Source organism: Pseudomonas sp. GW821-FHT07F01 (assembly GCF_059418825.1).
This window is the reverse complement of the sequence record NZ_JBWKQO010000007.1, coordinates 172,769-230,439: the sequence shown is the minus strand read 5'-3', so window position 1 is coordinate 230,439 and position 57,671 is coordinate 172,769. Positions and strand designations below refer to the sequence as shown.

The window sequence follows — 57,671 nt, the reverse complement described above, 5'->3', positions numbered from 1 at the left end:
ACACCGCGGTAGCCTTGAGCTGGCCGGATACCGTCACCGCAGTGTCCTGGGAGCCGATCAGGGCGAAAAGATTCTTGCCCGGGGTGAATTGCACCTGGGTCAGCTTGCTCAACTGCTGGCTGAAACGCGCAGCGAACTCGGGATGTGCATTGATCCCGGTGCCCACAGCGGTGCCGCCCTGAGCCAGGGATTGCAGGCTCGGCAGCAGATCCTGCAGGTGGCTGATATTGGCCTTGAGTTGCTGCGCCCAGCCCTCCAGCACCTGGCTCATGCGCACCGGCATCGCGTCCATCAGGTGAGTGCGGCCGGTCTTGATGAAGGGGTGCACCTGTACCGCCTTGCGCTCGATGACCTCCACCAGATGCACCAGGGCCGGCAGCAGTTGCTCATGCAGGGTCAGCGCGGCGCTGACATGAATGGTGGTAGGGATGATGTCGTTGCTGCTCTGGCCGCAGTTGACATGGTCATTGGGGTTGACCGGTTCACCCAGCAGGCGGCTGGCCAGGGTTGCCAGTACTTCATTGGCGTTCATGTTGGAACTGGTGCCAGAGCCGGTCTGGAAAATGTCCACCGGGAAGTGCGGCATGAAATCACCTTCCAGCAGACCCTGGGCGGCATCGACGATGGCCTTGCCCTGGGCTTCGCTGATCTGCCCCAGTTCGACGTTGGCCTTGGCCGCAGCCGCCTTGGCCAGGATCAGCGCACGGATGAAGGCTGCCGGCATGCGTTGCCCGCTGATGGGGAAGTTGTCCACCGCACGCTGGGTCTGTGCGCCGTACAGGGCCAGTTCCGGTACCTGCAGTTCGCCCATGCTGTCGCGTTCGATACGGGTATTACTCATCGGGAAATCCTTGCACCAGTTCTATCAGGGGAATGGAAGGCAGCAGCGAGCAGGTCGCCAACTGCCAGGCGTGGCTCTGCCAGCGCTTGAGCCGGCAATTGCACAAAGACAACCGCTCCATGTCGCGCAACGGCCGCCAGGCCTGGTCCAGGCACTGGCTGCGCCAATGCCAGGGCAGCGCTGTATCGGTTGCGGTATCGATCAATAAACGGAAGGAAGTTTCAGCGACGGTCCAGGCCGACATCGCGGTACAGCAGGCCAGGTAGCGGCCTTCGGCGAGGTAATGCTCGATCAGACGGGGTTCGTCCGGTTCCAGTGCGCAACGGATCTGGCGGCTCATCCAGCGCCAGCTTTCGAGGTAAGGCTGCTCGTGCAAGGCAGAACTCATGACCTGGGCTCATCGAATAATGATTTTCATTATTAAATGATATTGAGAATCAAATCAATCTGGCTTGTATGATTTTTGTCCAACTCTTATAGGGCCCGCCTTGCCGGCGAATGAGCCCTTGAGCCTGGTGCCGGATGTCAGGACGCTTTCGCTGGCAAGCCAGCTCCTACAAAAATGGCGGCCATAAAAAACGCGCCACCTCGGGGAGGTGGCGCGTTGGGGGTGAAGCTGGGCGCGGTCAGCTGCCGGCGACGGTCATGCGTTCGATCAGCACCGAGCCGGTGCGGATGTTGCTACGCAGCTCCAGGTCGTTACCCACTGCAAGGATCTGCTTGAACATGTCCCGCAGGTTGCCGGCAATGGTCACTTCCTGCACCGCGAACTGAATCTCGCCGTTCTCGACCCAGAAACCCGCCGCACCGCGGGAGTAGTCCCCGGTGACCATGTTCAGGCCATGGCCCATCAGCTCGGTCACCAGCAGGCCACGGCCCATGCGCCGCAGCAGCGCGGCCTGGTCTTCGTCGCCATGGGTGACGAACAGGTTGTGCACGCCACCGGCGTTGGCGGTGCTCGGCATGCCCAGCTTGCGTCCGGAATAGGTGCCCAGTACATAGGACACCAACTCACCGTCCTGGATGAACGGCTTGGCGTAGGTGGCCAGGCCATCGCCGTCGAAAGCCGAACTGCCCATGGCGCGCATCAGGTGCGGGCGCTCATCGATGGTCATCCACTGCGGAAACAGTTGTTGACCCAGGGCGCCTTCGAGGAAGGACGACTTGCGGTACAGGTTGCCACCGGAAATCGCCCCGAGAAAACTGCCGAACAGGCCACCGGCCAGTTCTGCGGAAAACAGCACCGGCACCTCACAGGTCGGCACTGGACGGGCACCTAGCCGGCTGGCCGCGCGCTGGGCGGCACGCTGGCCAATGCTCACCGGGTCGGCCAGCAACTGGCCCTGGCGATTGACGTCGTACCAGTAGTCGCGCTGCATCTGGCCATCCGCCTCGGCAATCATCACGCAGCTCAGGCTGTGGCGGGTGGACGCATAACCACCAATGAAGCCGTGGCTGTTGCCATACACCCGACAGCCCTGGTGGGTGCTGAGGGTGGTGCCGTCGGCATTCTTGATCCGGCTGTCGGCAGCAAAGGCCGCTGCCTCACAGGTCAGGGCCTGCTCGATGGCCTGTTCGGGGGTGATGTCCCAGGCGTGGAACAGGTCGAAGTCCTGCAGGTCCTTGGCCATCAGGGCCGCGTCGGCAAGGCCCGAGGCTTCGTCTTCGGAGGTGTGCTTGGCAATCGCCAGGGCCGCCGCCACGGTTTCGCGAATGGCCTCGGGGCCGCTGGCAGACGTACTGGCCGAACCCTTGCGCTGGCCCAGGTAGAGGGTGATGCCAAAGCCCTGGTCGCGGTTGAACTCGACGGTTTCCACTTCCCGCTGGCGCACCGAAGTCGACAGCCCCTGCTCCAGGGACACCGCCACTTCACAGGCGCTGGCCCCCTGGCGCTTGGCCTCGGCGATGATCTGCTCGACTTGCTCCTGCAGGGCCGGCAAAGCCTGTGGGCCGACGCTTTGTGCTGCACTCATGCTGTTCTCCACTCAAATTCTGCTTTCGATTAAGGCCGGCGAGCGACCGGGCCGGACAAGCGGCCCTCGACTGGTTATCATGGCGGCGTTTCTTTGCGGACTGCCACCATGGTTGATTCTTACGACGACTCCCTCGATGGGGAGAAAAGCAAATCCCAGGTCAAACGCGAGCTGCATGCTCTGGTTGATCTCGGCGAGCGCCTTACCACTCTCAAGCCCGACTTGCTGAACAAACTGCCCCTGACCGACGCCTTGCGCCGGGCCCTGGCGGATGCACCCAAGCACGTCGCCCATATCGCCCGAAAGCGCCACCTGCAGTTCATCGGCAAGCTGATGCGGGACCAGGACACCGACGCGATTCTGCAACTGCTTGACCAACTCGATGCCTCCACCCGGCAGTACAACGAACGCTTCCATAACCTGGAGCGTTGGCGCGACCGCCTGATCGGCGGCGGCGATGACGTGCTGGAAAAGTTCGTCGGCGAATACCCGGACGCCGATCGCCAGCAACTGCGCTCCCTGATCCGTCAGGCCCAGCATGAGCTGGCGCATAACAAGGCACCGGCCTCAAGCCGTAAAATCTTCAAGTACATCCGCGAGCTGGACGAGACTCAACGCGGCCTGCGCTGAGCCTTGCCACGGGTGAGCTGCCCTGCAGCTCACCCGACACCCTCCCTCCTTATGCCCCAGTGCCACCCACGGTGATCGCATCGATCTTCAGGGTCGGCTGGCCGACGCCCACTGGCACCGATTGCCCATCCTTGCCGCAGGTGCCGACGCCACTGTCCAGGGACAGGTCATTACCCACCATCGATACCCGGCTCATGGCTTCCGGACCGTTGCCGATCAAGGTCGCGCCCTTGACCGGGGCGGTGATCTTGCCGTCCTCGATCAGGTAGGCCTCACTGGTGGAGAACACGAACTTGCCGCTGGTGATATCCACCTGGCCGCCGCCGAGGTTGGCGCAATAGATGCCCTTCTTCACCGAAGCGATGATTTCCGCCGGATCGCTTTCGCCACCCAGCATGTAGGTGTTGGTCATGCGCGGCATCGGCAGGTGCGCATAAGACTCGCGGCGACCGTTGCCGGTGCGGGCCACGCCCATCAGCCGGGCATTGAGCTTGTCCTGCATGTAGCCCTTGAGCACGCCGTTCTCGATCAGCGTGGTGCATTCGGTGGGGGTGCCTTCGTCGTCCACGCTCAGGGAACCACGGCGCCCGGCCAGGGTGCCGTCGTCGACGATGGTGCAGAGCTTGGAAGCCACCATTTCGCCCATGCGACCGCTGTAGGCCGAACTGCCCTTGCGGTTGAAGTCGCCCTCCAGGCCGTGGCCCACGGCTTCGTGCAGCAGCACTCCGGACCAGCCGGAGCCCAGCACCACCGGCAGGGTTCCGGCCGGCGCCGGAATCGCTTCCAGATTGACCAGCGCCTGGCGCAGGGCTTCACGGGCATAGCCCATGGCCCGATCTTCGCTGAGGAAATAGCGGTAGTCGGTACGCCCGCCGCCGCCATGGCCACCGCGCTCGCGGCGACCGTTCTGCTCGACGATGACGCTGACGTTGAAACGCACCAGCGGCCGCACGTCCGCCGCCAGGCCGCCATCGGTAGAGGCCACCAGGATCCGCTCCCAGACCCCGGCCATGCTCACGCTGACCTGCTGGATGCGCGGATCCAGGGCGCGGGTTGCGGCGTCAACGCGCTTGAGCAGCTCGACCTTCTCGGCCCGGCTGATGACTTCCAGGGGGTTGTCCGGCGCATACAGCTGCGCCACGTCCTGGGTCGAAAACGCCTGCACGGTGCCGTTTTGCCCGGCCCGGGAAATCGAGCGCGCCGCCCGGGCGGCGAGGCCCAGGGCTTCCAGGGTGATGGCATTGCTGTAGGCGAAGCCGGTCTTCTCACCGGATTGCGCACGCACCCCAACCCCCTGGTCGAGGTTGAAACTGCCTTCCTTGACGATTCCGTCTTCCAGGGACCAGGACTCGGAAATCTGCCCCTGGAAATACAGATCGGCGGCATCGATGCCCGGGCCGGCCAGATCCCCCAGCACGCCTTGCAAGCTTTCGATGGTCACGCCGCCCGGGGCTAGTAGATGTTCACTGACAGAGGACAACAACCCGCTCATATGTTTTGGCCTTAAATTCGTCGTACTTATGCAAGCCGTTGCACGCCTTGCGAGAAAATGCGCCGGTGACTGAACACCGGCATCCGCGCCCGGATGGACGCCTGTTCACTGCTGTCGCGCTCGGCCAGCAGCACGCCTTGACCTTGATCCTGTTGCGCCACTATCCGCCCCCAGGGGTCGACGATCGCGGCATGGCCGTAGGTTTCCCGTGGGCCGGGATGCACGCCGCCCTGGGCCGCCGCCAGTACATAGCACTGGGTCTCGATGGCACGGGCGCGAATCAGCACCTCCCAATGGGCCGCACCGGTGACTGCGGTAAACGCCGAAGGCGCGGTGATCAACTCGGCGCCAGCGGCGCGCAACTCGCTGTACAGCTCGGGAAAGCGCAGGTCATAACAGACTGTAAGGCCGACCCTTCCCACCGGCGTATCCGCCACCACCACCCGGTCTCCATGAGCATAGTCATCGGATTCACGGTAGCGTCCGCGATTGTCCGCCACATCGACATCGAACAGGTGCAGCTTGTCGTAGCGCGCCACGAACTGCCCCTGGTCATCCACCAGCAACGAACAGGCATTGGACTTGGCCTCGGGCTGATCGACGGGGGGCAACGGCAAGGTGCCGGCCACTATCCATAACCTGAGGTCGCGGGCGGCCTGTTTCAACCATGGCAGGATCGGACCTTCGCCCAGCGCTTCGGCGCGACCAATGGCCGCCATGTCGCGGCGCCCCATGGCGGCGAAGTTTTCCGGCAGGACGGCCAGCTTTGCACCGCCGGCAGCAGCCTGTTCGAGCAGGCTCCGAGCCTGCTGCAGATTGGCCAGGACATCGCTCTGGCTGACCATTTGAATCACCGCAAGAGACATGGCGAACTCCTTGTAGGGTAGGCCGCCATGCTACTCCATAGGCGCGAATCGAGGATTCTCAAAACGGTTTGTCGAAGGTGATTTTCGGCTCTTTCCATGGGCCTTTGACGTTGTATTTGACGCTGGCGAAGCGCGCCACGCGGTCACCGATCAGCTTGTCGATCAGGAACAACGCCCCGCCCACCGCCGGCGCACCGACAATCAGCGCGGCAATCGGCAGGTTGTTGGTCACCGGCAAGGTCACCAGCAGCTTGGCGTCGACCTGGTCGGCCACCATGTCCAGGGTGCCATTGAGCTCCAGGTTGCTCGACGGCCCGGTCAGGGTGATCGGCTCGCGAGTGACGTAAACGCCATTGCTCGCCGCCAGCACGCCCCGGACCCGGTCATAGCTCAGGCCCTTGCCGAACAGGTCGGAGAAGTCCAGGCGCAGGCGGCGACCGATGGAGTTGAAGTTGAGCAGGCCGAACACCCGCAAGGCCTGGGCCCCGCCCTCGACTTCGACGAACTGGCCCTTGCGCAGGGTAGCGTCCAGGCTGCCGGAGAAGCGCTTCAAGCCCACCCAGGCCGGCGAGCCCGGCCAGCGGCCATCGACGTCCAGGTGAAAATCTTCACTGGTCACGGTCGGGGCGAAGCCCCAGCCCTTGAGCACGTCCGCCAGGTTCTTGCCGCCAATGCGGCCCCGGTACCAACTGTTGCTGGCACCGGCCTGGCCTTCCCAGCCGCCCTCGCCCTGCAACTGCATGCCCTTGAGGCCCAGGTCCAGGCCATTGAAGACCATGCCCCTGGACGTCGGCCGCACCTTGAGCGCCCAGCGGCCGATCAGGTCCTGGCCCTGGAACAGCTGGGCAATGGAAATATCCAGGGGCGGAACGCTCTTGGGATCCACCGAGGCCAGGGGGTCGGGCGCATTTTCATCGGCCTGCGCTGCCGGATCGGCAGCCGGCAGGCGCACGTACGCCATGTCGATGGCCATCGGCGCCGCCTTGGCATCGGGAATCCCGACCTTGCCTTTGGCCTGCTGGCTGTCGATATGCAACTCCCAGGCAGCGGGCTTGCGCGCCAGCAACAGGTTGACCTGGTCCAGGGTGGTGCCGAAGGCACTGAGCTTGCCGACCTTGAAGTCCGCACTGCTGAGCAACTGTTTGGCGCTGCCTCCCGGATCCTGCCCGGCGTAGCGATCCACCAGGGCTTTCCAGGGTTCCACATCCAGCTCAGAGAGAATCCCTCGTATCCGCAGCCCTTTACCCGGCGGCAGCAAGGCCGCGCCATCACCGAGGAACAGCTCGCCTCGCCCCTCGGCGAGCTTGCCGCTGGGCGCCGCAAAGGTGAAGTCGGCCAGTTCGCCGTAGTTGAACCAGTAGCGCCGCTCGGCCCCTTGCAGAGTCATGCGAAATACACTGTTGCGCCCGGTGCTGGCCGCCATGCCGAACGGCGCCGGCAGGTCCACCGCTACGCCCTTGAGACTGGAACTGACCATCAACTGGCTGTCGGCTCCGTCCAGGTTCAGTTGCAACTGGTAGGGCACCTCGCCGGACACCGGCAACGGCTGGCCGACTTGCAACCAGTCGGTAAGTTTCTTGACCGCAACCTGGCCCTTGGCAACCACTCGAGTATTGGGTTTGCCCGGCTTGCCATCGGCGAAGATCTGCGCCGTGACCGGCCGCTCGAACGCCTGGGCACTGATGCCCTCGCCACTCAGGCCCTTGGCACTATCGAAGCGGAAATCACCCTTGAGCTGGGTCAGTTCCAGCTCAGGCTCACTGAGCTTGAGGCGCGCCTTGTCGGTCTTGAACGCCATCACGATCTTCGGCTCCTGGCCCTTGACCAGGGGAATATCCAGATCCAGCTTGCCTTGCAGATCGCCCTCGCCATGCCAGCCGGCAAAGGTCGAGCCGGTGCCGATCGGCGCTTCCTGGAGAATTTTCACGCCATCGCCCAGGCCACCGGCAAAGGCGCCATCGATGTACATGTGGCTGTCCTGCCCGCTGGCAGCATGGGGAATGTTGACGAAGACATCCCGCACCTTGGTGTCCAGCAACTGGCCTTTGCTGGCGACGATGCGCACGCCGCTGTCTTCGATGAACACATCGCCGCTGACCTTGGTCAAGTGCGGCCAGCCCGGCTGGAACGCCAGCTCGGTGTCATGCACCTTAAAGAACAGGCTGATGCTGCGGGCGGCCTCGACGGCGTCATGGTTCAGCGAACCCTGGTACTGGAAGAAGCCCTGGTCCACCGCTCCCTTGAGGATCGCCGTGCGCAGCCATTCATCCACACCGGCGTTGAGCACCTGGGGCAGGTACTTGGCGGTGTAGCGCCCATCGCCGTCCACCAGGCCGACTCGCAGGTCCATGTAGTCTTCCTGGCTGTGGTCGAAATGCAGGCGGATCAGGAAGTCGCCGGCGATCTTGCCCTCTTCGCCCAGCACCTTCAGGTAGGGGGCAATCAGGGTGAAGCCTTCCTTGTCGAGCTTCCAGGTCAGGGTGGCGTTGGCCTGGATGTACTGCCAGGGCTTGGCGAAGATCGGGTACAGGTGCAGGGAGAAATCCTTGCTGTCCATGCGCAGCTCGCCCTTGCCCAGGTCGCCGCTGATGCTGCCGCTGACATTTCGTGCTGCCGGAGCACCGTGATAGGCATCGAAGCCAACCCGGTCGAGGTTCGCGGCGAAGCTCAGGCGCTGGTCGCCAGTGTTCTGGGGACGGTAGTCGAGCAGCACGTTGCGCAGGCCGCCAGTGACTTTCAGTCGGTCGATGGCCGTGGCCAGGCCTTCCGGCAAGGGCGCCAGGGCATCGAGGATCGGGGTGATCGGCTTCAGGTCCAGGCGGTCGGCCTGCACATGCCAGAGTTCTTCCTGCTGCTCGGTCGCGTTGCGCTGCTGCACCTGCACACGGGATTCCCAGCGGGTCTCGCCGAGGTTCAGCGCCAGGGAGTCAAGCTGCACCTGCAGGCCCTGCTCATCACGCTGGAAGTAGGCATTCAACGCCAGGTTGCTCAGGGACACCGGCGTGCGCTCGGCATAGGCCCCGGTGAATTGCGGGGCATTCAAGCGCAGCGTGGCGTTTTGCACCCCACCCTTGGCCCACTTCAGCCACAGCTCGCCACCCGCTTTGAGCTCGGAGAGTTTCCACTCCCGGGTCAGCCGGGCCGGCACCCAACGCGACCAGTCGCTTTGCGGCAGGCTCAGGTACAAGTCGGCCTGGGCATCGCGCCAGGCCTCGGCCCGCATCCTGGTCCGCAGGTTCATTGCCAGGGGCTGGCCGTCCGGCAGCGTCAGGCGCAGGTCCAGGCGCTGGCGGCTGGTACCGCTGCGCAGATTGAGCCCGACGTAGGTCAGGGCCACGGGCTGGTGGTCCAGAGGCTGCAAGGTGACCTGGCTGTCCAGCAGCGACAGCTCGGCAACCTGTTGCAGGCGGCCCAGCAACTGCTGGGGGTCCATCGGCTGGTCCTGTTGCACCGGCAGGCCTTCAAGCTGCCACTGGCCGTCCGCGCCCTCTTTCAGGCTGAGGCTCAGGCCGCTGAGCTCCAGGCGACCGATCCGCAGGTCACGGGCCAGCAGGCTGCCGAGCATATCCGGCGCCACGCTCACCTGATCCAGGCGCAGCGCATTGGCGCCCTCGCCCACCTGCACGTCGTGGGCCAGCAGGATCGGCGACAAGCCGCTCCAGCGCCCCTCCAGGCTACCGATATGCACCGGCAAGCCCACGGCCTGCTGCACCTTGGCCTCGACCTCGGGCTGGTACTCGGCCACCAGCGGGGTCAGTTCCCGGCCCAGACTGACATACAAGGCAGTCGCCACCAGCGCCAGCGCACAGAAGCCAAGCCCCCAGCGAATCAGCGTGGTGAACAGGCGCATCAGCCGCTCCATTTCAGTTGGCTCCCAGGGTAAAAGTCATGCAAAAAGCTGAAGCCAGCCATTTCCACGGATGTAGAACACGCGGAATCAGAGCAGCACCACGTCGTATTGTTCCTGGGAATACATGGTTTCGACCTGGAACCTGATGGTCCGGCCGATAAAACCCTCCAGCTCCGCCACGTTGCCCGACTCTTCGTCCAGCAGCCGGTCGACCACCTTCTGATTGGCCAGCACCCGATATCCTTCTGCCTGATAAGCCCGGGCCTCGCGGAGGATTTCTCGGAATATTTCGTAACAGACGGTTTCCGGGGTTTTCAACTTGCCCCGCCCCTGGCAACTGCTGCAAGGCTCGCACAGCACCTGCTCCAGGCTCTCGCGGGTACGCTTGCGAGTCATCTGCACCAGGCCCAGCTCGGTGATGCCAATGATGTTGGTCTTGGCGTGGTCACGCTCCAGCTGCTTTTCCAGGGTGCGCAATACCTGGCGCTGGTGCTCTTCATCTTCCATGTCGATGAAATCGATGATGATGATCCCGCCCAGGTTGCGCAGGCGCAGTTGCCGGGCAATAGCGGTGGCCGCCTCGAGGTTGGTCTTGAAGATGGTTTCCTCAAGGTTGCGATGACCGACGAAGGCCCCGGTGTTGACGTCGATGGTGGTCATGGCTTCCGCCGGGTCTACCACCAGGTAGCCTCCGGACTTGAGCGGCACCTTGCGCTCCAGGGCTTTCTGGATTTCGTCCTCGACGCCGTACAGATCGAAGATCGGCCGCTCGCCGGGGTAGTGCTCCAGGCGGTCGGCGATTTCCGGCATCAGTTCGGCCACGAACACCGTGGTCTTCTGGAAGGTTTCCCGGGAGTCGATGCGGATCTTCTCGATCTTCGGGCTCACCAGGTCGCGCAGGGTGCGCAGAGCCAGGCCCAGGTCCTCGTAGATCACATTGGGCGCGCCGATGGTCTTGATCTGCGCGCCGATCTGGTCCCAGAGCCGGCGCAGGTAACGGATGTCCATCATGATCTCATCGGCCCCGGCGCCTTCGGCGGCGGTGCGCAGGATAAAACCACCGGCCTCCTTGATGCCTTCCTGGGCCACGCAATCACTGACGACCTGCTTCAGGCGCTCACGCTCGGCTTCGTCCTCGATCTTCAGCGAGATACCGACATGGGCGGTACGCGGCATGTACACCAGATAGCGGGAAGGGATCGACAACTGAGTGGTCAGGCGCGCGCCCTTGGAACCGATGGGGTCCTTGGTGACTTGCACCACCAGGCTCTGCCCTTCGTGCACCAGAGCGCTGATGCTCTCTACCGCAGTGCCTTCGCGGGTGGAAATTTCCGAGGCGTGGATAAACGCCGCCCGGTCCAGGCCGATGTCGACGAAGGCCGCCTGCATGCCCGGCAAGACCCGCACCACCTTGCCCTTGTAGATGTTGCCGACGATCCCCCGGCGCTGGGTGCGCTCGACGTGAACCTCTTGCAGCACTCCGTTTTCGACCACCGCCACGCGTGATTCCATCGGCGTGATGTTGATCAGAATCTCTTCACTCATGGCAGTGTCTCGTTCAGGCGTGTTCATAGAGGGCCGCAGCAATCGGGTACGGCGCTTTAGCGCACTGGAAGGTTTTGCCAACAGGGTATGCCGAAATGCCCGAGCAGTTCTGCGGTTTCGCACACCGGCAAGCCGACCACCGCGGAATAACTGCCATTGAGGCCGGCGACAAACACCGCTGCCAGTCCCTGGATAGCATAGCCACCGGCTTTGTCGCAGGGCTCGCCGCTGGCCCAGTAGAGCGCGGCCTCTGCAGGTGAGATCGGGCGAAAACGTACCAGGCTGCGCACCACTCGCGACTCGCAGCGTTCACCGTCAAGCAGGGCAATGGCGGTGAACACTTCATGCTCACGCCCCGAAAGCGCCATGAGCATCTGCAACGCATCAGCCTGATCCAGCGGTTTGCCGAGAATCCGCCCATCGAGCACTACCGCGGTGTCGGCCCCCAGCACACAGGCCGGGGCCTGGGATTCACTGCTGGTGATCAGCCCGCGCCCCGCCGCAGCCTTGCCTCGGGCCAGGCGCTCGACGTAGGCGGCAGGTGACTCATCGGCTAGCGGGGTTTCATCGATGTCCGCACTGATGGCGGTGAACGGCACGCCGATCTGCGTCAGCAACTCACGCCGACGAGGCGAACCGGAAGCGAGGTAAAGCGGATTCATCAAGACATCTCCCTGTCGAGGTGCGGGCCAATGCCTGACCGAATTAATTGATTTTGAAACGTCGACGCAAGCCGCGCAGGCCGAAGCTGACCCAGGGCCACAACAAGGCACTGACCAGGGCCGGCAGCACCAGGGCCAGGGTCGGCTGGCGGTTGCCGGTCAGGGCGCTGAGCCAGAGTTGCACCAACTGCGCCAGGCCGAAGATCACCAGGATCACCAGGCTCTGCTGCCACATCGGGAACATCCGCAGGCGCTGTTGCAGAGACAGTACAAGGAAGGTGATCAGCGTCAGGATCAGGGCATTCTGCCCCAGCAGCGTGCCATAGAGCACATCCTCTGCCAGCCCCAGGCACCAGGCAGTGACCATGCCGACCTTGTGCGGCAGGGCCAGGGCCCAGAACGCCAGCAACAGCGCCAGCCACAGCGGACGCAGGATCTCCATGAACTGCGGCAAGGGCGAGACGCTGAGCAGCAGCCCGATAAGGAAGGTCAACCAGACGATCCAGCCATTTCGCGAATAGGTGCTACCCGCCATTATTCTCTTCCTCCGGTGGTGGCCGGTGCTGCTGCCGGTGGTTTGGCAGCGGCCGGTTTCACCACAGGTTTATGGACCGGCTTGGCCGGAGCGTGAGCCGCGGGTTTGGCCGGGGTCGCCGGCGCAGCAGGAGTCGCAGTGGCGGGCGCAGCCCCGGCGTTTGCCGCCGCGGCCGGCTTGGGCACGGTGGCCGGGACCACTGGCGCGGCGCTGGCGCCCTGCTGGTCCTGGGCTTCCTGGGCCTGGGCGGCATCGTTGGCACGCTCTTCGGCGGTACGCGGATCGCTGAATACCAGCAGCAGGTAGCGGCTGCGATTCAGCGCAGCGGTGGGTACCGCCCGCACAATGGCGAACGGCTGGCCGGAGTCGTGGATCACTTCCTTGACCGTGGCCACCGGGTAGCCGGCGGGGAAACGCTGGCCCAGACCGGAGCTGACCAACAGATCGCCTTCCTTAATATCCGCGGTGTCGGCCACATGGCGCAACTCCAGGCGCTCCGGATTGCCGGTGCCGCTGGCGATGGCGCGCAGGCCGTTGCGGTTGACCTGCACCGGAATGCTGTGGGTGGTGTCAGTGAGCAGCAGTACGCGGGAGGTGTAGGGCATCAACTCCACCACCTGGCCCATCAGGCCACGGGCATCGAGCACCGGCTGGCCGAGGAACACGCCATCGCGCTCACCCTTGTTGATGATGATGCGGTGGGTAAAGGGGTTCGGGTCCATGCCGATCAACTCGGCCACTTCAACCTTCTCGTTGACCAGTGCCGAGGAATTGAGCAACTCGCGCAGGCGCACGTTCTGCTCGGTGAGGGCCGCGAGCTTTTGCATGCGCCCCTGCAGCAGCAGGTTTTCGGTCTTGAGTTTTTCGTTTTCAGCGACCAGCTCGGTACGGCTGCCGAACTGACTGGCCACGCCTTGCCATAGCCGCTGCGGCAGGTCGGTGATCCAGTAGGACTGCATCAACACCAGCGACATTTGGCTACGCACTGGCTTGAGCAGTGTGAAGCGGGCATCGACCACCATCAGTGCGACCGAGAGAACGACCAGCACCAGGAGGCGCACGCCTAATGAGGGGCCTTTGGCGAAAAGCGGTTTAATAGGCCGCTCCTCCCAGGCAAATGTTGTGTTTATTCATACGGCATCAAACCGGCCTGGATGCAGATTGACAGAAGATAAACGCCACAGGCAGCACTGCAAAGTGCTGCCTGTGAGCGCAACAGCATAGATGCAACCGGCGAAGTTATTCGCTGGAGAGCAGGTCCATGGTGTGTTTGTCCATCATTTCCAATGCACGGCCACCGCCGCGAGCGACACAGGTCAGCGGGTCTTCGGCAACGATCACCGGCAGGCCGGTTTCCTGGGCCAGCAGCTTGTCCAGATCACGCAGCAGCGCGCCACCACCGGTCAGCACCAGGCCGCGCTCGGCGATGTCCGAAGCCAGTTCCGGAGGCGATTGCTCCAGGGCGCTTTTCACCGCCTGAACGATGGTTGCCAGAGACTCTTGCAGAGCCTCCAGCACTTCATTGGAGTTCAAGGTGAAGGCACGTGGCACTCCTTCGGCCAGGTTACGGCCGCGGACGTCGACTTCACGCACTTCGCCGCCCGGGTAGGCGGTGCCGATTTCCTGCTTGATGCGCTCGGCGGTGGACTCACCGATCAGGCTGCCGTAGTTGCGACGCACGTAGGTGATGATCGCTTCGTCGAAACGGTCGCCGCCAACCCGTACGGATTCGGCGTAGACCACACCGTTCAGGGAGATCAGGGCGATTTCAGTGGTACCACCACCGATGTCCACGACCATCGAACCGCGGGCCTCTTCAACCGGCAGGCCGGCACCGATCGCAGCGGCCATCGGCTCTTCGATCAGGAACACTTCACGGGCACCGGCGCCAAGGGCCGATTCACGGATGGCGCGACGCTCAACCTGGGTGGACTTGCATGGAACGCAGATCAGCACACGTGGGCTGGGCTGCAGAAAGCTGTTTTCGTGAACCTTGTTGATGAAGTACTGCAGCATCTTTTCGCAAACGCTGAAGTCGGCGATCACGCCGTCTTTCATCGGACGAATGGCTGCGATGTTGCCCGGGGTACGACCGAGCATGCGCTTGGCCTCAGTACCAACCGCGACAACACTTTTCTGATTACCGTGGGTCCGAATGGCCACAACCGATGGTTCATTCAGGACAATACCGCGCTCGCGCACGTAAATAAGGGTGTTGGCAGTGCCCAGGTCAATGGAAAGATCGCTGGAAAACATGCCACGCAGTTTCTTGAACATGGGAAAGGGACCCTAGGCAACGCGTGGGTAAAAAAGTGCGGCAAACTCTAACAACGACAGGGATTTTGGGCAAGGCGCCAATATGTTAAATTGGCCGCTTTTCTGTGCACCAACCCCCACAATCGCGGCCATAAGACCGTAGAAATGCGGTAGTGTTCCGACAATCTAACACGCGGACGAAATCCGTTTTTGTTTTCCACTGGAGAATCCCATGGCGCTTGAACGCTCCGACGTGGAAAAAATCGCTCATTTGGCCAGCATCAAGCTCAATGAAGGCGATCTTCCACACATCACCTCCGCCCTGAACAGCATTCTCGGGCTGGTGGATGAAATGCAGGCAGTCGATACCGACGGTATCGAGCCCCTGGCCCACCCCCTGGAAGCCAGCCAGCGCCTGCGCGCAGACGTTGTGACCGAGTCCAATCATCGCGAGGCCTATCAGTCCATCGCACCAGCGGTCGAAAGCGGCCTGTACCTGGTTCCGAAAGTCATCGACTAAAGGGAAAGAGCCTGCAATGCATCACATGACTCTGGCCGAGATCGCCCGCGGCCTCGCCGACAAGAAATTCTCTTCTGTAGAACTGACCCAGACCCTGCTGGCGCGCATCGCCCAGCTGGATCCGCAGATCAACAGCTTCATCAGCCTCACCCAGGACCTGGCACTGTCCCAGGCCAAGGCCGCCGACGAGCGTCGCGCCAATGGTGAGAGCGGTGCCCTGCTGGGCGCGCCGATCGCCCACAAGGATCTGTTCTGCACCCAGGGCATCCGCACCAGCTGCGGCTCGAAGATGCTCGACAACTTCAAGGCGCCCTACGACGCCACCGTGGTCGCCAAGCTGGCCGCTGCCGGGGCCGTGACCCTGGGCAAGACCAACATGGACGAATTCGCCATGGGCTCGGCCAACGAGTCGAGCTGGTACGGCGCGGTGAAAAACCCGTGGAACCTGGAACACGTGCCCGGCGGTTCGTCCGGCGGTTCCGCCGCCGCGGTCGCTGCGCGCCTGCTGCCAGCCGCCACGGCTACCGACACCGGCGGCTCGATCCGCCAGCCCGCCGCCTTCACCAACCTCACCGGCCTGAAGCCGACCTATGGTCGCGTTTCCCGTTGGGGCATGATCGCCTACGCTTCCAGCCTCGATCAGGGTGGCCCGCTGGCGCGCACCGCCGAAGACTGCGCGATCCTGCTGCAAGGCATGGCCGGCTTCGACCCGAACGACTCCACCAGCATCGATGAACCGGTGCCGGACTACAGCGCCGGCCTCAACGGCTCGCTGCAGGGCCTGCGCATCGGCGTGCCGAAGGAATACTTCAGCGCCGGCCTGGACCCGCGCATCGCCGAGCTGATCCACAACAGCATCAAGGAGCTGGAAAAGCTCGGTGCGGTGATCAAGGAAATCAGCCTGCCGAACATGCAGCACGCCATCCCCGCGTACTACGTGATCGCCCCGGCGGAAGCCTCTTCCAACCTGTCGCGGTTCGACGGCGTGCGCTTCGGCTACCGTTGCGAGAACCCGGAAAACCTGGAAGACCTGTACAAGCGCTCCCGCGGCGAAGGCTTCGGCAGCGAAGTGCAGCGCCGGATCATGGTCGGTGCCTACGCACTGTCCGCCGGCTACTACGATGCCTACTACCTCAAGGCGCAGAAAATCCGTCGCCTGGTGAAGAACGACTTCATGAGCGCGTTCAACGAAGTCGACATCATCCTCGGCCCGACCACGCCCAACCCGGCCTGGAAGCTCGGCGCCAAGAGCAGCGACCCGGTCGCTGCATACCTGGAAGACGTCTACACCATCACCGCCAACCTCGCGGGCCTGCCGGGCCTGTCGATGCCGGCCGGCTTCGTCGACGGCTTGCCGGTCGGCGTGCAACTGCTCGCTCCGTATTTCCAGGAAGGCCGCTTGCTCAACGTTGCGCACCAGTATCAGTTGAACACTGACTGGCACACCCGCACCCCAACCGGCTTCTGAGGAGACACACATGCAATGGGAAGTCGTGATCGGGCTGGAGATTCATACCCAGCTCACCACTCAATCGAAGATTTTCTCCGGTAGCTCCACCGCCTTCGGTGCCGAGCCCAACACCCAGGCCAGCCTGATCGACCTGGGCATGCCCGGCGTACTGCCAGTGCTGAACCAGGAAGCGGTGCGCATGGCGGTGATGTTCGGCCTCGCGGTTGACGCCGAGATCGGCCAGCACAACGTGTTTGCCCGCAAGAACTACTTCTACCCGGACCTGCCCAAGGGCTACCAGATCAGCCAGATGGAGTTGCCGATCGTCGGCAAGGGCCACCTGGACATCCCCCTGGAAGACGGCACCATGAAACGCGTCGGGATCACCCGCGCGCACCTGGAAGAAGACGCCGGCAAGAGCCTGCACGAAGAGTTCAACGGCGCCACCGGCATCGACCTGAACCGTGCCGGCACGCCGCTGCTGGAAATCGTTTCCGAGCCTGACATGCGCAGCGCCAAGGAAGCCGTGGCCTACGTCAAGTCGATCCACGCCCTGGTGCGCTACCTGGGCATCTGCGACGGCAACATGGCCGAGGGCTCCCTGCGTTGCGACTGCAACGTCTCGATCCGCCCCAAGGGCCAGGTCGAGTTCGGCACCCGCTGCGAGATCAAGAACGTCAACTCGTTCCGCTTCATCGAGAAAGCCATCAACTCCGAGATCCGTCGCCAGATCGAGCTGATCGAGGACGGCGGCAAGGTGATCCAGCAGACCCGCCTGTACGACCCGAACAAGGACGAAACCCGTCCGATGCGCAGCAAGGAAGAAGCCAACGACTACCGTTACTTCCCCGACCCGGACCTGCTGCCCGTGGTCATCGAGGATTCCTTCCTCGACCAGGTACGTGCCACCCTGCCGGAACTGCCACCACAGAAACGCGAACGCTTCCAGGAGCAGTTCGGCCTGTCGGTCTACGACGCCAGCGTGCTGGCCACCAGCCGTGAGCAGGCGGACTACTTCGAGAAGGTCGCCAGCATCGCCGGTGACGCCAAGCTCGCCGCCAACTGGGTCATGGTCGAGCTGGGCAGCCTGCTGAACAAGCAGGGCCTGGAAATCGACGAAGCCCCGGTCTCGGCCGAACAACTGGGCGGCATGCTGTTGCGGATCAAGGACAACACCATCTCCGGCAAGATCGCCAAGACCGTGTTCGAAGCCATGGCCAATGGCGAAGGCAATGCCGACGAGATCATCGACAAGCGTGGCCTCAAGCAAGTCACCGACAGCGGCGCGATCTCTGCGGTGCTCGATGAGATGCTCGCAGCCAACGCCGAACAGGTCGAACAGTACCGTGCCGCCGATGAGGCCAAGCGCGGCAAGATGTTCGGCTTCTTCGTCGGCCAGGCGATGAAAGCATCCAAAGGCAAGGCCAACCCGCAACAGGTCAACGAGCTGCTGAAGAGCAAGCTCGAGGGCTGATCGGGGTTTAACCGCAAGCGGCCCCGGCCGCTTGCGCGTGACGAGGGAGCGAGCTCCCGCTCGGTCCGACAGCGACTGCAAACCGGCCGGCGACGCTCCAGCAAGGAACATCGCCGTCGGCTTGCGGTCTGCCAGACAGACCAGCGGGAGTACGCTCCCTCGCCACATCAACCATCGGAGCTCCCGAATGAAGCGTCTGGTTGCCACTAGCGCCCTGCTCGCTCTGCTCACCGGCTGCGCCACCAGCCACGTCATCGACCCCCGAGGTTATGACACAACCGGCACCGCCTCCTATTACGGCGCTCGGCACCACGGCAATCGCACTGCCAGTGGCGAGCCCTTCGACCAGAACGGCCTGACCGCCGCCCACCGCGAACTGCCATTCGGCACCCGGGTACAGGTCACCAACCTGGGCAACGACAAGAGCGTCGTGGTACGTATCAACGACCGAGGCCCGCACACCCGAGGCCGCCTGATCGACCTGTCCCGCGCCGCCGCCCAACAACTGGACATGCTGCGCAGCGGAACTGCCAAAGTCCGCGTCCAAGCCCTCAGCGACTGACCCCGGGAGCCCACGCCATTACCGCTTTTGCCGAACTGCCCCTGCTCAGCCTGATCCAGCTCATCAGCGGCCTGGTGATGCTGATCGCCGGCGCCGAACTGCTGGTGCGCGCGGCCATCCGCCTGGCTGCACGCCTGCACATGCGCCCACTGATCATCGGCCTGAGCATCGTCGCCTTCAGCAGCAGCGCGCCACAAATGGCCATCAGCCTGCAGGCGACCCTGGCCGACAACACCGACATTGCCGTGGGCAGCGTGATCGGCAGCAGCATTTTCAACATCCTGGTGACCCTCGGCCTGTCCGCGCTGATCATCCCGCTGCGGGTCTCGCGGCAACTGGTGCGCCTGGACATCCCGCTGATGATCGGCGCCAGCCTGCTGGTGTTCGTGCTGGCCTACAACGAACAACTCAGCCCCAGCGACGGCCTGATCCTGCTGGCAGCCCTGGTGCTGTACCTGGGCCTGCTGTTGCGCCAGTCCCGCCATTCGCACCGCCCCCACTCACCCGCACCAGCCGGCCAGCGCAGTTGGGCACCGCGCATCAGCAGCCTGCTGATGGTCCTGCTCGGCCTCGGCCTGCTGGTCTTCGCCGGGCACTTGCTACTGGGCGCCGCCGTCTCCGTGGCCGACGACCTGGGGCTTTCCGAGCGGGTCATGGGCCTGACCGTGATCGCCGTCAGCACCTCCCTGCCCCAACTCGCCACTTCGCTGCTGGCGGCCCTGCGCGGCCAGCGCGAGATTGCCGTGGGCAACATCATCGGCAGCAACCTGTTCAACCTGCTGGGAGTGCTGGGCTTCACCGCCCTGGTGGCACCGACACCTCTTTCGGTCTCGCCCAATGCCCTGGACTTCGACCTGCCGGTCATGCTCGGCGTGGCCGTGCTGTGCCTGCCGGTGTTCTATTCCGGATACCGCGTGACCCGGGCCGAAGGCCTGCTGTTTCTGGGCTTGTACCTGGCTTACGGGCTGCATGTGGTGTCCTTCACCACCGGCATGCCTCTGGCCGGCAAGCTGGAACACCTGATGCTGTTTTTCGTCCTGCCAGCGCTGGTGGCGTTCCTGCTGTTCAGTTCGCTGCGAGCCTGGCGCCGCCAACACAAGAAGGAAGCACCATGAGCGAGAACAAGAAAAGCGGATTGCAGATGCGTCGCCAGGTCATGGGCGATGCGTTCGTCGATCGCGCCCTGGGCAACGCCACCGAATTCACCCAGCCCTTGCAGGACTTCGTCAACGAGCATGCCTGGGGCGGTGTATGGAACCGTGAGGGCCTGCCGCTCAAGACCCGCAGCCTGATCACCCTGGCGACCCTGACCGCACTCAAGTGCCCACAGGAACTCAAGGGCCACGTGCGCGGCGCACTGAACAACGGCTGCAGTGTCGAAGAGATTCGTGAAGCGCTGCTGCATTGCGCGGTGTATGCCGGAGTGCCGGCGGCCATCGATGCGTTTCGCGCGGCCCAGGAAGTGATAGACACCTATCAGCAACCGCAGTGAACCTGCTGCCGGCTCCTACGCAATAGCCGTGCAGGAGCCGGCTCGCGGCAAAGCCTAGATCCACCCACCCCACTGCAACAGGAAAATCCCGATATTGGTGGTCACCGCCGCCATCACCGTGGTGATGACGATGATCGCCGCCGCCAGTTCGTGGTTGCCATTGGCCGCCCGGGCCATGACAAAACTGGCCGCCGCGGTGGGGCTGCCAAAGTACAGGAACAGGATCCCCAACTCCGCCCCGCGAAACCCGCACAGCCAGGCCCCCAGGGTCGCCAGGGCCGGCAGGCTGACCATCTTCAGCAAACTGGAGCTCATCGCCAGCTCGCCGCTGTTGCGCAAGGCTGCCAGGGACAAGGTGCCGCCAATGCAGATCAGCGCCAGGGGCAGAGTCATCTGCGCCAGGTAGCGCCCCGAAGTTTCCAGCCAGTTGGGAATGCCGATCTGCCAGTAGGCGAACGGTGCGGCCACCAGCACACTGACAATCAGCGGGTTGCTGACAACGCTCTTGAAGATGCTCCAGGGATCGGACTTGATCACCGGGCTGTAGACCGCCAGGACGATGGTCGAGAGGGTGTTGTAGAACAGGATCACCAGGGCTGCGAGCACTGCGCCCAGGGAAATGCCGTAATCGCCGTACATGCTGGCAGCCAGGGCCAGGCCGATGATCGCGTTATTGCCGCGAAACGCGCCCTGGGTATAGATCCCGCGGTCGGCCTTGGGGCAACGCCAGATCGCCCAGCCCCAGGCCAGGCTAAAGCACGCCAGGGTGGCCAAGGAGAAATAGATCAGCACCCCGGGTTTCAACGATGAATGCAGGTCGGCATGGACAATGCCGAGAAACAGCAGCGCCGGCATGGTGACGTTGAACACCAGGGCCGAGGCCGTATGAATGAAGTTGTCGTCGATCCATTCCACCCGCTTGAGCAACAGGCCGAGCAGCAACATGGCAAAGACCGGCGCCGTGATCGTCAGGGTTTCGAGAAAAATAGCCAGCATGGGCGGGTGGACCTTGAGCCTGTCGTTAGGGCGCTAATGATAATTCAATCCGCACGCTGGCGTCTGGAGCCTCGCTGCCCCGGGGCCCGCCTGCCCCACGCAGTACCCAGCCTGCGGCTCCATTGCGGGGCGAAAGAAAAAATGCTGCAGCGGTGCATTCGCTTCTTGACGGGAAAACGTTTTCCTCTATGCTCAATTTAACTGTATATACATACAGTTAAATAAGGAAATATCCCCATGACATATCAAGGAGCTAGAAATGTCAGGACTCTCTGCACAGAAGCAGCAACAGCCACAACACGCGGGCAAGATCGTCGCCGACCTGGACCGCCTGTTCAGTGAACAAGGCATCGCCATTTCCGGCGATGGCGACACCCTGGTACTGGTCGCCGATGGCCACCACACCATCAAGTACCACCGCCCGGAAGACCTGCCTCGTTCTGCACAAAAAGCCACCAAGGGCCAGCCACAGCTGCGTTTCGAGGGCGGCGAACACACAGCCATCGGCGACAGCACCCTGCTGCGCTTCGTCAAGGATGCACCGGCCATCCCGGCGTGGCAGGTCGAACTGCACCTGCCTAACGGCCTGGCGCTGACCTACGGCCAGGTGGTGGCCCTGGGGGGCGACTTCTATGGCATTCCCGAGCAGCCGATCTGCGAAGGCGCAACCCCCAGTGATCGAGTACAGCGCTTTATCGCGGCGTTCAACTCCCTTGCGGTACTGCCGGCGGCGAAAGACGAAGCCCGGCAGATCCTTGCGGTGATGCAAAAGGAAATCGTCGCCGCCAACCAGGCGATCCGCGACGGCAAGCAGCCCCATGAAGCCTATGACGCCCTGGGCGATACCCTGTCCGAGGAGTGGAACAAGATAACCGGGGGCGGCAGCGTGGTATCCGCCCTGTTCCCCCTGGGGCGCTACCTGAAGCTGGCGGCCAACAACGCCGATCACTTCGGCGAGTGGGCCCTGGCTGCCTACACCGCAGGGCATACCGCAGCGCTGCAGCAAGCGGTACTGGCGGGCAAGAGCGCGGACGACAAGCAACTGGAACTGGCTTACGCAATGAACGCCTTCGCCGACCATTTCCTCACCGATCTGTTTTCCTCCGGCCACGTACGGGTGCCGCGCAAACAGGTGGCGGCGGTCGTCACCCCCAGCGACCTGGGTTCGCTGATTACCCGCTTCATGCATGACGAGGACAGCAAGTTCGGCCTGAATGTCAGCAACGCCCAGGGCGATCGCTGGCACGCCTATGGCGACAAGCGCTACTTCGACAGCGTCGACCATCGCAATCGCCAGCAAGTGAAGATGGCTGTGCAGAGTTCGGCAGACGAAATCTTCGCCAGCTACCTCAGCGGCAACCTCCCCGCACCCGCCAGCTACGCAGCCCTGAAAACCCTGCCGGACCTGAATGCCGCGAAAACCGGCAACTTCTCGCCACTGTTCGTGATGAGTGGCGACAAGGTCCTGCGCCGCAGCGACGTCAACAACCTCAATGACAGCAAGACCATCGACAACTGGTGGGGCTGGAGCACCTACCTGCTGCTGCAGAACTACAGCCCGAACAAGCCGGCCGGCTACCTGGAAACCCCCAGCGCGGTTCCGGTGATCCTCGCCGATGGCTGGCAGAGCCACAGCCCCAGCGAACCCAACTGGCTGCCAGGCCACGCGGTGCGCTACGCCCTTAGCGAAACCAACGGGTTGAACGAGTCCTACATCGGCCCCTGGTCGGCCTATGTGGAACTGAGCGACAGCTTCCAGCCAACCCTGAGCATTCCGGCCGGTACCAGCAACAGCAGCGCCACCGGGCGCAATGTGTTCCGCCAGTTCCGTGGTGGTTCACCGGAGCTGGTCGGCTCCATCGACAAGAACGCCAGCCACTTCATCGACAGCAACGCCTGATAAGGAGATCACCATGGCTATCAACCTGAAACTGCAACTGGCCTCCGGCCAGTCTCTCAAGGATGCACCACTGGAGCTGCTGCTCAACGGCGCCCCGATCGCCCGAGCCAGCGTGGATGAACATGGCAACGTGGCCTTCAACGCGAAGCCGGGCAGCGGCCAGTTGGCCGTACGTGTGGACCGTTCGATCCTGCATCAGGCCTGATGGCTGCCTGTAGGAACGGCTCGCTCGCGAAACGGCCCAGCGCCCTTGCACCGGCGGTGCAAGGGCGCTGGGCTTGAGGCTAGCGCTCGGCCCTCCGTCAGGCCGTGAGAGTCTGCTCTTGCAGATGCCCCTGCTCGATACGAACGAGCCGTGGATGGAAGCGTTTGAGGCTGCTGCGATGGCCGACGCTGACAATGCTCAGGCCCGGCAACTGATCGATCAGCGCCTGATACAAGGTGGCTTCGTCCTCTTCGTCCATGGCCGAAGTGGCCTCATCCATGTACAGCCACTGCGGTGCATAGAGCAGGGCCCGGGCAAAGGCCAGGCGCTGCTGCTCGCCCGGCGACAACATGCGCTGCCAGTGATTGCTCTCGTCCAGGCGCGCCACCAGATGGGGCAAGCGGCAGGTTTCCAGGACCTGTGCATAACGCTCCTGGGGGTAGCTGTCGCCAGACTGTGGATAACTCAAGGCTTCGCGCAGGCTGCCAATGGGCAGATAGGGCTTTTGCGGCAGGAACAGGTAACGCTGGTTCGGCAGCAGGATGCTCCCGTGCCCGGCCGGCCACAACCGACCCATGGCCCGCAGCAAGGTACTCTTGCCGCTGCCGGAACGGCCGCTGAGCATGAGCCGCTCACCTGGGTTCACGGTCATTTCGGCGCCGGCCAGCAGATGCCGGCCATCGGCCAGGTCCAGGCCCAGGTCACGTACGCACAATTGTTCGCCCTGATGCTGCACGTCGATAGCCGGGGTCCGTTCTTCGTTATCACTCATGGCCTGGCGGAAACTCAGCAGACGATCACAGGTGGCGCGCCAGGCCGCCAGGTCCGAATACGCACTGATGAACCAGCTGAAGTTCTCCTGAACGTTCCCGAATGCCGAGTTGATCTGCATCAGCTCACCCAGCTCGATCTTGCCGGAAAAGTACCGCGGGGCAGCCACGATAAAGGGGAAAATGATCGCAATCTGGCCATACCCGGCGGTGAAGAAGGTCAGGCGCTTGGAGACCTTCATGATGTCCCAGAAGTTGTGCCAGACCTTGCCGAAACGGCTGCTCAGACGCTGGTTCTCGTTCTTCTCGCCGTCATACAGGGCAATGCTCTCGGCATTCTCCCGTACCCGCACCATGGAAAAACGCAGGTCGGCTTCGAAGCGCTGTTGCTGGTTGTTGAGGCCGATCAGGCGGCGCCCGATCAAGTGGGTCAGCCAGCTGCCGACAGCGGCATAGACCAGCGCGCACCAGAACATGTAGCCGGGAATAGTGTAGCCGAACACCTCGATACTGCCGGACACCCCCCACAGGATGATCGAGAAGGACACCAGGCTGACAATGTTGCGGATCAGCCCCAGGCCCAGGGACAGCGTATTGCTGGTAAAGCTGTTGAGGTCTTCGGAAATCCGCTGGTCCGGGTTGTCGGTGTAGCCGCCCTGCTCCAACTGGTAGTAGTTCTTGTGGCCCAGCCAGCGGGCAAAGTGCTTCTCGGTGAGCCAGGCCCGCCAGCGGATGGTCAGCATCTGGGTCAGGTACAGGCGGTACACCGCCCCCAGGATCGCCACCGCGGCAATTCCGCAGAAATACAGGATCAAGTGCCAGAACGCCGCTTCGTCCTTTTTCTGCAAGGCGTTGTAGAAGTCCTTGTACCAGCTGTTGATCCACACCGAGATGGCCACGCTGAACAGCGACAGGCCGATCACCGCAACCAGCAACAGCCAGGCCTTGCCCTTTTCCTCACTGCGCCAGTACGGCGTGATCATGGCCCAGACCCGGCGAAAGAATTGCCCGCGCACGGCATCGTTGACCGCGGAGTATTCAGCGTTCTGATTCATCGTTGAGGCTCGATAGGAAGAAGGGCAAGCGTTGAGCCGATCATAGTAGATCGGCTCGCTTTTTCACGACGCCCAGCGGACATTCGTTCAGTCGCGGTTCAGCGACGCACGGGACGCTTCTGCAATTTGCGCTGCAAGGTACGGCGGTGCATGCCCAGGGCCCGGGCAGTGGCGGAGATGTTGCCTTCGTGTTCGGTCAACACGCGCTGAATGTGTTCCCACTGCAAGCGGTCCACCGACATCGGGTTTTCCGGCACCAGGGTGTCGAGATCGGCGTGTTCGGAGAGCAGCGCGGCCAGTACATCGTCGGCATCCGCCGGCTTGCACAGGTAGTTGCAGGCGCCACGCTTGATCGCTTCCACCGCGGTGGCGATGCTCGAATAGCCGGTGAGAATCAGCACCCGCATCTCCGGGTCCAGCTCCAGCAGCTTGGGCAACAGCACCAGCCCGGAGTCGCCATCCATCTTCAAGTCCAGCGCGGCGTAGTCCGGCAAGTCCTGCTGGGCAATGACCAGGCCCTCCTCGGCGGAACCGGCGGTGCTCACGCGAAAACCGCGGCGGCTCATGGCGCGGGCCATCACGCGGGTAAAGGTGGCGTCATCATCCACCAGCAACAGGTGCGGCAGTTCCTCGCCTTCGACTTGGATCTCTTCACTCATGGTCGTCTCCTCGGGCGGCACGGGGCAGGCGCAGCTCGGTGAGCGTTCCGCCTTCCTCATGACTGTAGAGTTTCACTGAGCCTCCAGCGCGGGTCACGCTGGCCTTGCTCAAAAACAGGCCCAGGCCGAAGCCTTTGCCCTTGGTGGTAAAAAACGGTTTGCCGATCTGTTCGGCGATGGCCAAGGGTACTCCGGCACCGTGGTCACGAATACTGATGGTGAGGTTTTCCGCGTCCCAGTCCAGGCGTACTTCCAGGCCTTCGGGGCAGGCATCGGCGGCATTGTTCAGCAGATTGAGCAGGGCCTGGGTCAGGTCCGGCGGCGGCGCCAGGCGCGGCACCGGCCCCTCGCCCAACAGATGGAAACGGTAGCTGGCTTCCGGGCGCATCAGGTGCCAACGGTTCAAGGCTTCGTCCAGCCACTGGGTGACTTCCTGCATGTCCACCGCCAGGCGGCGATTGGCCTCGGCCGCGCGCACCAGTTGCTGCAGGGTTTCCTTGCACAGCTTGACCTGGTCCTGGAGCACGCCGAGGTCATCCTGCAGCAGCGGGTCGGGATGGTCCTGGCGCATTTCCTTGAGCAGCACGCTCATGGTCGCCAGGGGCGTGCCCAATTCGTGGGCGGCACCGGCAGCCTGGGTCGCCACTGCCAGCAATTGCTGGTCGCGCAGCCCCTCTTCGCGCCGGATCGCCCGCAGTTCTTCCTGGCGGCGCAGCTCTTCTGCCATGCGTGCAGCGAAGAAGGTGATCACCGCCGCAGCCAGGGCAAAGCTCAGCCACATGCCGTAGACCTGAAGGTTCTCCCGGGCGATGGGGAAGGTCTGCAACGGGTAGAAACGCGCCAGCAACAGGGTATAGAGCGTCAGGGCGATACCCGACAGGACCACCGAGTAGCGCCACGGCAAGGTCACCGCGGCAATGGTCAGGGGCACCAGGTAATAGGAGACGAAGGGGTTGGTGGAACCACCGGAGAAGTACAGCAGGACACTGTGGATAAACAGGTCACAGGCCAGTTGCAGGGCGTATTCCAGCTCCGTCACCGGCCACGAGGTGCGCAGGCGGATCGCGGTGAAAGCGCACAACACCATGGAAAACATCAGGGTCACGCCCAGTTGCAACCAGGGCAGCGGCAGCAGGTCCAGCCAGTAGGCGAGCCCCACCGAACCGGCCTGAGCGGCCAGCACCAGGGTACGGATAAAGGTCAGGCGCCAGAGGTTCTGACGGGTTGCGGACAGCAATTTTACGGGGGCGAGCATGAGCTCTCCTGATGAGCGCTCCAGGGCAATCGCCGGGAGTATAACCAAGCAGCCCCCGGCACAGGCAAAACTGCGGCAAAGCGCCACACTGCCCTGAGCGGCCGCGGACGAACCATGGCGATCATGTGTATCAAAGTTGTAATTGGCCGCAACGAGGAATAAAAACCACAGTCTGAAGGTTTCACCCAGGCTCTGACCTTATCCTGCGGACCGCACTCAAGGAGTTTTCATGCAGCATTTCAGTCGCAGCGTCGCCCTTCTCGCACTCAGCGCCGGCACCCTCACCAGCCTGCCCGCCCTGGCCGCCGATGAACTGCACTACAACCAGATTTCCCTGCGCGCCGAAGTCAGCCAGGAAGTGGCTCGGGATCTGATGATCGTGACCCTCTACAGCGAATCGCAGAACACCGACCCGGCCAAGCTCGCCGCAGAAATCACCACCACCATGAACAAGGCCCTGGACCAGGCGCGCCAGGTCAAGGACGTGACCCTGCGCCAGGGCAGCCGCAACAGCTACCCGATCTACGACGGCAAGGGCCAGAAGATCACAGGCTGGCGTGAGCGCGCCGAACTGCGCCTGGAAAGCTCCGACTTCGCCGCGCTGTCCAAGCTCACCGGTGAACTGCTGGGCGACCTGAAGATGGGTGGCATGGACTTCGCCATCGCCGACCCGACCCGCAAGGCCAGCGAAGACGCGTTGCTCAAGGATGCGGTCAAGGCCTTCAAGGCCCGTGCGCAACTGGCCACCGAGGCCCTGGGCGGCAAGGGCTACAAGATCGTCAACCTGAACCTCAACAGCAATGGCTATCCACAGCCTTACATGCGCGCGCCGATGATGATGAAGGCCGCCAGCATGGATTCGGCCCCAGTGACACCAGAAGTCGAGGCCGGCACCAGCCAGGTCAGCATGACCGCCGACGGCGCCATCGAAGTGCTGATGCCCTGACCTTTTCCCTGCGTCTTCCAACGGCGATAACCTTCGGCATCAAGGTTATCGCCGTTTTTCGTTACCGGCTATTTCAACCCGGACCCGGGGGAACCCGGGTCTGTGGTGTTAGAGTTATACCCCCCGGTACGCAGCGGCTCAGATGTTGCTGACGTCCGCCGGGTATACTGCTTCTTTCCTATAAGAGTCTCTTCAATGACCGCAGATCGCATCGGCGAACGCCTGCGTCGCTATCGCCGCGCCGCCAAGAAAACCCTGCGCCAGATCGCCAGCGAATCCGGTCTGACCGCCAGTTTCCTCTCCCAGGCAGAGCGTAATCTCACGGGTGTATCGATTTCTTCCCTGGTCAATATCGCCAAATCTCTGAACGTTCCGCTGAACGCCCTGTTCGACCAGCCGATCCAGGCGCAACCCGACTCCCACGACGGCAAGCGGGTGCGCTACACCATCGAAGGCCAGCCACTGGCCTACGAGCGCCTGTCCAGCTCCTTTCCCGGAAACCTGATCAACGCGGTCAAGATGAACATACCGGTGGGCTACCAGTCCGAGCTGATTTCCCATGACGGCTCGGAGTTCTCCTACGTGCTTTCAGGACAGATCGTCTACACCATCGAGGGCAGTCAATATCCCCTGAGTGCCGGTGACTCGGTGCACTTCGACGCCACCAAGACTCATTGCCTGGCCAACGTCGGCAATGGCCCGGCAGAAGTCCTGACCGTCACCACCATGGGCCTGTTCGACGACCATTCCGCGGCCTGAGCCCAGCGCACGGCCGTCAGTCGAACCCCTGGGACAAACCTGTGCACAAGGAGAAATGTTAGTCACGCTTAATTTTCGTTGACCACGATTTCAGCATGACTTAATTTCGGCATCGGCGAATCGACTATCAACAACACAACAAAGCGATCGCCGTCGCCGCACAGGGTCCATGGGGCTGCATCCACTCCCCATAAGAAGGCGAGTTTCCATGGCCCACAAGGCCAATCCTCAGATATGCCCTAGAAAAAGAAAAAATGAGGTTTGCATGGATAAGACCTTTCCGCTCCAGGTTTGGCAGACAACTGGTCTGATCCGCGGCACTACGCCGTCACAAACCCGCAGCGACCTCCACAGTGACAACCTCACTGCGAGCCCCGAATTCAGCACCTGCGACGATGTGCCGAGCACGCGCCATCGCCAGCAAAATTGCGGGCATCCGTTCTCCACGGCCTCCCTCACCCAGCCGCCCACCTCCATCCGGTCAGACAAGGCCGGGCGCCTGGGCCAAGCATCACCCGGCACACCAGCCAGCACCGCACCAAGAGTGGGCGCGATGGGCTTCGATTGCCCCGTGAAAAGGCAGCGCATGCACCACAAAACACCGGCGCAAACGATCAAATGCGTCAAGATTTATACAAATGCGTCATTCCTGTACGTTCGTTCCACTCTTTGAGACTTGTGGCAGCCCTGCATCTTGCATTGGGTATGAGGGCTGCATAAGTATCGGCGGGTCGACTCACAAGGTCGCCCTCTACACCAAAAATGACAACAAATCATGAGGCCACCATGTTCAAGAAAGCAGTCCTTCCGTTATTAGTCAGCGCCGGCTTGCTCGCCAGCGCACCCTTCGCCCAAGCGGCGACTAACCTGGTGTTCTGCTCTGAAGGGAGCCCGGCCGGTTTCGACCCTGGCCAGTACACCACCGGAACCGACTTCGACGCCTCAGCCGAAACCCTCTACAACCGCCTCAGCCAGTTCGAACGTGGCGGCACCGCGGTCATTCCGGGCCTGGCCACCAGTTGGGACATCTCGGACGACGGTCTGACCTACACCTTCCACCTGCGCGAAGGCGTCAAGTTCCACACCACGCCGTACTTCACCCCGACCCGTACTTTCAACGCCGACGACGTGCTGTTCACCTTCAACCGCATGATCGACAAGGACATGCCGTTCCGTAAGGCCTACCCCACCGAATTCCCGTATTTCACCGACATGGGGATGGACACCAACATCACCAAGGTCGAGAAAGTCGACGACAAGACCGTCAAGTTCACCCTCAAGACCGTGGACGCAGCCTTCATCCAGAACCTGGCCATGAGCTTCGCCTCGATCCAGTCCGCCGAATACGCCGACAAGCTGCTCAAGGAAGGCAAGGCCAGCGACATCAACCAGAAGCCGATCGGCACTGGCCCCTTCGTGTTCAAGAGCTACCAGAAAGACTCGAACATCCGCTACACCGGCAACAAGGACTACTGGAAGCCTGAAGACGTGAAGATCGACAACCTGATCTTCGCCATCACCACCGACCCCTCGGTACGTATCCAGAAGCTGAAGAAGAACGAATGCCAGGTCACCCTCTTCCCGCGTCCGGCCGACCTCAAGGCCCTCAAGGAAGACAAGACCCTGAAGATGCCTGAGCAGGCAGGCTTCAACCTCGGCTACATCGCCTACAACGTGATGCCGGTCCTCAAGGGCCGTACCGATGCCAACCCGCTGGCCGACCTCAAGGTGCGCCAGGCGCTGGACATGGCGGTGAACAAGCCGCAGATCATCGATTCGGTGTACCAGGGCGCCGGCCAGCTGGCGGTCAACGCCATGCCTCCAACCCAGTGGTCCTATGACACCACCATCAAGGACGCCAAGTACGACCCCGAGAAAGCCAAGGAGCTGCTCAAGGAAGCCGGCATCAAGGAAGGCACCCAGATCACCCTGTGGGCCATGCCGGTACAGCGTCCCTACAACCCCAACGCCAAGCTGATGGCCGAAATGCTGCAGTCGGACTGGGCGAAGATCGGCCTGAAAGTGAACATCGTCAGCTACGAGTGGGGCGAGTACATCAAGCGCTCCAAGGGCGGCGAGAACCAGGCGATGATCATCGGCTGGAGCGGCGACAATGGTGACCCCGACAACTGGCTCGGCACCCTGTTCGGTTGCGATGCAATGAACGGCAATAACTTCTCGAAATGGTGCGACAAGCCTTACGACGCCCTGATCAAGCAAGCCAAGGCTACCTCTGATGTAGCCAAGCGCACCGAGCTGTACAAGCAGGCGCAACACATCCTCAAAGATGCAGTACCGATGACACCTATCGCTCACTCGACGGTGTTCCAACCCATGCGCGCCAACGTGCAGGATTTCAAAATCAGCCCCTTTGGCTTGAACTCCTTCTACGGCGTCAGCATCGGCAAATAAGGTTCTGCAACGGCGACGTCCATGACGTCGCCGTTGCTTTACCAGCCCGGCCCGCTGGAGCTCGGTCTCTACTGCGCAACGACCCGCCACTGGCGCACTGTCTTGCGAATTCAGAGCCGATTCCTACAGGCATTTCAGGTTCGACGCAGTTACCGCCCGGCCCTCGACCCTCAAGGTCGGTGCAAGGCGAAGCTGCGTCTGCCAACGGGCACCTGCCGCACGTAGTGGTTTGGCATCAATGGCCTGTACAGGCTCCAGGAAGGAGTCATGGCCCATTGCTCATCACAACAAAAATGGAGAAGTACGGTCATGCGTCATTCCTGGATTTTCCCGGCCCTGCTGGGCAGTGGCCTGTTGGCCGCCAGTTCGTTCGGCACCGCCGCCGAACGCAGCCTGGTGTTCTGTTCCGAAGGAAGCCCGGCGGGCTTTGACACCGCCCAATACACCACTGCCACCGACAACGATGCCGCCGAGCCTCTGTACAACCGCCTGGTGGAGTTCGAAAGAGGCGCCACCAACGTGCTGCCAGCGCTGGCCAAGAGCTGGGACATTTCCGAGGACGGTCTCACCTACAGCTTTCACCTGCGCGAAGGGGTGAAGTTCCATAGCACGCCCTATTTCAAGCCGAGCCGAGACCTCAACGCCGACGACGTACTGTTCACCTTCAACCGCATGCTCGACGCCGAACATCCGTTCCGCAAGGCTTACCCGACGGAGTTTCCCTACTTCAACGGCATGAGCCTGAACAAGAACATCGCCCGGGTCGAAAAGACCGACCCGCTGACCGTAGTCATGACCCTCAATACCGTGGACGCGGCCTTCATCCAGAACCTGGCCATGAGCTTCGCCGCGATCCTTTCCGCCGAATACGCCGAGCAACTGCTCCAGGCCGGCACCCCGAGCCAGATCAACCAGAAACCCATCGGCACCGGGCCCTTCGTGTTCCAGCGTTATCAGAAAGACTCGCAGATCCGCTACAGCGCCAACCCGCACTACTGGGACCCAAGCCGGGTCAAGCTCGACCGGCTGATCTTCGCCATCAACACCGACGCCTCGGTACGGGTACAAAAGCTGCGGGCCGGCGAATGCCAGGTGACCCTGCACCCGCGCCCCGCCGATATCGACACGCTGAAAAACGACCCGAAACTGCAAGTCATCGAAAAGCCCGGGTTCAATCTGGGCTACATCGCCTACAACGTGCAGCACAAACCCTTCGACCAGCTCGAAGTGCGCCAGGCGCTGGACATGGCGGTGAACAAGCCAAGCATCCTCAACGCCGTGTACCAGGGTGCCGGGCAGCTGGCAGTCAACGCCATGCCACCGACCCAGTGGTCCTACGACGAAACCATCAAGGACGCCGCCTACAACCCGGAAAAAGCCCGGGAGCTGCTCAAGGCCGCCGGGGTCAAGGAAGGCACGCAAATCACCCTCTGGGCCATGCCGGTACAACGCCCCTACAACCCCAACGCCAAGCTGATGGCCGAGATGCTGCAGTCCGACTGGGCGAAGATCGGCCTCAAGGTGAAGATCGTCAGCTACGAGTGGGGCGAGTACATCAAGCGCACCAAGAACGGCGAACACGACATCAGCCTGATCGGCTGGACCGGCGACAACGGTGACCCGGACAACTGGCTGGGCACGCTGTACAGCTGCGACGCCATTGGCGGCAACAACTACTCCATGTGGTGCAACCCGCAGTACGACAAGCTGATCAAGCAGGCCAAGGTCGTCACCGACCGTGAACAGCGCAGCCTGCTGTACAAACAGGCCCAGCAACTGCTCAAGCAACAGGTCCCGATCACACCCGTGGCCCACTCGACGATCAACCAGCCGCTGAGCGCGAAAGTCGAAGGTTTCAAGGTCAGTCCTTTCGGCCGCAACGCCTTTTCGGGTGTCAGCCTAGCCCCATAACCGATGAGCCAAAACCCTGGGGGCGATTTTCGCCCTCACGCAGACGCTTTGCCTGAATTCGGCGATCAAGCCACATGCAAACGTTTGCGATGCCTTGAATGAGTTCCAAAAACCAGCCGGCCCAAAAAAACCGGCATTTAAAAAAGAAAACAAAGGAGCTTCACCCATGAAACTGAGCAGCAGCGCATTGTTAGCCTTGGCTATCAGTAGCATCACCGCCTCGGCCTATGCGGAGAACGTCAGCCAGGACTTCGTCCCGACTGAACTGAACGCCACCAGTGCCCAGGCTGAGACCAAGGGTTTTATCGAAGGGCAGAGCCTGTCGGGTACCACGCGCAACTGGTACGCCAACGAGCTGAAACGTCGTAACGACCGTTTTTCGTACAACCACAATGGTGTAGAGACCTCGACCCCGCGCCGTATCAACTGGGTCCAGGGCACCATCCTCAACTACACCTCGGGTTTCACTGAAGGCACCGTTGGCGTCAGCACGGAAGTCGCCGCCTACAACGCTATTGCTCTGGATCGTGACCGCAAGGATATCGCCGGCAAGAACAACCGCACCCTGACCCACTCCGACGGCGACGCCGTGGGCCAGTGGAGCAAGCTGGGCCTGGCCAACGTCAAGTTCCGCGTGTCCAACACCACCCTGACCGCCGGCCGGCAGAACTTCAGCACGCCGATCGTCGACGTCATCGGCAACCGTCCGCTGCCTTCGAGCTTTGAAGGGGTGAGCATCCACAGCGAAGAGTTCAACAACCTGTCGTTCGACGCCGGCAGCTTCGACCGGGTATCGCCACGGACCGAACAGAGCCTGTCCAAGTTCAGCTCCGAGTACAACAGCAACGGTGCCGAGACCGATCGCGTAAGCCTGGTCGGCGCCAACTACCAGCCGCTGAAAAGCCTGAAGACCAGCCTCTACGCCTCCAAGGTGGAAGACTTCTGGAACCAGTACTACTTCGGCGCCACCCACGAGCTGGGCGACAGCTCGGTGCTGAGCCTGACCACCGGCCTGAACTATTACAAGACCGTCGATACCGGCAAGAAGAAGATGGGCGAGATCGACAACGACACCTACTCGCTGTCGCTCGGCCTGACCCACCAGGCCCACAGCCTGACCTTTTCGTACCAGGAAATTAACGGTAACGAGTACTTCGACTACCTGCACGAAACCAACGGCATCTACCTGGCCAACTCCCTGCTCTCGGACTTCAACGGCCCGAACGAGAAATCCTTCCAGATCGCCTACGGCCTGAACATGGCCGAGTACGGCGTGCCCGGCCTCAAGTTCAACATCTACCAGGCCCGTGGCTGGGGCATCGACGGTACCCACTACAACGGCACCGCCTACAGCGGCGTCAAGGCAGACGGTACGGTCTATGGCGTACGCACCATGGACGGCGAGCACCACTACGAATACGGCATCGGTGCTTCCTACGCCGTACAGAGCGGCCCGCTGAAAGCCACCGCGATCCGTGCCACCTACACCACGCACCGCGCCAGCGAGAACCAGGCCGACGGCAACATCAATGAATTCCGACTGGTTACCACCATCCCGTTCAATATTCTCTAACCCACCAGTTGAAGGGCGGATTCATGACGAATCCGCCATTCAAGCTAATCTGGTTCAATCGATTGCAGAGGGTTCCTGATGAAAATGCTTCCCCTGAAAGCGGCCGTTGGCGCCGCCCTGCTGAGCGTCGCCCTGGGCGCCACAGCCAAACCCTTGGTGGTCTGTACCGAAGCCAGCCCGGAAGGCTTCGATATGGTCCAGTACACGACTGCAGTCACGGCCGACGCAGTGGCGGAAACCATCTTCAACCGCCTGGTGGACTTCAAGCCCGGCACCACTGACATCGAGCCGGCCCTGGCCGAATCCTGGGACATCAGCCCCGACGGCCTGCAATACACCTTTCATCTGCGCAAGGGCGTCAAATTCCACAGCACCGACTACTTCACCCCGACGCGCGAGATGAACGCCGACGACGTGCTCTGGAGCTTCCAGCGCCAGCTTGACCCGAAGCACCCCTGGCATGACAAGTCCAGCGTGGGCTTCCCCTATTTCGAAAGCATGGGCTTCAAGGAACTGCTGAAAAGCGTCGAGAAGATCGACGACCACACCGTGGTCTTCACCCTGACCCGCCGCGAAGCCCCTTTCCTCGCCGACGTGGCCATGGCCTTCTCGTCGATCTTCCCGGCCGAATACGCCGACAAGCTGCTCAAGGAAGGCAAGACCTCTGAGCTCAACAGCAAGCCCATCGGCACCGGCCCGTTCATCTTCACCCGCTATGCCAAGGACGCCCAGGTACGCTTCAAGGCCAACCCGGACTACTTCCGCGGCAAGCCGCCGGCCGACCCGCTGGTGCTGGCGATCACCACCGATAACAACGTGCGCCTGCAGAAACTCAAGGCCAACGAATGCCAGATCGCCCTGTACCCCAAGCCCGATGACATTCCCAGCATCAAGGCCGACGCCAACCTCAAGGTCGACGAGCTGGCCGCCATGACCACCGGCTACATCGCCATGAACACCACGCGCAAGTACATGAGCGACGTGCGAGTGCGCAAGGCCATCGACATCGCCTTCGACAAGGAAGCCTACGTCAACAGCCTGTACGGCAAGGGCAACGCCCTGGTGGCCACCGGCCCGTATCCGCCGACCCTGCTGGGCTTCAACAACAGCCTGAAGAACCCGCCCCGGGATCTGGACAAGGCCCGCGCGCTGCTCAAGGAAGCCGGCGTACCGGAGGGTACGGTTATCACCCTGTTCACCCGCAACGGCGGCGGCCCGACCAACCCCAACCCGATGCTCGGCGCACAGATGATGCAGGCCGACCTGGCCAAGGTGGGCCTCAAGCTCGACATCCGCGTGATGGAGTGGGGCGAGATGCTCAAGCGTGCGAAAAACGGCGAACACGATATGGTGTCGGCAGGCTGGGCCGGGGACAACGGCGATCCGGACAATTTCCTGACCCCGAACCTGAGTTGTGACGCGGCGAAAAACGGCGAAAACTACGCCCGCTGGTGCAACAAGACGTTCCAGGATCTGATCGACGAAGCACGCTCCGACGCTGAACCCGCCAAACGCGCCGAGCTCTATGAAAAGGCCATGCTGGTTTTCGAACAGGATCAACCGTGGATCCCCATGGCCTATCCGAAAATGTTCACCGCCATGCGCAAGAACGTCGAGGGTTATCACATTAGCCCCCTGACCACTAACAACTTCGCTACCACCCAAGTGAAGTAATAAGAAACGCCCGCCGTCCTTGACCCCAAGGATGGCGGGAACGCCTAACCGGCTGATTGAGGTACTTCAGAAGATGTTTAGTTTTATTGCCCGCCGTGTGGGGTTGCTGATACCCACATTCTTCGGCATCACCTTGCTGACCTTCGCCTTGATACGCATGATTCCCGGCGACCCCGTGGAAGTCATGATGGGCGAGCGTCGGGTCGACCCTGAGATGCATGCCCAGGCAATGGAACGCCTTGGATTGAACAAGCCGCTGTACGCCCAGTACCTGGACTACATCGGCAAGCTGGCCCACGGCGACCTGGGCGAGTCCCTGCGCACCCGCACCAGCGTCTGGAGCGAATTCACCTCGCTGTTCCCCGCGACCCTGGAACTGTCCATGGCTGCCCTGCTGTTCGCCGGTGTGCTCGGCCTGCTGGCCGGGGTGATCGCCGCCTTGAAGCGAGGGTCGCTGTTCGACCATGGGGTAATGGGGATCTCGCTGGCGGGGTATTCGATGCCGATCTTCTGGTGGGGCCTGATCCTGATCATGTTCTTCTCGGTAAGCCTGGGCTGGACCCCGGTTTCCGGGCGTATCGACCTGCTCTACGACATCGAGCCGAAAACCGGCTTCATGCTCATCGACACCCTGCTGGCCAAAGACACCGACGCCTTCTTCGACGCGCTGCAGCACCTGATCCTGCCCGCCATCGTGCTGGGCACCATTCCGCTGGCGGTGATCGCGCGGATGACCCGCTCCTCGATGCTCGAAGTGCTGCGTGAGGACTACATCCGTACCGCCAAGGCCAAGGGCCTGTCGCCGGCTCGGGTGGTGTTCGTCCACGGCCTGCGCAACGCGCTGATTCCGGTGCTGACCGTGGTCGGCCTGCAAGTCGGCACCCTGCTGGCCGGTGCGGTCCTGACCGAAACCATCTTTTCCTGGCCGGGCATCGGCAAGTGGCTGATCGAAGCCATCGGCGCCCGGGACTATCCCGTGGTGCAGAACGGCATCCTGCTGATCGCCTGCCTGGTGATCATGGTCAACTTCGTGGTGGACATCCTCTACGGCTTTGCCAACCCACGCATCCGTCATCAGCGCTGAGATCAAGACTAATGAGCACTCCAACTTCCTCAGTAGCAGTCGATCAAAGCCTGCTCTATCCGTCCGTCTACAAAGAATTCTGGCAGCACTTCTCCCGCAACAAGGGCGCGGTGGCCGGCCTGCTGTTCATGCTGCTGATCGTGTTCTGCGCACTGTTCGCGCCCTGGGTGGCGCCGCACAACCCCAGCGAGCAGTACCGCGACTTCCTGCTGACCCCTCCGGCCTGGCTCGAAGGCGGCCAGATGCAGTTCCTGCTGGGCACCGACGAACTGGGCCGCGACCTGCTCTCGCGCCTGATCCAGGGTTCGCGCCTGTCGCTGCTGATCGGCCTGTCGTCGGTGGTGATGTCGCTGATCCCGGGGATCCTCCTCGGGCTGTTCGCCGGCTTCTTCCCGCGTTTGCTGGGCCCGACCATCATGCGCCTGATGGACATCATGCTGGCCCTGCCATCGCTGCTGCTGGCCGTGGCCATCGTCGCCATCCTCGGCCCAGGCCTGATCAATACCGTGATCGCCATTGCCGTGGTGTCCCTGCCGTCCTATGTACGCCTGACCCGCGCCGCAGTGATGGGCGAACTCAACCGCGACTACGTGACCGCCGCGCGCCTGGCCGGTGCCGGCCTGCCACGCCTGATGTTCATCACCGTGCTGCCCAACTGCATGGCACCGCTGATCGTCCAGGCCACCCTGAGCTTCTCCTCGGCGATCCTCGACGCCGCCGCCCTGGGCTTCCTCGGCCTGGGCGTGCAACCGCCGACTCCGGAGTGGGGCACCATGCTGGCCTCGGCCCGGGACTACATCGAACGCGCCTGGTGGGTCGTGAGCCTGCCGGGCCTGACCATTTTGCTCAGCGTGCTGGCAATCAACCTGATGGGCGACGGCCTGCGCGATGCGCTGGATCCGAAACTCAAGAACGCCGCCTGAGGAGATTCCCATGTCACTGCTAGAAATCAAGAATCTCAATGTCCGTTTCGGCGACGCCACTGCGGTGCCGGTGGTCGATGGCCTCGACCTCAAGGTCGACAAGGGCGAAGTGCTGGCCATCGTCGGCGAGTCCGGCTCCGGCAAATCGGTGACCATGATGGCCCTGATGGGCCTGATCGAGCACCCCGGCATCGTCACCGCCGATGCCCTAAGCTTCGACGGCCGCGACATGCTCAAGCTCAGCGCGCGCCAGCGCCGGCAGATCGTCGGCAAGGACTTGGCCATGGTCTTCCAGGACCCGATGACCGCGTTGAACCCCAGCTACACCGTGGGCTTCCAGATCGAGGAAGTGCTGCGCCTGCACCTGAAGATGTCCAGCAAGGCCGCACGCAAGCGCGCCATCGAACTGCTGGAAAAGGTCGAGATCCCCGGCGCCGCCAGCCGCATGGACGCCTACCCGCACCAACTGTCCGGCGGCATGAGCCAGCGGGTGGCAATCGCCATGGCGATCGCCGGCGAGCCCAAGCTGCTGATCGCCGACGAACCCACCACCGCCCTGGACGTGACCATCCAGGCGCAGATCATGGACCTGCTGCTGAACCTGCAGAAAGAGCAGAACATGGGCCTGGTGCTGATCACCCACGACCTCGCCGTGGTCGCCGAAACCGCCCAGCGGGTGTGCGTGATGTACGCCGGCCAGGCGGTTGAGGTGGGCCAGGTACCGGAGCTGTTCGATATCCCCGCGCACCCCTACAGCGAAGCGCTGCTGGCGGCGATTCCCGAGCACAGCCTCGGCGCCACTCGCTTGTCGACCCTGCCGGGCATCGTCCCCGGGCGCTACGACCGGCCTCAAGGCTGCCTGCTGTCGCCGCGCTGCCCCTACGTGCAAGACAACTGCCGCGCCCAGCGCCCCAGCCTCGACCCGAAAGCCGCCAGCCTGGTGCGCTGCTTCTACCCGCTGAATCAGGAGGTGGCGTAATGGCCGTCGTTCTTACCGCCCGCGACCTCACCCGTCACTACGAAGTGTCCCGTGGCCTGTTCAAGGGCCACGCCACCGTGCGCGCACTCAACGGCGTGTCCTTCGAGCTGGAAGCCGGCAAGACCCTGGCTGTGGTGGGTGAATCCGGCTGTGGCAAATCCACCCTGGCGCGGGCCCTGACCCTGATCGAGGAACCGTCTTCCGGCTCGCTGAAAATCGCCGGCCAGGAAGTCGCCGGTGCCGACAAGGCCCAGCGCAAGCAACTGCGCAAAGACGTGCAGATGGTGTTCCAGAGCCCTTATGCCTCGCTCAACCCGCGGCAGAAGATCGGTGACCAGCTGGCCGAGCCGCTGCTGATCAACACCAAGCTGTCGGCCGCCGAACGCCGGGAAAAAGTCCAGGCGATGATGAAGCAGGTAGGCCTGCGCCCCGAACATTACCAGCGCTACCCGCACATGTTCTCCGGGGGGCAGCGCCAGCGTATCGCCCTGGCCCGGGCAATGATGCTGCAGCCCAAGGTGCTGGTGGCAGACGAACCGACCTCGGCGCTGGACGTATCGATCCAGGCCCAGGTATTGAACCTGTTCATGGACCTGCAGCAGGAATTCAACACCGCCTACGTGTTCATTTCCCACAACCTGGCAGTGGTGCGCCACGTGGCCGACCAGGTGCTGGTGATGTACCTCGGCCGGCCGGTGGAAATGGGCCCCAAGGAGGACATCTACACCCGCCCCCTGCACCCCTACACCCAGGCCCTGCTGTCGGCGACACCAACCATCCACCCGGACCCGGACAAGCCGAAGATCAAGATCGTCGGCGAGCTGCCCAACCCGCTGAACCCACCACCGGGCTGCGCCTTCCACAAGCGCTGCCCTTATGCCACCGAGCGTTGCAGCACTGAAGAGCCGGCCCTGCGCCAGCTCGACAGCCGCCAGGTGGCCTGCCACTACGCCGAGCAATTCGTGCTGTAGCGGCCATGAAAAAGGCGCTCCCGGATGCCTCCGGGAGCGCCTGAACCTTGTTCGACCCGCCCCCGGCGACAGATTGCGCATCAGTCCGTCGTCGGGGGTTTCTTTTAGCCCTGGCTGTCGCCGTCATCCTCGTCGGTGGTCTGGTCGTCATCGCCGGAACTGCCACCCTGACCTTCATCGCCCGGCTCCGATTCGGACTTGGCAAGCATCTGCACCGGTGCGCTCTGGCTCGAGGAGTAACCCGGCTCGCTCACCTGCATCAGGTTGTGGGCCCAGGCCGCCGAGGTTCCGAGCGACAGCATCACCAGCACTTTGATCAACAGCACAACGCGTTGGAAAATTCTCATAGCCGATTCCATCCTTTCATAGGTGAATCATCGATGGCTGCGCGCCAGCCTTGCGGCGGCCACAGCACTGTCTGAAACCTAGTCGTGATATCCCGGCTTTTCCAGATAGCTCCCTATCGATTCCCGAGCTGCCAAAGCCCTTCCGACTAACGGCGCTCCCTTAAGAACACCACAATCCGTAGGAGCCGGCTTGCCGGCGAAGAAACCCGCAAGCCAGGCACAACAGCGTCCGCCGCCTTCGCTGGCAAGCCAGCGCCTACGGGGTGGCGGCAGGCCAATCCTGCGCGCAAAAAAAAGCCCCGCTGTCTGCACAGAGGGGCTCGGGGGTGACCGGCGAACTTAGTGGTGTTCGCGGGTGGCGCGGAATTTCACGTCCGGCCAGCGCTCTTCCATCAGCGCCAGGTTGACCCGGGTCGGCGCCAGGTAGGTCAGGTGGCCGCCGCCATCCAGGGCCAGGTTTTCCACCGCCTTGTTGGAAAACTCTTCGAGCTTCTTCTTGTCGCTGCATTCGATCCAGCGGGCGGACCACACGGTGATCGGCTCGTAGGAGCACTCCACCTTGTATTCCTCCTTCAGGCGGCTGGCCACCACGTCGAACTGCAGCACACCCACGGCGCCGAGGATGATGTCGTTGCTGCGCTCGGGGAAGAACACCTGGGTCGCGCCTTCTTCGGCCAGCTGTTGCAGGCCCTGGCGCAGTTGCTTGGACTTGAGCGGGTCCTTCAGACGCACACGGCGGAACAGCTCCGGGGCGAAGTGCGGGATACCGGTGAAGCCCAGCGCCTCGCCTTCGGTGAAGGTGTCGCCGATCTGGATGGTGCCGTGGTTGTGCAGGCCGATGATGTCGCCGGCATAGGCCTCTTCCAGTTGCTCACGCTCGGAGGAGAAGAAGGTCAGGGCGTCGCCGATGCGCACGTCCTTGCCAGTGCGCACGTGGCGCATCTTCATGCCTTTCTCGTACTTGCCCGAGCAGATACGCATGAAGGCGATGCGGTCGCGGTGCTTGGGGTCCATGTTCGCCTGGATCTTGAAGATGAAGCCCGAGAACTTCTCTTCCTGGGGGGCCACGCTGCGCTCGTTGGCAACGCGGGCCAGCGGCAGCGGCGCCCAGTCCACGACGGCGTCGAGCACGTGGTCGACACCGAAGTTGCCCAGCGCGGTCCCGAAGAATACCGGCGTCAGCTGGCCGTCGAGGAACTCCTGCTGGTTGAACTCGTGGCAGGCGCCCTGCACCAGTTCCAGCTGCTCGATGAAGCGCTCGTACTCGTCACCCAGGTGGGCCCTGGCTTCGGCGGAGTCGAGCTTTTCGATGATCTTGGTTTCGGTGCGCTCGTGGCCGTGGCCCGGGGTGTAGACGATGATGTAGTCGCCGGCCAGGTGGTACACGCCCTTGAAGTCGCGGTAGCAACCGATCGGCCAGGTGATGGGGGCAGCCTTGATCTTCAGGACCGCTTCGATTTCGTCCAGCAGTTCGATCGGGTCGCGAATGTCGCGGTCGAGTTTGTTGATGAAACTGACGATGGGCGTATCGCGCAGGCGGCAGACGTCCATCAGGGCGATGGTCCGTGGCTCTACGCCCTTACCGCCGTCGAGCACCATCAGCGCCGAGTCCACGGCAGTCAGGGTGCGGTAGGTGTCTTCCGAGAAGTCTTCGTGGCCGGGGGTGTCCAGCAGGTTGATCATGTGTTCGCGATAGGGGAACTGCATGACCGACGTGGTAATGGAAATACCCCGCTGCTTCTCCATCTCCATCCAGTCGGAAGTGGCGTGGCGGTCGGACTTGCGCGATTTGACGGTACCCGCCACCGCAATGGCCTTGCCCATCAGCAACAGCTTCTCGGTGATGGTGGTCTTACCCGCATCCGGGTGGGAAATAATGGCGAAAGTGCGGCGTTTCGCGACTTCGGCGGCCTGTTGGGTCATGGGAAATCGCCTGGCGGTGATCAAAAAAGGGCGCAGATTATAGCCCAGACATAGCCTTGCGGGCCACAGCTCACCCCGTCGCCCGGGCGACCGGACGGCAGATTAACGGTGGCTAAATGCTGCCAATTATGGAACCTTTTAAAACGTGGAGACGTCCACTCCCCTGTCACGCACTGTCGTCAGGGGCTGAAATATCAGCAAGTTAGCTTGACGAAGCTGCGCTCATGGCCCGTTCACCCGCCGCTCTGCCGGCGCTCGACGAGCTGCTTTTCGCGCGTATTTTCCCGGCAGCCAGGAATGGCCCTGCCACACGGGAAAGTGCCCGCCGACCGACAAAAAGGAGTCCGCCTGTGGCTATTCGCTATGGCAAAGGGCTGATAGGAGGCGCTGCGGTAATCGCCCTCCTGGCCCTGCTGGTCCACTGGATCGGCATCACTACGATCGAACACTACCGCGACGATCTGTTGTTCTACCTGCAAGCCCATCTGTTCCTGGTCCTGGCTTCAATGCTAGCCGCGCTGGTGGTGGGGATCCCCGCCGGCATCGTCCTCAGCCGCCCGAGCATGGTCGGACGTGCCGAACGCTTCATGCAAGTGTTCAACATCGGTAACACCGTCCCTCCCCTGGCCGTCCTGGCCATCGCTCTGGGGATCCTCGGCATCGGCAGTGGCCCGGCCATTTTCGCGCTGTTCCTCGCCTCCCTGCTGCCCATCGTGCGCAACACCTATGAAGGCCTGAAGAACGTCCAGGGTTCCCTCAAGGAAGCCGCAGTCGGCATCGGCATGACGCCACGCCAGGTGCTGTGGAAAGTCGAATTGCCCAATGCCGTGCCGATCATCATCGGCGGTGTGCGGGTGGCCCTGGCGATCAACGTCGGCACCGCGCCCCTGGCCTTCCTGATTGGCGCCAACAGCCTGGGCAGCCTGATTTTCCCCGGCATCGCCCTGAACAATCAGCCGCAACTGCTGCTCGGCGCCGCCTGCACCGCGCTGCTGGCCTTGCTCCTCGATGGCCTGGTGACCCTGGCCAGCCGACTTTGGCTGGAACGTGGTCTGCGCCCGTCTTAAGCCCGTCAGAGCCAAGGAACCGACATGAAGAAATTAAGCCTGATACTCGGCTGCGCCCTGCTTTTCAGCACATTGGCCCACGCCGTGGAAAAACCGCTGATCCGCATCGGCGCCCGGGTCTTCACCGAACAGACCCTGCTGGCGGAGATCACCTCCCAGTACTTGCGCAGCAAGGGCTACGACACCCGCGTCACCGGGGGCCTGGGCAGCAACCTGGCCCGCAGTGCCCAGGAAAGTGGCCAGTTGGACCTGATCTGGGAATACACCGGAGTCTCGCTGGTGGCCTACAACCACATCGACGAGAAACTCGACAGCGAACAGTCCTACGCCCGGGTGAAAGAACTCGATGCGAAAAAAGGCCTGGTCTGGCTGTCACCGTCCAAGTTCAGCAATACCTATGCCCTGGCGCTGCCAGAGAACGTGGCCAAGGAACATCCGCAGATCAATAGCATCAGCGACCTGACCCAGGCCCTGGCCGAAAACACCAAGGAAAACCGCCTGGTGGCCCTGGACACCGAGTTCGCCAACCGCTCCGACGGCATGGCCGGGATGGTCAAGCTCTATGACATGGCCCTGACCCGCAAGAACACCCGGCAGATGGACGCCGGCCTGGTCTACACCGCCCTGCGCAACGGCCAGGTGTTCGCCGGCCTGGTGTACACCACCGACGGGCGCCTCAATGCCTTCAAGCTCAAACTGCTGGAGGACGACAAGCACTACTTCCCGGACTACACCGCCGCTCCGGTGGTGCGCCAGGCCTACCTCGACGCTCACCCGCAACTGGCCGCCGAGCTCAAGCCGCTGGCGGCGCTGTTCGACGACGAAACCATGCGCCAGCTAAACGCGCGGGTCGACGTCGACCATGAAAGCCCATCCGCCGTGGCCGCAGATTTCCTGCGCCAGCACCCGATCAACTAAAGAGGAGAAGACATGGAATTCCTGAACGCCTTTTCCCATCTCGATTGGGCCCAGGTCCTGCACCTGACCTGGCAGCACATCACCCTGGTGGGCATCGCCGTCACCCTGGCCATCGTCTTCGGCGTGCCCCTGGGCGTGCTGATGACCCGCTTCCCGACCCTTGCCGGCCCACTGCAGGCCAGCGCCACCGTGCTGCTGACCATTCCGTCCATCGCCCTGTTCGGCCTGCTGCTGCCGTTCTACTCCAAGTTCGGCCAGGGCCTGGGCCCGCTACCGGCTATCACCGCGGTGTTCCTCTATTCCCTGCTGCCGATCATGCGCAACACCTACCTGGCGCTGACCGGCGTCGAACCGGGCATTCGTGAAGCCGCCCGCGGCATCGGCATGACCTTCGGCCAGCGCCTGCGCATGGTCGAGTTGCCGATCGCGGTGCCGGTGATCCTCGCCGGGGTACGCACCGCCGTGGTGATGAACATCGGCGTCATGACCATCGCCGCCACCATCGGCGCCGGCGGCCTGGGCGTACTCATTCTTGCTTCCATCAGCCGCAGCGACATGTCGATGCTGATCGTCGGCGCCGTGCTGGTCAGTCTCCTGGCCATCTTCGCCGACCTGCTTCTGCAATGGCTGCAACGCTCGCTGACTCCAAAAGGACTCCTGAAATGATCGAACTTCAAAACCTGACCAAGACCTTTCGCAGCAACGGCAAGGATGTCAAAGCCGTCGACTCGGTAAGCCTGACCGTCAATGAAGGCGAGATCTGCGTGTTCCTCGGGCCCTCCGGCTGCGGCAAGAGCACCACGCTGAAAATGATCAACCGCCTGATCATGCCCACCTCGGGCAAGGTGCTGATCAATGGCGAGGACACCACCGATCTCGACGAAGTGACCCTGCGCCGCAACATCGGCTACGTGATCCAGCAGATCGGCCTGTTCCCCAACATGACCATCGAGGAAAACATCGTGGTGGTGCCACGCCTGCTGGGCTGGGACAAGCAGAAATGCCACGACCGGGCCCGCGAGCTGATGAGCATGATCAAGCTCGAACCCAAGCAGTACCTGCATCGCTACCCACGGGAACTGTCCGGTGGCCAGCAACAGCGCATCGGGGTGATCCGCGCCCTGGCGGCGGACGCCCCGCTGCTGCTGATGGACGAGCCCTTCGGCGCGGTGGACCCGATCAACCGCGAGATGATCCAGAACGAATTCTTCGAGATGCAGCGGGCGCTGAACAAGACCGTGATCATGGTCAGCCATGACATCGACGAAGCCATCAAGCTGGGGGACAAGATCGCCATCTTCCGTGCCGGCAAGCTGCTGCAGATCGATCACCCCGACACCCTGCTGGCGCACCCGGCGGACGACTTCGTCAGCAACTTCGTCGGCCAGGACAGCACCTTGAAACGCCTGTTGCTGGTCAAGGCCGAAGACGCGGCAGACAACGCCCCGTCGGTCAGCCCGGAAACCCCGGTAGCCGATGCCCTGGAACTGATGGACGAACACGACCGCCGCTACGTGGTGGTGACCTGTGCCGAGAACAAGGCTCTGGGTTATGTACGTCGTCGCGACCTGCACCGTCAGACCGGCACCTGCGCCCAGTTCCTGCGAGAGTTCAACGCTACAGCCGCCTACGACGAACACCTGCGGATTCTTCTGTCGCGCATGTACGAGTTCAACCGCTCGTGGCTGCCGGTGATGGATGCCGAGCGGGTGTTCCTGGGCGAGGTGACTCAGGAATCCATCGCCGCCTACCTGAGCTCCGGGCGTTCGCGGGGGATGAAGACCAATATCGTCTCGCCGGCTGAAACAGTGGTCGCCTGATCAATAAATAGCCAATAACCAACCTGTGGCGAGGGCGCTTGCTCCCTCGGGACCGTGAAGCGGCCCCTCTTTGCAAAAAGAATGGGGCTGCTGCGCATCCGGCGCGAGCAAGCGCCCTCGCCACCAGGTGTTTTTGGCCCACCCACACGCCGGAAAAAAATATCAACAACCGCCCCGGTCAGAGCTGTCCGGCGCCCTCCTCCGAAACAGCCAAAATCCCCCTCAAACCGCCCTCTCGCCGCTAACGTCGCCGATGTTGACGCTTTCATACTTCCCAGCTACTTGGCACGCAAAAGCGTCGAACGTGCAGGTATTTTTAACACTCGAGAATTCTTCGGGAACATCTGTCCGTCATCTGTGTCGGCTACAAAGAGAGGTGTCGATAACGCACGTCAGACAAGTGCAAAAACGCGACATTTTTTGTTGATCTCAGCCCCCTCACCGCCTAAAGTTCGCGCCGAACGTCCATGCTGGAAACGATCCATCCGGCTCAAGTACTGACGACGAGACAGCAAGGCCAAGGGCAGATTTCCCATGGCCTTTTTGCTTTCGGCGACATGCCTTGGGAAGTAGGCGAACCAAAGTGGGGATACGGAGGACGTTCACAAGGCACTGTCATCAATGACATGTCCTTAAACCCATTGATTACCAACGTTTGCCAGTAGGAGTTCCCAACGCATGTCGATTAACGTCGAAGACTATTTCGCGCGCGAAACCTTTCAGAAAATGAAGTCTTTCGCCGACCAGCAAGAAACCCCGTTCGTGGTCATCGACACCCAGATGATCTCCCAGGCCTACGACGACCTGCGCGCCGGTTTCGAATTCGCCAAGGTCTACTACGCGGTCAAGGCCAACCCGGCCGTCGAGATCATCGACCTGCTGCACGAAAAAGGCTCCAGCTTCGACATCGCTTCGATCTACGAGCTGGACAAGGTGCTGGGCCGCGGCGTCAACCCGGCCAACATTAGCTACGGCAACACCATCAAGAAGTCCAAGGACATCCGCTACTTCTATGACAAGGGCGTGCGCTTGTACGCCACCGACTCCGAGGCCGACCTGCGCAACATCGCCAAGGCCGCACCGGGTTCGAAAGTCTACGTGCGCATTCTCACCGAAGGCTCCACCACCGCCGACTGGCCGCTGTCGCGCAAGTTCGGCTGCCAGACCGACATGGCCATGGACCTGCTGATCCTCGCTCGCGACCTGGGCCTGGTGCCTTACGGTGTGTCGTTCCACGTGGGTTCGCAACAGCGCGACATCAGCGTCTGGGACGCCGCCATTGCCAAGGTCAAGGTGATCTTCGAGCGCCTCAAGGAAGAAGACGGTATCGAGCTGAAGCTGATCAACATGGGTGGCGGCTTCCCGGCCAACTACATCACCCGCACCAACAGCCTGGAAACCTATGCCGAGGAAATCATCCGCTTCCTCAAGGAAGACTTCGGCGACGACCTGCCGGAAATCATCCTCGAGCCAGGCCGTTCGCTGATCGCCAACGCCGGCATCCTGGTCAGCGAAGTAGTACTGGTGGCGCGCAAATCCCGCACCGCCGTCGAGCGCTGGGTGTACACCGACGTGGGCAAGTTCTCCGGCCTGATCGAAACCATGGACGAGTCCATCAAGTTCCCGATCTGGACCGAGAAGAAAGGTGAAGTGGAAGAAGTGGTGATCGCCGGCCCGACCTGCGACAGCGCCGACATCATGTACGAGAACTACAAGTACGGCCTGCCACTGAACCTGGCCATCGGCGACCGCCTGTACTGGCTGTCCACCGGCGCCTACACCACCAGCTACAGCGCGGTGGAATTCAACGGCTTCCCGCCGCTGAAGGCCTTCTACGTTTAAAGACGGCAGCTAGCTGCAAGAAAAAGCCCATGACTTGTCATGGGCTTTTTTGTGCGCGCGGTTCAGTGATTCAACGATCTTCCCGGACATGCCAAATATGCAGGATGGACAAGGCCATGCCTTGAATCTCATAACGCATCTCGTAATGCCCCACCAGCAATCGTCGAACATCCCTCGGCTTGAATTCCTCCAACTGCTCTCCCAATCGAGGGTTAGATAGAAGAGCATCTGGAGCCTGCACCAGCGATTGCACGGTCCGAGCAGCAGTAGAACGATTGGCCTGGGCGAGAAACTCAAAAAGCCGAGCCAGATCGGATAGGGCCTTGCTCGTCCATTTCAGCTGTCTCATTTTGGTAAGGGCAGAGGGTTGTCGCCAGACAGACTCTGCGCCCAAGCCAACACTGACTGATGATCGACAACCCTTCCAGCATCGACATCTGCCAAGGCCTCAAGCGTCAGTCGACGGCGCTCTTCTTCCTGGTCAACCCAGGCCACCAACGCCTGCTTCACGACCCAGGCCCGGGAGCGTTCCAGGCGAGAAGCAAGTTGATCGACCTTATCAGCCAGGTCCAAGGGAATGTGAGCGGTCAGTACTTTTGTCGCGGGCATAAGGCAAGACCTGCATCAGAATGATTAAAAGCGATTAGCTTTGAATCATAGTGATTTAAGACAACACAGCAAGCCGCTCTCCATCCCGTTCGTCACCCAATTGCGCTGCGCGCCGCTGATAGACCTGGGCCAGGTCGCGAATCTCGGGGTGCGTGGCCTTGAGCAGCGCGGCGCATGCCACCCGGAGGAAATTCAGGTTGCCACCGGCCAGAGCCCGTTGCAGCCACGCCACGGCTTCGTCGATACGCCCGGCATCGGCCAGCACCGCCGCATGGCTGAACTGCCCGCGAAAATCCCCGCCTTCGGCCGAGCGCCGGTACCAGTCCCGCGCCGCTTCAAGGTCGGCCTGGCACACCAGCCCCTCCTCCAGGTAGCGCCCCAGCAGGTTCATCGATTTGGCATGGCCAAGGTCCGCCGCACGACGGTAGCAGGCCAGGGCCAAGGCATGGTTCTGCACCACGCCGCGACCGGTGGCCAACAGGTTGGCGTAGTTGTACAGCCCCCAGTCCAGCCCCGCTTCGGCAGCCAGGCGATAGTGCCCGGCCGCGCGGGCGGCATCCGCCGGGCAACCCCAGCCGTGCTCATGGCAGCGCCCGAGCATGTTGCGCGCCATCAGGTGCCCGCGTTGTGCGGCGATCTCGAACCAGCGCACCGCCAGGGGTTGATCCTGCTGGATGCCGCGACCGTCGAGGAGGATCTGCCCCAGCAGCGCCTGGGCGTCCAGCAGGCCCTCGGAAGCAGCCGCCAGCACCGCCTGGGCGGCGCGGGCCGGGCTCTCTTCAAGCATGGCGCTCAGTTGCGCGCCGTCGAGGAGTTCCTCGCGACGAAGTTGAAAAGTCACGGCTTACACCTCGACCCAGCGACGCAGAAGGTTGTGGTAGGTGCCGGTCAGGCGGACCAGCGAAGGATGGTCGGGCACGTCCCGGGTCAGCTCCTGGATCGCGCCGTCCATCTCGAACAGCAAGGCGCGCTGGCTATCTTCGCGCACCAGGCTCTGGGTCCAGAAGAATGAGGCGTAGCGAGCGCCCCGGGTCACCGGGTTGACCTTGTGCAGGCTGGTGCCTGGATACAGCACCATGTCCCCCGCCGGCAGCTTGACCCGCTGCAGGCCGAAGGTGTCCTGGATCTCCAGCTCGCCGCCTTCGTAATCCTCGGGGTCGCTGAAGAACAGGGTCGACGACAGGTCCGTACGCACCCGCTCCGGGCTGCCCTTGGGCTGGCGCACCGCGTTGTCGATATGAAAATCGAAACTGCCGCCGGCGGTGTAGCAGTTGATCAGCGGCGGAAACACCTTGTGCGGCAAGGCGGCGGACATGAACAGCGGGTTCTGCCACAGGCGATCGAGCATCGCCGCGCCGATCTCCTGGGCCAGCGGGTGGCCTTCCGGCAGTTGCAGGTTGTGCTTGGCCTTGGCCGACTGGTAACCGGCGGTGATCTTGCCGTCCGCCCAGTCCGCCTGTTCCAGGGCTTCACGGATGCGCCCGACCTCGTCACGGGTGAACACGCCAGGGATGTGCAGCAACATGGCCAGGTACCTGCAGAGCGAAAGGCCGTCAATGATATTGATTCTTATTGACTGTGTAAAACCCCGGGACGCATGAGAACGTAAAAACCGTAAAGGCAAATTGTAAAGAATGTAAATTAAGTGCGAATAGCAATATTTCGCAATTGATAACAAATGTTTCTTTCCCCTATATTCCGCCGCCTCAAATCCTTGGGGAGGGGAAAAACATGTCACGCCAACAACCACCATCCGCTGTCAGTTCACCACGCCTGCTGGCGTCTGCAATTGGCGTGGCGATCACCGCCGGCTCCGCAGGCCATATGGTCCAGGCGGCTGAAGAGACTCAGCAGAAGACTTCGGGCAAAGCCATTGCCCTGGAAGCCACCAGCATTACCGGTGAGGCCCAGGACCAGACGTCCTACAAGGTCGAAAGCTCCTCCTCGAAAAAGTACACCGCGCCGCTGGTGAACACCCCACGCTCGGTGACCGTGGTGCCACAGCAAGTACTCAAGGACACCGCGGCCACCTCGCTGCAGGACGCCCTGCGTACCGTGCCCGGTATCACCTTCGGTGCCGGTGAGGGCGGCAACCCCCAGGGCGACCGTCCGTTCATCCGGGGGTTCGACGCCCAAAGTGACACCTACCTGGACGGCGTTCGCGACACAGGTGCCCAAAGCCGCGAAGTCTTCGCAGTTGAAAACATCGAAGTCAGCAAAGGCCCTAACTCGGCCATGGGCGGCCGTGGCGCCGCTGGCGGCAGCATCAACCTGGTGAGCAAGAAGGCGCACCTGGGCAACTCCCTGGACGGTGGCTTCACCTGGGGCTCCGATCAGACCCAGCGCTACACCCTGGATGGCAACTACCAGTTCAGCGATACCGCCGCCGGCCGTCTGAACCTGATGAGCCATGAAAGCAACGTCGCCGGACGAGACAAGGTCAACTACGACCGCTGGGGCATCGCCCCGTCCCTGGCCTTCGGCCTAGGCACCGACACCCGGGTATTCCTCGATTACTACCACCTGGAAAGCGATGACCTGCCGGACTCGGGCATTCCCTACGGCTATTCCATGGGCACCGCCCACACCGCGGCCCATCCGGACAAACCGGTCAACGGCGGCGACAGCAGCAACTTCTATGGCCTGACCGACCGCGACTTCCGCAAGTCCCGCGTGGACACCGCGACCTTCGCCATTGAGCACGACCTGAATGACTCGCTGACCCTGAAGAACACTTTCCGTCACGGCACCAGCATGCAGGACTACATCCTGACCCAGCCGGACGACAGCCAGGGCAACGTGCGCAGTGGCACCGTCTGGCGCCGGGCCAACACCCGGGTGTCGAACACCGACACCACCACCAACCAGACCGATCTGTATGGTGAGTTCGTGCTGGGCGGCTTCAAGAACAACTTCTCCGCCGGCATCGAACTGTCCGACGAGTCCTCGAGCAAAAGTGGCTACACCGTTTCCAACAACGCCAATATCAAGTGCAACGTGCCGCAGCCTGCTGGCGTTTGTACCTCGCTGTCGAATCCGACTCCGGATGACGCCTATGCCGGCACCATCAGCCGCAACTACGCGGGCACCGACACCGAAGGCACCACCCGGGCCATCTACTTTGCCGACACTCTGGAGCTGACCCCGCAGTGGCTGGTCAACATGGGCCTGCGCTACGACCACTTCGAAACCCAGGCCAAGACCAAGAACACCGCGCGCACCACCACCTTCAAGGCCGAGGACACCAGCGAATTCGTGACAGGCCAACTGGGCCTGGTATGGAAGCCGCAGGACAACGGCAGCGTCTATATCTCCTATGCCACCTCGGCTACACCGGTCGGCAGCACCCTGGACAACGGCGCCGAGACCAACCCGTTTGCCACCACTTCCGGCACGCCGACCAGCATCGTCAGCGACATGAAGCCCGAGGAAACCGTCAACTACGAGATCGGCACCAAGTGGGACCTGTTCAACGACCGCCTGGCACTGACCGGTGCGATCTTCCGTACCGAAAAGGAAAACACCCGGGTCCTGAGCAGCAACTACACCTACGAAAACGCCGGCAAGACCCGAGTTGACGGCCTTGAGCTGACTGCGAGCGGCAAGCTGACCGACAAGTGGCAAGTGTTCGCCGGCTACAGCTACCTGGACAGCACCATCGTCGATCCGGGCGCCAGCGGTGATCGCAGCGGTAAAGTCAGTGGCCTCGCCAACCCGGCCAAGGGCAATGAATTGCCAAATACGCCGAAAAACAGCTTCAGCCTGTGGACCACCTATAACCTGACCCAGAAGCTGACCATCGGTGGTGGCGCCTTCTACGTCGACAAGGTCTGGGGCGATAACAACAACAGCCTGTACGTGCCGTCCTACACCCGCTACGACGCCATGGCCAGCTACAAGCTGACCAAGAACGTCGACCTGCAGTTGAACGTGCAGAACCTGACCGACAAGACCTACTACGACAAGGCCTACGCGGCGCACTTCGCCAACCAGGCGGCCGGTCGTACCGCGCTGCTGACCACCAGCTTCCACTTCTGATCCAGCGCAAGACCTTCCTGTGGCCACGGCCACAGGCGCCCAAGCCCCACGCATTTCAGTGCCTGGGGCTTTTGCATGTAAAAACGAATGCTTCTCGACAACACACGGCATAATGCGCGCCGTGTTTCCTCTCTCTGGACGAACAAGGCGAGTGACGTGTTGAAGAAAACCCTGTTCCAGCTGCACTGGTTCTTCGGCATCAGCGCGGGGCTGATCCTGGCCCTGATGGGCATCACCGGGGCGACCGTGTCGTTCCAGGACGAAATCCTGCGCGCCCTCAATCCATCGGTGCTGCAAGTCGACAAGCTCCCCGCCGGGGTGCTGCCGCCCGCCGAACTGGTGGAAAAAATCCAGGCCGCCGAAGGCAAGACGGTGTCCATGCTCTGGGTCGAGACCGACAGCGGCAACGCCGCGCGGGTGTTCTTCACCCCGCCGCCGGGGGAACGCCGTGGCCAGATGCGCTACTTCGACCCCTATACCGGCGAGTTCATGGGCGACGCCGTCGGCCAGGACTTCTTCGGCCTCATGCTGCAATTGCACCGCTTCCTGGCCATCGGCGACACCGGCCGGCAGATCACCGGCGCCTGCACCCTGATCCTGATCTTCTTCTGCCTGTCCGGGCTGTACCTGCGCTGGCCGCGCCAGGTCGGCAACTGGCGGGTGTGGCTGACCCTGGACTGGGCCAAGAAAGGCCGCGGCTTCAACTGGGACCTGCACGCCGTGTTCGGCACCTGGTGCCTGCTGTTCTACCTGCTGTTCGCCCTCACCGGCCTGTACTGGTCCTACGATTGGTACCGGGAGGGCCTGACCAAGCTGCTCTCCGATGCGCCACACAGCGAACGCCAGCGTGGCGGCCGCGGTGGCCCACCGCCCAAGGGCCCGGCCCCGGTGGCGGACTACAACGCCATGTGGAGCAGCATCTACAGCGCCGCCGGCAAGGACCTCAATGCCTACAACATCCGTATGCCTGCCGTGGCCGGGCAGCCGGCGACCGTGTTCTACCTGCTCAAGAACTCCCCCCACGAACGGGCGCTGAACCAACTGACCCTGGACCCGGCCACCGGGGTGATCAGCCGTCATGACCGCTACGCCGACAAGAGCCTCAAGTCGCAGTTGCTCACTAGCGTCTACGCACTGCACGTGGGCAGCTACTTTGGCCTGGTGGGGCGCATCCTGCTGACCCTGGCCTCCTTGACCATGCCGCTGTTCTTCGTCACCGGCTGGCTGCTGTACCTGGATCGCCGACGCAAGAAGCGCCAGATCAAGCAGGCCCGCCAGGGCCTGGAAAGTACCGCCCCCGACGGCTCGGCGTGGCTGATCGGCTTCGCCAGCCAGAGCGGCTTTGCCGAGCAGCTGGCCTGGCAGACCGCCGGGCAATTGCAGGCTGCCGGGGTGGCGACCAAGGTCCAGCCGCTGAGCAATCTCAGCGAACAGGACCTGCGTGACGCCCAGCGCGCGCTGTTCGTGGTCAGCACCTTTGGCGACGGCGAAGCACCGGACAGCGCCCGCGGCTTCGAGCGCAAGCTGCTGGGCCGCGAGCTGTCGCTGCAAGGCCTGCAATACGCCGTGCTCGGCCTGGGCGACCGCCAGTACCAGCACTTCTGCGGCTTTGCCCGACGCCTGCACGACTGGCTGTCGAACCAGGGCGGCAGCACCCTGTTCGCCCCCATCGAGGTGGACAGCGGCGACAGCTACGCCCTGCGCCACTGGCAGCAGCAACTGGGCCAGCTCACCGGCCATGCCCCGGTAGACCTGTGGCAGGCCCCGGCCTTCGACAACTGGACCCTGAAGAGCCGCACCCTGCTCAACCCCGACAGCAGCGGCTCCGGGGTCTACCTGCTGCAACTGCTGGCCCCCAGCGCCAGCAGCTGGCTGGCTGGTGACCTGGTGGAAGTCATGCCGCGCAACAGCTCGTGGATGGTCGAATACTTCCTCGACGGCCTGGGGCTTTCCGGCGAGGCCAGGGTCCAGCTCGACGGCCTGGAAGAGAGCCTGGAACAAGCCTTGGGCAGCCGCCAGCTACCAGAAAACCGCACCCACCTGGTGGGCCTGCACGCCCAGGCCCTGGTGGATGCCCTGGTGCCCCTGAGCATGCGCGAATACTCCATCGCCTCGATTGCCGCCGACGGTTGCCTGGAGCTGCTGGTACGCCAGGAACGCCACGCCGACGGCAGCCTGGGGATCGGTTCCGGCTGGCTCACCGAGCATGCTGCGGTGGGTTCGAGCATCAGCCTGCGGGTACGGCGCAACAGCGGCTTCCACCTGCCGGCCGAACCTTGCCCGCTGATTCTGCTGGGCAACGGCACCGGGCTGGCGGGCTTGCGCAGCCTGCTCAAGGCGCGGATCGCCGAGGGCCAGCAACGCAACTGGCTGATCTTTGGCGAGCGCAATGCCGAGCATGATTTCTACTTCAAGGATGAACTGCAGGAATGGCGCACCCGGGGCGACCTGAGCCGCCTGGAGCTGGCGTTCTCCCGGGACCAGACCGAGAAGATCTACGTCCAGGACCGCCTGCGCCAGGCGGCGGACGAGCTGAAAAAATGGCTGGACGATGGCGCCGCGATCTACATCTGCGGCAGCTTGCAGGGCATGGCGTCGGGAGTGGATCAGGTGCTCATCGAGGTACTGGGCGCAGACCACGTCGAACGCCTGATTGAACAGGGGCGCTACCGCCGCGACGTTTACTGAGGCGTCAGACGCTTCACCGGCAAGCCGGCTCCTACATCAATCGTGCCGCACCCTCCGTAGGAGCTGGCTTGCCAGCGAAGGCGCCCTTCAGAACAGCGCAAGGCTCACGGGCCCTATTCGCCGGCAAGCCGGCTCCTACGGGACGGGACGTTGGCGGGGATGGTTACGCCGGTTGCAGGTTGTGCTCGTACACCGCCACGCCATCCAGGTCCCGCAGGATCACCTTCAGCTCTGCCGTCTGCCCATCGATCTGCACTTCGCCAAAGAACTGGAAGCCGGCAAAGGGTGAAGTGTTCTGCGCTGGCGGCGCCTTCTGGAACACCACTTCCGGGCCGAAGGTTTTATCCAGCACATTGGGCCCGAAACTCCCGGCGTTCAGGGGGCCGGCGACAAACTCCCAGAACGGCTCGAAATCCTGGAACGCCGCCCGATCCGGGTGGTAGTGGTGGGCCGCGCAGTAGTGCACGTCCGCCGTCAGCCACACATGGTTGCGCACCTGATGCTTGCGCAAATACGCCAGCAGCTCGGCAATCTCCAGCTCGCGGCCCTGGGCCGGGCCCGGGTCGCCGTTGGCGATCGCCTCCCAGCGCGCCACCCCGGGGCTGACTTCGCCATCGGGCACGCCCAGGCCAATGGGCATGTCCGCCGCCACCACTTTCCACTGAGCCGAGGAGTCCTTGAGCTCACGCTTCAGCCAATCCAGTTGCTCGCGGCCGAGGAAGGGTTTCTCGCCGCCGAGGTTGTCATCGTTGGGGCCGCGATAGCTGCGCATGTCCAGCACGAACACATCCAGCAACGGCCCATAGCTGAGCTTGCGATAGATGCGCCCGCCGCCATCGGCGCTCTGCCGGCGCATGGGCGAATACTCCAGCCAGGCCTGGCGCGCGCGGCCCACCAGGGTCTGGATGTCCTTGACCACGTAACGTTCGTCCAGCTGCTTGCTCGGCGACCAGTTATTGACCACCTCATGGTCGTCCCACTGCCAGATCTGCGGCACCTCGGCGTTGAAGCGGCGCAGGTTTTCGTCCATCAGGTTGTAGCGGTAGTTGCCCCGGTATTCGTCGAGGGTCTCGGCCACTTTGCTCTTGGCCTCGGTGGTGAGGTTGCGCCAGATGCGCCCGTCTTCCACGGTCAACTGCGCCGGCACCGGGCCGTCGGCGTAGATGGTGTCGCCGCTGTGGATAAAGAAGTCCGGCAGGCGCAGACGCATTGCCTCGTAGATGCGCATGCCGCCGATATCCGGGTTGATGCCGAAGCCCTGCCCTACCGTGTCGCCGCTCCAGACAAAACGGATGTCCCGGCGTTGCGAAGGCGCACTGCGCAAGTGGCCGAACCAGGGTTCGCTGGCCACACCGGACTGGGCATCCTCGAAGGTCACCCGATAGAAGATCGCCTGGTTGGCCGGCAGCCCGGTCAACTCCACCCGCGCCGTGAAGTCGGTCCGCGCATCGGCCAGGGGCGAGATGAAACGCCGAGGGTTGCTGAACATGCTTCGCGTGTCCCACTCCACCACCATCCGCGCCGGACGATCGCTGCGGCTCCAGATCATCGCCTTATCCCCCAGCAGATCCCCGGACTGCACCCCGTCGGTGAGCTGCGGCCGATCCTTGACCGAAGCGATCACCGCCGGCGCCAGGCTCGGCAGCAACAGCCCCGCCCCGGCGATTTGCATGATCCGACGACGGCCGAGGTTGAACTCGCTCATGGTGACTCCCTGACAATGGTCAAAAAGCACACCTTAGACAGTGGGGATGAAGGGGGTGTGACAGAGCGGTGGCGAGCTGCGACCTGGATTAAGCATGATACTCACGCGTGTTTTCTTAGCTGCCTACACGGCAGTGAACACATCCGCGATTCCAACAACCGTGCCACTCAATTTCTTAGCTGCCTACACGGCAGTGAACCTCGAAGGCCTCGGCGTACTCGCCCTGGTGCATTTCTGAGCTGCCTACACGGCAGTGAACTCGCACCTCTTCAAGCTCTTCGCATTCTCCCATTTCTGAGCTGCCTACACGGCAGTGAACTATTGTCGTAGAAGACACTCACTGCACCACTTTTTCTTAGCTGCCTACACGGCAGTGAACGACGAGGCCATTGACGCGGCCAGGGCCCAGGATTTCTTAGCTGCCTACACGGCAGTGAACCTCGTGGGCGTTCCAGCGCGGGCGGCTTCAGCTTTCTTAGCTGCCTACACGGCAG

The 57,671-nt window shown here is 62.6% G+C and carries 49 protein-coding genes and 1 CRISPR repeat array (1 of these 50 cut by a window edge); of the genes, 27 read left to right on the top strand and 22 right to left on the bottom strand.

Going from position 1 to position 57,671, the window contains the following annotated elements:
• The 3 genes from AC07R1_RS26100 to pmbA all read right to left on the bottom strand — a co-directional run.
• Window positions 1-841: the 5' portion of a class II fumarate hydratase gene (locus tag AC07R1_RS26100; protein ID WP_041115976.1), read on the bottom strand. The gene continues 536 nt to the left of window position 1, outside the view; only the first 841 of its 1,377 coding nucleotides appear in the window; the start codon lies at window positions 839-841; its stop codon lies off the left edge, out of view.
• Complete coding sequence (locus AC07R1_RS26095; protein ID WP_011059260.1) at window positions 834-1,229, bottom strand: hypothetical protein; 396 nt, start codon at window positions 1,227-1,229, stop codon at window positions 834-836. Before AC07R1_RS26095 ends, AC07R1_RS26100 begins: the two co-directional genes overlap by 8 nt.
• A 238-nt stretch (window positions 1,230-1,467) precedes the next feature.
• The gene (gene pmbA / locus AC07R1_RS26090) at window positions 1,468-2,814 is read right to left on the bottom strand and encodes a metalloprotease PmbA (protein WP_011059259.1); all 1,347 of its coding nucleotides are present in this window, start codon (window positions 2,812-2,814) and stop codon (window positions 1,468-1,470) included.
• A 108-nt stretch (window positions 2,815-2,922) separates the two neighbouring features.
• Here pmbA and yjgA point away from each other — a divergent pair, with 108 nt between their 5' ends.
• Window positions 2,923-3,444 (top strand): ribosome biogenesis factor YjgA, encoded by a 522-nt coding sequence (yjgA, locus tag AC07R1_RS26085; RefSeq protein ID WP_011059258.1) that lies wholly within the window; start codon window positions 2,923-2,925, stop codon window positions 3,442-3,444.
• Window positions 3,445-3,493: 49 nt separating this feature from the next.
• Here yjgA and tldD read toward each other — a convergent pair whose 3' ends face one another.
• From tldD to mreB, 8 genes are all read right to left on the bottom strand, one after another.
• Complete coding sequence (gene tldD / locus AC07R1_RS26080; protein WP_011059257.1) at window positions 3,494-4,936, bottom strand: metalloprotease TldD; 1,443 nt, start codon at window positions 4,934-4,936, stop codon at window positions 3,494-3,496.
• A 26-nt stretch (window positions 4,937-4,962) separates the two neighbouring features.
• A complete protein-coding gene (locus tag AC07R1_RS26075) occupies window positions 4,963-5,802 on the bottom strand; it encodes a carbon-nitrogen hydrolase family protein (protein WP_011059256.1) in 840 nt (279 codons plus the stop codon).
• Between the two features lie 58 nt (window positions 5,803-5,860).
• Window positions 5,861-9,664, bottom strand: a complete 3,804-nt coding sequence (locus AC07R1_RS26070; RefSeq protein WP_495111093.1) for a YhdP family protein — start codon at window positions 9,662-9,664, stop codon at window positions 5,861-5,863.
• Between the two features lie 75 nt (window positions 9,665-9,739).
• Entirely contained in the window at window positions 9,740-11,197 is a 1,458-nt protein-coding gene (rng, locus tag AC07R1_RS26065; RefSeq protein ID WP_011059254.1) for a ribonuclease G, read from the bottom strand.
• A 56-nt stretch (window positions 11,198-11,253) separates the two neighbouring features.
• Window positions 11,254-11,859 (bottom strand): Maf family protein, encoded by a 606-nt coding sequence (locus tag AC07R1_RS26060; RefSeq protein WP_011059253.1) that lies wholly within the window; start codon window positions 11,857-11,859, stop codon window positions 11,254-11,256.
• Between the two features lie 43 nt (window positions 11,860-11,902).
• Window positions 11,903-12,394, bottom strand: a complete 492-nt coding sequence (gene mreD / locus AC07R1_RS26055; protein WP_011059252.1) for a rod shape-determining protein MreD — start codon at window positions 12,392-12,394, stop codon at window positions 11,903-11,905.
• Complete coding sequence (mreC, locus tag AC07R1_RS26050) at window positions 12,394-13,491, bottom strand: rod shape-determining protein MreC (protein ID WP_072451275.1); 1,098 nt, start codon at window positions 13,489-13,491, stop codon at window positions 12,394-12,396. Before mreC ends, mreD begins: the two co-directional genes overlap by 1 nt.
• Window positions 13,492-13,633: 142 nt before the next feature.
• Complete coding sequence (mreB, locus tag AC07R1_RS26045) at window positions 13,634-14,671, bottom strand: rod shape-determining protein MreB (protein ID WP_002555108.1); 1,038 nt, start codon at window positions 14,669-14,671, stop codon at window positions 13,634-13,636.
• A 211-nt stretch (window positions 14,672-14,882) separates the two neighbouring features.
• Between mreB and gatC the strand changes: the two genes are divergently transcribed.
• The 6 genes from gatC to AC07R1_RS26015 all read left to right on the top strand — a co-directional run bounded on the left by gatC (window position 14,883) and on the right by AC07R1_RS26015 (window position 20,148).
• Window positions 14,883-15,170, top strand: a complete 288-nt coding sequence (gatC, locus tag AC07R1_RS26040) for an Asp-tRNA(Asn)/Glu-tRNA(Gln) amidotransferase subunit GatC (RefSeq protein WP_011059250.1) — start codon at window positions 14,883-14,885, stop codon at window positions 15,168-15,170.
• Window positions 15,171-15,186: 16 nt separating this feature from the next.
• Entirely contained in the window at window positions 15,187-16,638 is a 1,452-nt protein-coding gene (gene gatA, locus AC07R1_RS26035; RefSeq protein WP_053149031.1) for an Asp-tRNA(Asn)/Glu-tRNA(Gln) amidotransferase subunit GatA, read from the top strand.
• A gap of 10 nt (window positions 16,639-16,648) precedes the next feature.
• Window positions 16,649-18,094 (top strand): Asp-tRNA(Asn)/Glu-tRNA(Gln) amidotransferase subunit GatB, encoded by a 1,446-nt coding sequence (gene gatB, locus AC07R1_RS26030; RefSeq protein WP_011059248.1) that lies wholly within the window; start codon window positions 16,649-16,651, stop codon window positions 18,092-18,094.
• Between the two features lie 187 nt (window positions 18,095-18,281).
• Entirely contained in the window at window positions 18,282-18,656 is a 375-nt protein-coding gene (locus tag AC07R1_RS26025; RefSeq protein WP_019095661.1) for a septal ring lytic transglycosylase RlpA family protein, read from the top strand.
• Window positions 18,657-18,706: 50 nt separating this feature from the next.
• On the top strand, window positions 18,707-19,771 hold the full coding sequence (locus AC07R1_RS26020) for a calcium/sodium antiporter (protein ID WP_026020272.1): 1,065 nt from the start codon (window positions 18,707-18,709) through the stop codon (window positions 19,769-19,771).
• Window positions 19,768-20,148, top strand: coding sequence for a carboxymuconolactone decarboxylase family protein (locus AC07R1_RS26015; protein ID WP_011059245.1), 381 nt, complete (start codon window positions 19,768-19,770; stop codon window positions 20,146-20,148). Before AC07R1_RS26020 ends, AC07R1_RS26015 begins: the two co-directional genes overlap by 4 nt.
• Window positions 20,149-20,202: 54 nt before the next feature.
• Here the strand turns inward: AC07R1_RS26015 and AC07R1_RS26010 are convergent, their stop codons facing one another.
• Entirely contained in the window at window positions 20,203-21,144 is a 942-nt protein-coding gene (locus tag AC07R1_RS26010) for an AEC family transporter (protein ID WP_495111092.1), read from the bottom strand.
• A 259-nt stretch (window positions 21,145-21,403) separates the two neighbouring features.
• Between AC07R1_RS26010 and AC07R1_RS26005 the strand changes: the two genes are divergently transcribed.
• Both AC07R1_RS26005 and AC07R1_RS26000 read left to right on the top strand, forming a co-directional pair.
• Window positions 21,404-23,044 (top strand): phospholipase, encoded by a 1,641-nt coding sequence (locus AC07R1_RS26005; protein WP_443692959.1) that lies wholly within the window; start codon window positions 21,404-21,406, stop codon window positions 23,042-23,044.
• 13 nt (window positions 23,045-23,057) lie between these two features.
• A complete protein-coding gene (locus tag AC07R1_RS26000; protein ID WP_011059242.1) occupies window positions 23,058-23,249 on the top strand; it encodes a hypothetical protein in 192 nt (63 codons plus the stop codon).
• 97 nt (window positions 23,250-23,346) lie between these two features.
• Here the strand turns inward: AC07R1_RS26000 and AC07R1_RS25995 are convergent, their stop codons facing one another.
• From AC07R1_RS25995 to AC07R1_RS25985, 3 genes are all read right to left on the bottom strand, one after another.
• The gene (locus AC07R1_RS25995) at window positions 23,347-25,074 is read right to left on the bottom strand and encodes an ABC transporter ATP-binding protein/permease (protein WP_011059241.1); all 1,728 of its coding nucleotides are present in this window, start codon (window positions 25,072-25,074) and stop codon (window positions 23,347-23,349) included.
• A 98-nt stretch (window positions 25,075-25,172) separates the two neighbouring features.
• Window positions 25,173-25,733 (bottom strand): response regulator transcription factor, encoded by a 561-nt coding sequence (locus AC07R1_RS25990; protein ID WP_011059240.1) that lies wholly within the window; start codon window positions 25,731-25,733, stop codon window positions 25,173-25,175.
• Complete coding sequence (locus AC07R1_RS25985; protein ID WP_011059239.1) at window positions 25,726-26,988, bottom strand: ATP-binding protein; 1,263 nt, start codon at window positions 26,986-26,988, stop codon at window positions 25,726-25,728. Before AC07R1_RS25985 ends, AC07R1_RS25990 begins: the two co-directional genes overlap by 8 nt.
• Window positions 26,989-27,217: 229 nt before the next feature.
• Here AC07R1_RS25985 and AC07R1_RS25980 point away from each other — a divergent pair, with 229 nt between their 5' ends.
• The 11 genes from AC07R1_RS25980 (at window position 27,218) to AC07R1_RS25930 (ending at window position 40,220) form a co-directional block, all read left to right on the top strand.
• Window positions 27,218-27,934, top strand: a complete 717-nt coding sequence (locus tag AC07R1_RS25980; RefSeq protein ID WP_011059238.1) for an SIMPL domain-containing protein — start codon at window positions 27,218-27,220, stop codon at window positions 27,932-27,934.
• A 195-nt stretch (window positions 27,935-28,129) separates the two neighbouring features.
• Complete coding sequence (locus tag AC07R1_RS25975) at window positions 28,130-28,693, top strand: helix-turn-helix domain-containing protein (protein WP_015634148.1); 564 nt, start codon at window positions 28,130-28,132, stop codon at window positions 28,691-28,693.
• Between the two features lie 265 nt (window positions 28,694-28,958).
• Window positions 28,959-29,366: a hypothetical protein gene (locus AC07R1_RS25970; RefSeq protein ID WP_041751953.1), complete on the top strand. Its 408-nt coding sequence runs from the start codon at window positions 28,959-28,961 to the stop codon at window positions 29,364-29,366.
• A 113-nt stretch (window positions 29,367-29,479) separates the two neighbouring features.
• Window positions 29,480-31,105, top strand: a complete 1,626-nt coding sequence (locus AC07R1_RS25965) for an ABC transporter substrate-binding protein (RefSeq protein ID WP_011059237.1) — start codon at window positions 29,480-29,482, stop codon at window positions 31,103-31,105.
• A gap of 309 nt (window positions 31,106-31,414) precedes the next feature.
• Window positions 31,415-33,016 (top strand): ABC transporter substrate-binding protein, encoded by a 1,602-nt coding sequence (locus tag AC07R1_RS25960; protein ID WP_011059236.1) that lies wholly within the window; start codon window positions 31,415-31,417, stop codon window positions 33,014-33,016.
• 166 nt (window positions 33,017-33,182) lie between these two features.
• Complete coding sequence (locus AC07R1_RS25955; RefSeq protein WP_011059235.1) at window positions 33,183-34,589, top strand: OprD family porin; 1,407 nt, start codon at window positions 33,183-33,185, stop codon at window positions 34,587-34,589.
• A gap of 78 nt (window positions 34,590-34,667) precedes the next feature.
• On the top strand, window positions 34,668-36,263 hold the full coding sequence (locus tag AC07R1_RS25950) for an ABC transporter substrate-binding protein (RefSeq protein WP_011059234.1): 1,596 nt from the start codon (window positions 34,668-34,670) through the stop codon (window positions 36,261-36,263).
• 73 nt (window positions 36,264-36,336) lie between these two features.
• Window positions 36,337-37,347 carry an ABC transporter permease subunit gene (locus AC07R1_RS25945; RefSeq protein WP_011059233.1) on the top strand — a complete coding sequence of 337 codons (1,011 nt, stop codon included), beginning with the start codon at window positions 36,337-36,339 and terminating at the stop codon, window positions 37,345-37,347.
• Window positions 37,348-37,358: 11 nt separating this feature from the next.
• Window positions 37,359-38,270: an ABC transporter permease subunit gene (locus AC07R1_RS25940; RefSeq protein WP_011059232.1), complete on the top strand. Its 912-nt coding sequence runs from the start codon at window positions 37,359-37,361 to the stop codon at window positions 38,268-38,270.
• A 10-nt stretch (window positions 38,271-38,280) separates the two neighbouring features.
• Window positions 38,281-39,249 (top strand): ABC transporter ATP-binding protein, encoded by a 969-nt coding sequence (locus AC07R1_RS25935; protein ID WP_011059231.1) that lies wholly within the window; start codon window positions 38,281-38,283, stop codon window positions 39,247-39,249.
• Entirely contained in the window at window positions 39,249-40,220 is a 972-nt protein-coding gene (locus AC07R1_RS25930) for a peptide ABC transporter ATP-binding protein (protein WP_011059230.1), read from the top strand. The genes AC07R1_RS25935 and AC07R1_RS25930 overlap by 1 nt, the downstream gene beginning before the upstream one ends.
• Before the next feature lie 104 nt (window positions 40,221-40,324).
• On the opposite strand, the gene AC07R1_RS25925 is transcribed toward AC07R1_RS25930, so the two are convergent.
• Together AC07R1_RS25925 and AC07R1_RS25920 are read right to left on the bottom strand one after the other, a co-directional pair.
• Window positions 40,325-40,567 (bottom strand): hypothetical protein, encoded by a 243-nt coding sequence (locus AC07R1_RS25925; RefSeq protein ID WP_015634142.1) that lies wholly within the window; start codon window positions 40,565-40,567, stop codon window positions 40,325-40,327.
• A 339-nt stretch (window positions 40,568-40,906) separates the two neighbouring features.
• The gene (locus AC07R1_RS25920) at window positions 40,907-42,490 is read right to left on the bottom strand and encodes a peptide chain release factor 3 (RefSeq protein WP_011059228.1); all 1,584 of its coding nucleotides are present in this window, start codon (window positions 42,488-42,490) and stop codon (window positions 40,907-40,909) included.
• A 350-nt stretch (window positions 42,491-42,840) separates the two neighbouring features.
• Between AC07R1_RS25920 and AC07R1_RS25915 the strand changes: the two genes are divergently transcribed.
• The 5 genes from AC07R1_RS25915 (at window position 42,841) to AC07R1_RS25895 (ending at window position 48,137) form a co-directional block, all read left to right on the top strand.
• Window positions 42,841-43,557 (top strand): ABC transporter permease, encoded by a 717-nt coding sequence (locus tag AC07R1_RS25915; protein WP_011059227.1) that lies wholly within the window; start codon window positions 42,841-42,843, stop codon window positions 43,555-43,557.
• Window positions 43,558-43,581: 24 nt separating this feature from the next.
• Window positions 43,582-44,475: a glycine betaine ABC transporter substrate-binding protein gene (locus AC07R1_RS25910; RefSeq protein WP_015634139.1), complete on the top strand. Its 894-nt coding sequence runs from the start codon at window positions 43,582-43,584 to the stop codon at window positions 44,473-44,475.
• Window positions 44,476-44,487: 12 nt separating this feature from the next.
• Window positions 44,488-45,141, top strand: coding sequence for an ABC transporter permease (locus AC07R1_RS25905; RefSeq protein ID WP_011059225.1), 654 nt, complete (start codon window positions 44,488-44,490; stop codon window positions 45,139-45,141).
• A complete protein-coding gene (locus AC07R1_RS25900; protein WP_015634138.1) occupies window positions 45,138-46,295 on the top strand; it encodes an osmoprotectant ABC transporter ATP-binding protein OsmV in 1,158 nt (385 codons plus the stop codon). Before AC07R1_RS25905 ends, AC07R1_RS25900 begins: the two co-directional genes overlap by 4 nt.
• A 678-nt stretch (window positions 46,296-46,973) precedes the next feature.
• A complete protein-coding gene (locus AC07R1_RS25895) occupies window positions 46,974-48,137 on the top strand; it encodes a type III PLP-dependent enzyme (protein ID WP_015634137.1) in 1,164 nt (387 codons plus the stop codon).
• A gap of 70 nt (window positions 48,138-48,207) precedes the next feature.
• Here the strand turns inward: AC07R1_RS25895 and AC07R1_RS25890 are convergent, their stop codons facing one another.
• From AC07R1_RS25890 to AC07R1_RS25875, 4 genes are read right to left on the bottom strand one after another with little or no spacing between them, the layout of a single operon-like run.
• The gene (locus AC07R1_RS25890; protein ID WP_210672619.1) at window positions 48,208-48,486 is read right to left on the bottom strand and encodes a type II toxin-antitoxin system RelE/ParE family toxin; all 279 of its coding nucleotides are present in this window, start codon (window positions 48,484-48,486) and stop codon (window positions 48,208-48,210) included.
• Entirely contained in the window at window positions 48,483-48,746 is a 264-nt protein-coding gene (locus AC07R1_RS25885; protein ID WP_047283908.1) for a CopG family ribbon-helix-helix protein, read from the bottom strand. The genes AC07R1_RS25890 and AC07R1_RS25885 overlap by 4 nt, the downstream gene beginning before the upstream one ends.
• Before the next feature lie 55 nt (window positions 48,747-48,801).
• Complete coding sequence (locus AC07R1_RS25880) at window positions 48,802-49,587, bottom strand: tetratricopeptide repeat protein (RefSeq protein WP_495111091.1); 786 nt, start codon at window positions 49,585-49,587, stop codon at window positions 48,802-48,804.
• A gap of 3 nt (window positions 49,588-49,590) precedes the next feature.
• Window positions 49,591-50,271: a Fe2+-dependent dioxygenase gene (locus AC07R1_RS25875; protein WP_011059221.1), complete on the bottom strand. Its 681-nt coding sequence runs from the start codon at window positions 50,269-50,271 to the stop codon at window positions 49,591-49,593.
• Window positions 50,272-50,477: 206 nt separating this feature from the next.
• On the opposite strand from AC07R1_RS25875, the gene AC07R1_RS25870 reads away from it, so the two are divergent.
• Together AC07R1_RS25870 and AC07R1_RS25865 are read left to right on the top strand one after the other, a co-directional pair.
• Window positions 50,478-52,784, top strand: coding sequence for a TonB-dependent receptor (locus AC07R1_RS25870; protein ID WP_401261491.1), 2,307 nt, complete (start codon window positions 50,478-50,480; stop codon window positions 52,782-52,784).
• Between the two features lie 156 nt (window positions 52,785-52,940).
• Window positions 52,941-55,472, top strand: coding sequence for a PepSY domain-containing protein (locus AC07R1_RS25865; protein ID WP_495111090.1), 2,532 nt, complete (start codon window positions 52,941-52,943; stop codon window positions 55,470-55,472).
• A gap of 163 nt (window positions 55,473-55,635) precedes the next feature.
• On the opposite strand, the gene AC07R1_RS25860 is transcribed toward AC07R1_RS25865, so the two are convergent.
• Complete coding sequence (locus AC07R1_RS25860) at window positions 55,636-57,177, bottom strand: alkaline phosphatase D family protein (protein ID WP_103289875.1); 1,542 nt, start codon at window positions 57,175-57,177, stop codon at window positions 55,636-55,638.
• 111 nt (window positions 57,178-57,288) lie between these two features.
• Window positions 57,289-57,616: a CRISPR direct-repeat array (repeat unit 28 nt; unit sequence TTTCTTAGCTGCCTACACGGCAGTGAAC).
• Window positions 57,617-57,671 lie beyond the last annotated feature (55 nt).

Coding starts and splice junctions, on each gene's coding strand:
- AC07R1_RS25920 (WP_011059228.1), bottom strand. CDS start 42,490: ATGACCCAACAGGCCGCCGAAGTCGCGAAACGCCGCACTTTCGCCATT.
- AC07R1_RS25895 (WP_015634137.1), top strand. CDS start 46,974: ATGTCGATTAACGTCGAAGACTATTTCGCGCGCGAAACCTTTCAGAAA.
- AC07R1_RS25900 (WP_015634138.1), top strand. CDS start 45,138: ATGATCGAACTTCAAAACCTGACCAAGACCTTTCGCAGCAACGGCAAG.
- rng (WP_011059254.1), bottom strand. CDS start 11,197: ATGAGTGAAGAGATTCTGATCAACATCACGCCGATGGAATCACGCGTG.
- AC07R1_RS25870 (WP_401261491.1), top strand. CDS start 50,478: ATGTCACGCCAACAACCACCATCCGCTGTCAGTTCACCACGCCTGCTG.
- AC07R1_RS25910 (WP_015634139.1), top strand. CDS start 43,582: ATGAAGAAATTAAGCCTGATACTCGGCTGCGCCCTGCTTTTCAGCACA.
- AC07R1_RS25935 (WP_011059231.1), top strand. CDS start 38,281: ATGTCACTGCTAGAAATCAAGAATCTCAATGTCCGTTTCGGCGACGCC.
- pmbA (WP_011059259.1), bottom strand. CDS start 2,814: ATGAGTGCAGCACAAAGCGTCGGCCCACAGGCTTTGCCGGCCCTGCAG.
- gatA (WP_053149031.1), top strand. CDS start 15,187: ATGCATCACATGACTCTGGCCGAGATCGCCCGCGGCCTCGCCGACAAG.
- gatB (WP_011059248.1), top strand. CDS start 16,649: ATGCAATGGGAAGTCGTGATCGGGCTGGAGATTCATACCCAGCTCACC.
- AC07R1_RS25945 (WP_011059233.1), top strand. CDS start 36,337: ATGTTTAGTTTTATTGCCCGCCGTGTGGGGTTGCTGATACCCACATTC.
- AC07R1_RS26000 (WP_011059242.1), top strand. CDS start 23,058: ATGGCTATCAACCTGAAACTGCAACTGGCCTCCGGCCAGTCTCTCAAG.
- AC07R1_RS26015 (WP_011059245.1), top strand. CDS start 19,768: ATGAGCGAGAACAAGAAAAGCGGATTGCAGATGCGTCGCCAGGTCATG.
- AC07R1_RS25885 (WP_047283908.1), bottom strand. CDS start 48,746: ATGCCCGCGACAAAAGTACTGACCGCTCACATTCCCTTGGACCTGGCT.
- AC07R1_RS25965 (WP_011059237.1), top strand. CDS start 29,480: ATGTTCAAGAAAGCAGTCCTTCCGTTATTAGTCAGCGCCGGCTTGCTC.
- AC07R1_RS25905 (WP_011059225.1), top strand. CDS start 44,488: ATGGAATTCCTGAACGCCTTTTCCCATCTCGATTGGGCCCAGGTCCTG.
- AC07R1_RS25970 (WP_041751953.1), top strand. CDS start 28,959: ATGGATAAGACCTTTCCGCTCCAGGTTTGGCAGACAACTGGTCTGATC.
- AC07R1_RS25980 (WP_011059238.1), top strand. CDS start 27,218: ATGCAGCATTTCAGTCGCAGCGTCGCCCTTCTCGCACTCAGCGCCGGC.
- AC07R1_RS25985 (WP_011059239.1), bottom strand. CDS start 26,988: ATGCTCGCCCCCGTAAAATTGCTGTCCGCAACCCGTCAGAACCTCTGG.
- mreB (WP_002555108.1), bottom strand. CDS start 14,671: ATGTTCAAGAAACTGCGTGGCATGTTTTCCAGCGATCTTTCCATTGAC.
- AC07R1_RS25930 (WP_011059230.1), top strand. CDS start 39,249: ATGGCCGTCGTTCTTACCGCCCGCGACCTCACCCGTCACTACGAAGTG.
- AC07R1_RS26070 (WP_495111093.1), bottom strand. CDS start 9,664: ATGGAGCGGCTGATGCGCCTGTTCACCACGCTGATTCGCTGGGGGCTT.
- AC07R1_RS26095 (WP_011059260.1), bottom strand. CDS start 1,229: ATGAGTTCTGCCTTGCACGAGCAGCCTTACCTCGAAAGCTGGCGCTGG.
- yjgA (WP_011059258.1), top strand. CDS start 2,923: ATGGTTGATTCTTACGACGACTCCCTCGATGGGGAGAAAAGCAAATCC.
- gatC (WP_011059250.1), top strand. CDS start 14,883: ATGGCGCTTGAACGCTCCGACGTGGAAAAAATCGCTCATTTGGCCAGC.
- AC07R1_RS26005 (WP_443692959.1), top strand. CDS start 21,404: ATGTCAGGACTCTCTGCACAGAAGCAGCAACAGCCACAACACGCGGGC.
- AC07R1_RS26075 (WP_011059256.1), bottom strand. CDS start 5,802: ATGTCTCTTGCGGTGATTCAAATGGTCAGCCAGAGCGATGTCCTGGCC.
- AC07R1_RS25990 (WP_011059240.1), bottom strand. CDS start 25,733: ATGAGTGAAGAGATCCAAGTCGAAGGCGAGGAACTGCCGCACCTGTTG.
- AC07R1_RS26010 (WP_495111092.1), bottom strand. CDS start 21,144: ATGCTGGCTATTTTTCTCGAAACCCTGACGATCACGGCGCCGGTCTTT.
- tldD (WP_011059257.1), bottom strand. CDS start 4,936: ATGAGCGGGTTGTTGTCCTCTGTCAGTGAACATCTACTAGCCCCGGGC.
- AC07R1_RS25940 (WP_011059232.1), top strand. CDS start 37,359: ATGAGCACTCCAACTTCCTCAGTAGCAGTCGATCAAAGCCTGCTCTAT.
- AC07R1_RS25975 (WP_015634148.1), top strand. CDS start 28,130: ATGACCGCAGATCGCATCGGCGAACGCCTGCGTCGCTATCGCCGCGCC.
- AC07R1_RS25875 (WP_011059221.1), bottom strand. CDS start 50,271: ATGTTGCTGCACATCCCTGGCGTGTTCACCCGTGACGAGGTCGGGCGC.
- AC07R1_RS25960 (WP_011059236.1), top strand. CDS start 31,415: ATGCGTCATTCCTGGATTTTCCCGGCCCTGCTGGGCAGTGGCCTGTTG.
- AC07R1_RS26060 (WP_011059253.1), bottom strand. CDS start 11,859: ATGAATCCGCTTTACCTCGCTTCCGGTTCGCCTCGTCGGCGTGAGTTG.
- AC07R1_RS25995 (WP_011059241.1), bottom strand. CDS start 25,074: ATGAATCAGAACGCTGAATACTCCGCGGTCAACGATGCCGTGCGCGGG.
- AC07R1_RS25925 (WP_015634142.1), bottom strand. CDS start 40,567: ATGAGAATTTTCCAACGCGTTGTGCTGTTGATCAAAGTGCTGGTGATG.
- AC07R1_RS25955 (WP_011059235.1), top strand. CDS start 33,183: ATGAAACTGAGCAGCAGCGCATTGTTAGCCTTGGCTATCAGTAGCATC.
- AC07R1_RS25950 (WP_011059234.1), top strand. CDS start 34,668: ATGAAAATGCTTCCCCTGAAAGCGGCCGTTGGCGCCGCCCTGCTGAGC.
- AC07R1_RS25890 (WP_210672619.1), bottom strand. CDS start 48,486: ATGAGACAGCTGAAATGGACGAGCAAGGCCCTATCCGATCTGGCTCGG.
- AC07R1_RS26025 (WP_019095661.1), top strand. CDS start 18,282: ATGAAGCGTCTGGTTGCCACTAGCGCCCTGCTCGCTCTGCTCACCGGC.
- mreD (WP_011059252.1), bottom strand. CDS start 12,394: ATGGCGGGTAGCACCTATTCGCGAAATGGCTGGATCGTCTGGTTGACC.
- AC07R1_RS25860 (WP_103289875.1), bottom strand. CDS start 57,177: ATGAGCGAGTTCAACCTCGGCCGTCGTCGGATCATGCAAATCGCCGGG.